Source organism: Amycolatopsis sp. NPDC004625, from assembly GCF_040609695.1.
In the GTDB taxonomy this organism is placed as follows: domain Bacteria; phylum Actinomycetota; class Actinomycetes; order Mycobacteriales; family Pseudonocardiaceae; genus Amycolatopsis.
Genome location: NZ_JBEXKX010000005.1, coordinates 56,553 through 111,635 on the forward strand (window position 1 = coordinate 56,553; position 55,083 = coordinate 111,635).

At 73.4% G+C, this 55,083-nt stretch carries 55 protein-coding genes and 1 pseudogene (2 of these 56 running past the window's edge); 35 read left to right on the top strand and 21 right to left on the bottom strand.

The annotated features are described in order from the left end of the window. From ABZW17_RS07355 to ABZW17_RS07380, 6 genes and pseudogenes are all read left to right on the top strand, one after another. Positions 1–418, top strand: the final stretch of a protein-coding gene (locus tag ABZW17_RS07355; protein WP_354810650.1) for a phosphoketolase family protein. Its footprint begins 1,928 nt before the window's first position; only the last 418 of its 2,346 coding nucleotides appear in the window; the start codon falls outside the window, past its left edge; the stop codon is at positions 416–418. Positions 419–421: 3 nt separating this feature from the next. Continuing rightward, on the top strand, positions 422–1,423 hold the full coding sequence (locus ABZW17_RS07360) for an inorganic phosphate transporter (RefSeq protein ID WP_354810652.1): 1,002 nt from the start codon (positions 422–424) through the stop codon (positions 1,421–1,423). After that, a complete protein-coding gene (locus tag ABZW17_RS07365; protein WP_354810654.1) occupies positions 1,420–2,025 on the top strand; it encodes a hypothetical protein in 606 nt (201 codons plus the stop codon). The genes ABZW17_RS07360 and ABZW17_RS07365 overlap by 4 nt, the downstream gene beginning before the upstream one ends. 191 nt (positions 2,026–2,216) lie before the next feature. Beyond that, positions 2,217–2,471 (top strand): annotated as a pseudogene (locus tag ABZW17_RS07370) (GAF domain-containing protein); the annotation flags it as partial. A 25-nt stretch (positions 2,472–2,496) separates the two neighbouring features. Then, complete coding sequence (locus ABZW17_RS07375) at positions 2,497–2,904, top strand: hypothetical protein (RefSeq protein WP_354811022.1); 408 nt, start codon at positions 2,497–2,499, stop codon at positions 2,902–2,904. Beyond that, positions 2,826–3,623, top strand: coding sequence for a GAF domain-containing protein (locus ABZW17_RS07380; protein ID WP_354811000.1), 798 nt, complete (start codon positions 2,826–2,828; stop codon positions 3,621–3,623). The genes ABZW17_RS07375 and ABZW17_RS07380 overlap by 79 nt, the downstream gene beginning before the upstream one ends. A gap of 10 nt (positions 3,624–3,633) precedes the next feature. On the opposite strand, the gene cydD is transcribed toward ABZW17_RS07380, so the two are convergent. The 3 genes from cydD to ABZW17_RS07395 are packed head-to-tail and all read right to left on the bottom strand — an operon-like array spanning position 3,634 to position 9,387. After that, positions 3,634–6,963: a thiol reductant ABC exporter subunit CydD gene (gene cydD / locus ABZW17_RS07385; protein ID WP_354810656.1), complete on the bottom strand. Its 3,330-nt coding sequence runs from the start codon at positions 6,961–6,963 to the stop codon at positions 3,634–3,636. Continuing rightward, positions 6,960–7,979 (bottom strand): cytochrome d ubiquinol oxidase subunit II, encoded by a 1,020-nt coding sequence (gene cydB / locus ABZW17_RS07390; RefSeq protein WP_354810658.1) that lies wholly within the window; start codon positions 7,977–7,979, stop codon positions 6,960–6,962. The genes cydD and cydB overlap by 4 nt, the downstream gene beginning before the upstream one ends. Before the next feature lie 13 nt (positions 7,980–7,992). Beyond that, a complete protein-coding gene (locus ABZW17_RS07395; protein ID WP_354810659.1) occupies positions 7,993–9,387 on the bottom strand; it encodes a cytochrome ubiquinol oxidase subunit I in 1,395 nt (464 codons plus the stop codon). A 164-nt stretch (positions 9,388–9,551) separates the two neighbouring features. On the opposite strand from ABZW17_RS07395, the gene ABZW17_RS07400 reads away from it, so the two are divergent. Beyond that, complete coding sequence (locus ABZW17_RS07400; protein ID WP_354810660.1) at positions 9,552–10,190, top strand: response regulator transcription factor; 639 nt, start codon at positions 9,552–9,554, stop codon at positions 10,188–10,190. 27 nt (positions 10,191–10,217) lie between these two features. On the opposite strand, the gene ABZW17_RS07405 is transcribed toward ABZW17_RS07400, so the two are convergent. Next, complete coding sequence (locus ABZW17_RS07405; RefSeq protein ID WP_354810661.1) at positions 10,218–11,207, bottom strand: nitroreductase family protein; 990 nt, start codon at positions 11,205–11,207, stop codon at positions 10,218–10,220. Positions 11,208–11,353: 146 nt separating this feature from the next. Here ABZW17_RS07405 and ABZW17_RS07410 point away from each other — a divergent pair, with 146 nt between their 5' ends. The 7 genes from ABZW17_RS07410 (at position 11,354) to ABZW17_RS07440 (ending at position 21,276) form a co-directional block, all read left to right on the top strand. After that, positions 11,354–13,048 carry a GAF domain-containing protein gene (locus ABZW17_RS07410; protein WP_354811002.1) on the top strand — a complete coding sequence of 565 codons (1,695 nt, stop codon included), beginning with the start codon at positions 11,354–11,356 and terminating at the stop codon, positions 13,046–13,048. 304 nt (positions 13,049–13,352) lie between these two features. Beyond that, positions 13,353–13,763: an Hsp20/alpha crystallin family protein gene (locus tag ABZW17_RS07415; RefSeq protein WP_354810662.1), complete on the top strand. Its 411-nt coding sequence runs from the start codon at positions 13,353–13,355 to the stop codon at positions 13,761–13,763. 66 nt (positions 13,764–13,829) lie between these two features. Further along, complete coding sequence (locus tag ABZW17_RS07420; protein ID WP_354810664.1) at positions 13,830–16,445, top strand: GNAT family N-acetyltransferase; 2,616 nt, start codon at positions 13,830–13,832, stop codon at positions 16,443–16,445. Between the two features lie 11 nt (positions 16,446–16,456). Then, a complete protein-coding gene (locus ABZW17_RS07425) occupies positions 16,457–17,542 on the top strand; it encodes an acetate kinase (protein ID WP_354810666.1) in 1,086 nt (361 codons plus the stop codon). Positions 17,543–17,546: 4 nt separating this feature from the next. Then, complete coding sequence (locus ABZW17_RS07430; RefSeq protein WP_354810668.1) at positions 17,547–17,942, top strand: hypothetical protein; 396 nt, start codon at positions 17,547–17,549, stop codon at positions 17,940–17,942. Further along, entirely contained in the window at positions 17,939–18,652 is a 714-nt protein-coding gene (locus tag ABZW17_RS07435) for a hypothetical protein (protein ID WP_354810670.1), read from the top strand. Before ABZW17_RS07430 ends, ABZW17_RS07435 begins: the two co-directional genes overlap by 4 nt. After that, positions 18,649–21,276, top strand: coding sequence for a cation-transporting P-type ATPase (locus ABZW17_RS07440; RefSeq protein WP_354810672.1), 2,628 nt, complete (start codon positions 18,649–18,651; stop codon positions 21,274–21,276). Before ABZW17_RS07435 ends, ABZW17_RS07440 begins: the two co-directional genes overlap by 4 nt. Here the strand turns inward: ABZW17_RS07440 and ABZW17_RS07445 are convergent. From ABZW17_RS07445 to ABZW17_RS07455, 3 genes are read right to left on the bottom strand one after another with little or no spacing between them, the layout of a single operon-like run. Then, positions 21,264–21,650 carry a VOC family protein gene (locus ABZW17_RS07445; protein WP_354810674.1) on the bottom strand — a complete coding sequence of 129 codons (387 nt, stop codon included), beginning with the start codon at positions 21,648–21,650 and terminating at the stop codon, positions 21,264–21,266. The genes ABZW17_RS07440 and ABZW17_RS07445 overlap by 13 nt on opposite strands. Next, positions 21,647–22,399 carry a metalloregulator ArsR/SmtB family transcription factor gene (locus tag ABZW17_RS07450; RefSeq protein ID WP_354810676.1) on the bottom strand — a complete coding sequence of 251 codons (753 nt, stop codon included), beginning with the start codon at positions 22,397–22,399 and terminating at the stop codon, positions 21,647–21,649. The genes ABZW17_RS07445 and ABZW17_RS07450 overlap by 4 nt, the downstream gene beginning before the upstream one ends. A 33-nt stretch (positions 22,400–22,432) precedes the next feature. Beyond that, positions 22,433–22,888 (bottom strand): universal stress protein, encoded by a 456-nt coding sequence (locus tag ABZW17_RS07455; protein WP_354810678.1) that lies wholly within the window; start codon positions 22,886–22,888, stop codon positions 22,433–22,435. Positions 22,889–23,052: 164 nt separating this feature from the next. Between ABZW17_RS07455 and ABZW17_RS07460 the strand changes: the two genes are divergently transcribed. Both ABZW17_RS07460 and ABZW17_RS07465 read left to right on the top strand, forming a co-directional pair. Continuing rightward, positions 23,053–24,030 (top strand): nitroreductase, encoded by a 978-nt coding sequence (locus tag ABZW17_RS07460; protein WP_354810680.1) that lies wholly within the window; start codon positions 23,053–23,055, stop codon positions 24,028–24,030. 169 nt (positions 24,031–24,199) lie between these two features. Then, complete coding sequence (locus tag ABZW17_RS07465) at positions 24,200–25,174, top strand: hypothetical protein (protein WP_354810682.1); 975 nt, start codon at positions 24,200–24,202, stop codon at positions 25,172–25,174. Positions 25,175–25,177: 3 nt separating this feature from the next. On the opposite strand, the gene ABZW17_RS07470 is transcribed toward ABZW17_RS07465, so the two are convergent. Beyond that, positions 25,178–25,573 carry a CBS domain-containing protein gene (locus ABZW17_RS07470; RefSeq protein WP_354810684.1) on the bottom strand — a complete coding sequence of 132 codons (396 nt, stop codon included), beginning with the start codon at positions 25,571–25,573 and terminating at the stop codon, positions 25,178–25,180. 171 nt (positions 25,574–25,744) lie between these two features. Here ABZW17_RS07470 and ABZW17_RS07475 point away from each other — a divergent pair, with 171 nt between their 5' ends. Genes ABZW17_RS07475 through ABZW17_RS07485 form a run of 3 tightly spaced genes read left to right on the top strand, consistent with a single transcriptional unit; the run spans position 25,745 to position 27,571 of the window. Then, the gene (locus tag ABZW17_RS07475; RefSeq protein ID WP_354810686.1) at positions 25,745–26,332 is read left to right on the top strand and encodes a hypothetical protein; all 588 of its coding nucleotides are present in this window, start codon (positions 25,745–25,747) and stop codon (positions 26,330–26,332) included. A gap of 16 nt (positions 26,333–26,348) precedes the next feature. Continuing rightward, positions 26,349–26,861 (top strand): universal stress protein, encoded by a 513-nt coding sequence (locus ABZW17_RS07480; RefSeq protein WP_354810688.1) that lies wholly within the window; start codon positions 26,349–26,351, stop codon positions 26,859–26,861. An 11-nt stretch (positions 26,862–26,872) separates the two neighbouring features. Then, positions 26,873–27,571, top strand: a complete 699-nt coding sequence (locus ABZW17_RS07485; protein WP_354810690.1) for a CBS domain-containing protein — start codon at positions 26,873–26,875, stop codon at positions 27,569–27,571. A 52-nt stretch (positions 27,572–27,623) separates the two neighbouring features. Here ABZW17_RS07485 and ABZW17_RS07490 read toward each other — a convergent pair whose 3' ends face one another. The 3 genes from ABZW17_RS07490 to ABZW17_RS07500 all read right to left on the bottom strand — a co-directional run bounded on the left by ABZW17_RS07490 (position 27,624) and on the right by ABZW17_RS07500 (position 31,012). Continuing rightward, positions 27,624–29,216, bottom strand: a complete 1,593-nt coding sequence (locus ABZW17_RS07490) for a hypothetical protein (RefSeq protein ID WP_354810692.1) — start codon at positions 29,214–29,216, stop codon at positions 27,624–27,626. 85 nt (positions 29,217–29,301) lie between these two features. Continuing rightward, a complete protein-coding gene (locus ABZW17_RS07495) occupies positions 29,302–30,339 on the bottom strand; it encodes a zinc-dependent alcohol dehydrogenase family protein (protein ID WP_354810694.1) in 1,038 nt (345 codons plus the stop codon). A 64-nt stretch (positions 30,340–30,403) separates the two neighbouring features. Next, complete coding sequence (locus tag ABZW17_RS07500) at positions 30,404–31,012, bottom strand: hypothetical protein (protein WP_354810696.1); 609 nt, start codon at positions 31,010–31,012, stop codon at positions 30,404–30,406. A gap of 208 nt (positions 31,013–31,220) precedes the next feature. Here ABZW17_RS07500 and ABZW17_RS07505 point away from each other — a divergent pair, with 208 nt between their 5' ends. Beyond that, the gene (locus ABZW17_RS07505) at positions 31,221–32,066 is read left to right on the top strand and encodes a universal stress protein (protein ID WP_354810697.1); all 846 of its coding nucleotides are present in this window, start codon (positions 31,221–31,223) and stop codon (positions 32,064–32,066) included. Here the strand turns inward: ABZW17_RS07505 and ABZW17_RS07510 are convergent. Further along, entirely contained in the window at positions 32,021–32,257 is a 237-nt protein-coding gene (locus tag ABZW17_RS07510; protein ID WP_354810699.1) for a PLDc N-terminal domain-containing protein, read from the bottom strand. The genes ABZW17_RS07505 and ABZW17_RS07510 overlap by 46 nt on opposite strands. A 151-nt stretch (positions 32,258–32,408) precedes the next feature. On the opposite strand from ABZW17_RS07510, the gene ABZW17_RS07515 reads away from it, so the two are divergent. The 3 genes from ABZW17_RS07515 to ABZW17_RS07525 all read left to right on the top strand — a co-directional run bounded on the left by ABZW17_RS07515 (position 32,409) and on the right by ABZW17_RS07525 (position 35,139). Further along, positions 32,409–33,068, top strand: coding sequence for a CBS domain-containing protein (locus ABZW17_RS07515; protein WP_354810701.1), 660 nt, complete (start codon positions 32,409–32,411; stop codon positions 33,066–33,068). A gap of 58 nt (positions 33,069–33,126) precedes the next feature. Further along, positions 33,127–33,270 (top strand): hypothetical protein, encoded by a 144-nt coding sequence (locus tag ABZW17_RS07520; protein WP_354810703.1) that lies wholly within the window; start codon positions 33,127–33,129, stop codon positions 33,268–33,270. Between the two features lie 81 nt (positions 33,271–33,351). Further along, entirely contained in the window at positions 33,352–35,139 is a 1,788-nt protein-coding gene (locus ABZW17_RS07525) for a hypothetical protein (RefSeq protein ID WP_354810705.1), read from the top strand. A gap of 105 nt (positions 35,140–35,244) precedes the next feature. Here the strand turns inward: ABZW17_RS07525 and gap are convergent, their stop codons facing one another. Then, positions 35,245–36,258 (bottom strand): type I glyceraldehyde-3-phosphate dehydrogenase, encoded by a 1,014-nt coding sequence (gene gap / locus ABZW17_RS07530; protein WP_354810707.1) that lies wholly within the window; start codon positions 36,256–36,258, stop codon positions 35,245–35,247. A 158-nt stretch (positions 36,259–36,416) separates the two neighbouring features. On the opposite strand from gap, the gene ABZW17_RS07535 reads away from it, so the two are divergent. The 6 genes from ABZW17_RS07535 to ABZW17_RS07560 all read left to right on the top strand — a co-directional run bounded on the left by ABZW17_RS07535 (position 36,417) and on the right by ABZW17_RS07560 (position 41,410). Beyond that, the gene (locus tag ABZW17_RS07535; RefSeq protein WP_354810709.1) at positions 36,417–36,914 is read left to right on the top strand and encodes a universal stress protein; all 498 of its coding nucleotides are present in this window, start codon (positions 36,417–36,419) and stop codon (positions 36,912–36,914) included. Position 36,915: 1 nt separating this feature from the next. Beyond that, a complete protein-coding gene (locus ABZW17_RS07540) occupies positions 36,916–37,743 on the top strand; it encodes an ATP-binding cassette domain-containing protein (RefSeq protein ID WP_354810711.1) in 828 nt (275 codons plus the stop codon). Next, positions 37,740–38,558 (top strand): slipin family protein, encoded by an 819-nt coding sequence (locus tag ABZW17_RS07545; RefSeq protein ID WP_354810713.1) that lies wholly within the window; start codon positions 37,740–37,742, stop codon positions 38,556–38,558. The genes ABZW17_RS07540 and ABZW17_RS07545 overlap by 4 nt, the downstream gene beginning before the upstream one ends. 103 nt (positions 38,559–38,661) lie before the next feature. Then, positions 38,662–38,925 carry a metal-sensitive transcriptional regulator gene (locus tag ABZW17_RS07550; protein WP_354810715.1) on the top strand — a complete coding sequence of 88 codons (264 nt, stop codon included), beginning with the start codon at positions 38,662–38,664 and terminating at the stop codon, positions 38,923–38,925. A 329-nt stretch (positions 38,926–39,254) separates the two neighbouring features. After that, positions 39,255–40,619 carry an MBL fold metallo-hydrolase gene (locus ABZW17_RS07555; RefSeq protein ID WP_354810717.1) on the top strand — a complete coding sequence of 455 codons (1,365 nt, stop codon included), beginning with the start codon at positions 39,255–39,257 and terminating at the stop codon, positions 40,617–40,619. Next, positions 40,616–41,410 (top strand): sulfite exporter TauE/SafE family protein, encoded by a 795-nt coding sequence (locus ABZW17_RS07560; protein ID WP_354810719.1) that lies wholly within the window; start codon positions 40,616–40,618, stop codon positions 41,408–41,410. The genes ABZW17_RS07555 and ABZW17_RS07560 overlap by 4 nt, the downstream gene beginning before the upstream one ends. Before the next feature lie 286 nt (positions 41,411–41,696). Here the strand turns inward: ABZW17_RS07560 and ABZW17_RS07565 are convergent, their stop codons facing one another. After that, positions 41,697–42,956 carry an FAD-dependent oxidoreductase gene (locus ABZW17_RS07565; protein WP_354810721.1) on the bottom strand — a complete coding sequence of 420 codons (1,260 nt, stop codon included), beginning with the start codon at positions 42,954–42,956 and terminating at the stop codon, positions 41,697–41,699. 140 nt (positions 42,957–43,096) lie between these two features. Here ABZW17_RS07565 and ABZW17_RS07570 point away from each other — a divergent pair, with 140 nt between their 5' ends. After that, positions 43,097–44,611: a WS/DGAT domain-containing protein gene (locus tag ABZW17_RS07570; RefSeq protein ID WP_354810723.1), complete on the top strand. Its 1,515-nt coding sequence runs from the start codon at positions 43,097–43,099 to the stop codon at positions 44,609–44,611. Here ABZW17_RS07570 and ABZW17_RS07575 read toward each other — a convergent pair. Genes ABZW17_RS07575 through ABZW17_RS07600 form a run of 6 tightly spaced genes read right to left on the bottom strand, consistent with a single transcriptional unit; the run spans position 44,605 to position 50,040 of the window. Continuing rightward, positions 44,605–46,248, bottom strand: a complete 1,644-nt coding sequence (locus tag ABZW17_RS07575; RefSeq protein ID WP_354810725.1) for a SulP family inorganic anion transporter — start codon at positions 46,246–46,248, stop codon at positions 44,605–44,607. The two genes, ABZW17_RS07570 and ABZW17_RS07575, sit on opposite strands and share 7 nt — an antisense overlap. Then, positions 46,245–46,655 carry a metalloregulator ArsR/SmtB family transcription factor gene (locus ABZW17_RS07580; RefSeq protein ID WP_354810727.1) on the bottom strand — a complete coding sequence of 137 codons (411 nt, stop codon included), beginning with the start codon at positions 46,653–46,655 and terminating at the stop codon, positions 46,245–46,247. The genes ABZW17_RS07575 and ABZW17_RS07580 overlap by 4 nt, the downstream gene beginning before the upstream one ends. A 47-nt stretch (positions 46,656–46,702) precedes the next feature. Next, on the bottom strand, positions 46,703–48,064 hold the full coding sequence (locus ABZW17_RS07585) for a wax ester/triacylglycerol synthase family O-acyltransferase (RefSeq protein WP_354810729.1): 1,362 nt from the start codon (positions 48,062–48,064) through the stop codon (positions 46,703–46,705). 9 nt (positions 48,065–48,073) lie between these two features. After that, positions 48,074–48,778, bottom strand: coding sequence for a hypothetical protein (locus ABZW17_RS07590; protein WP_354810731.1), 705 nt, complete (start codon positions 48,776–48,778; stop codon positions 48,074–48,076). Continuing rightward, complete coding sequence (locus tag ABZW17_RS07595; protein ID WP_354810733.1) at positions 48,775–49,014, bottom strand: SHOCT domain-containing protein; 240 nt, start codon at positions 49,012–49,014, stop codon at positions 48,775–48,777. The genes ABZW17_RS07590 and ABZW17_RS07595 overlap by 4 nt, the downstream gene beginning before the upstream one ends. A 15-nt stretch (positions 49,015–49,029) precedes the next feature. Next, on the bottom strand, positions 49,030–50,040 hold the full coding sequence (locus ABZW17_RS07600; RefSeq protein WP_354811004.1) for an NAD(P)H nitroreductase: 1,011 nt from the start codon (positions 50,038–50,040) through the stop codon (positions 49,030–49,032). Positions 50,041–50,322: 282 nt separating this feature from the next. Between ABZW17_RS07600 and ABZW17_RS07605 the strand changes: the two genes are divergently transcribed. From ABZW17_RS07605 to ABZW17_RS07615, 3 genes are all read left to right on the top strand, one after another. Next, positions 50,323–50,775 carry a DUF6292 family protein gene (locus ABZW17_RS07605; RefSeq protein ID WP_354811006.1) on the top strand — a complete coding sequence of 151 codons (453 nt, stop codon included), beginning with the start codon at positions 50,323–50,325 and terminating at the stop codon, positions 50,773–50,775. 6 nt (positions 50,776–50,781) lie between these two features. Further along, positions 50,782–51,765, top strand: coding sequence for a nitroreductase (locus ABZW17_RS07610; RefSeq protein ID WP_354810735.1), 984 nt, complete (start codon positions 50,782–50,784; stop codon positions 51,763–51,765). A gap of 204 nt (positions 51,766–51,969) precedes the next feature. Continuing rightward, entirely contained in the window at positions 51,970–52,581 is a 612-nt protein-coding gene (locus ABZW17_RS07615; protein ID WP_354810737.1) for a hypothetical protein, read from the top strand. Positions 52,582–52,593: 12 nt separating this feature from the next. Here ABZW17_RS07615 and ABZW17_RS07620 read toward each other — a convergent pair whose 3' ends face one another. Further along, positions 52,594–53,823 (bottom strand): WD40 repeat domain-containing protein, encoded by a 1,230-nt coding sequence (locus ABZW17_RS07620; RefSeq protein ID WP_354810739.1) that lies wholly within the window; start codon positions 53,821–53,823, stop codon positions 52,594–52,596. 104 nt (positions 53,824–53,927) lie between these two features. Here ABZW17_RS07620 and ABZW17_RS07625 point away from each other — a divergent pair, with 104 nt between their 5' ends. Together ABZW17_RS07625 and ABZW17_RS07630 are read left to right on the top strand one after the other, a co-directional pair. Next, complete coding sequence (locus ABZW17_RS07625) at positions 53,928–54,083, top strand: hypothetical protein (RefSeq protein WP_354810741.1); 156 nt, start codon at positions 53,928–53,930, stop codon at positions 54,081–54,083. Next, positions 54,080–55,083, top strand: partial view of an FAD-dependent monooxygenase gene (locus ABZW17_RS07630; RefSeq protein WP_354810743.1) — the 5' portion only. The gene runs 172 nt beyond the window's last position; the window shows 1,004 of its 1,176 coding nt (coding positions 1–1,004); the start codon lies at positions 54,080–54,082; its stop codon lies off the right edge, out of view. The genes ABZW17_RS07625 and ABZW17_RS07630 overlap by 4 nt, the downstream gene beginning before the upstream one ends.

The following is a 55,083-nucleotide window of genomic DNA, read 5'->3' on the forward strand; positions in this document are numbered from 1 at the left end:
CCGGGTGGTGAACGTCGTCGACCTGATGCGCCTGCAGCCCGAGGCCGAGCACCCGCACGGTCTTCCGGACCGGGAGTACGACGCGCTGTTCACCCCGGACCGCCCGGTGATCTTCGCCTACCACGGTTATCCGTGGCTGATCCACCGCCTGGCCTACCGCCGGACCGGTCACCACGACCTGCACGTCCGGGGCTACACCGAGCACGGCACGACGACCACGCCGTTCGACATGCTGGTGCTCAACCACATGGACCGCTTCCAGCTGGTCATCGACGTGCTCGACCGGGTGCCGGGCCTGGCGGCGACGGCGGGGGTGCTGCGGCAGCGGATGACGGAGGCGCAGGGGCGGCACCGCCGGTGGATCCGCACCCACGGGGAGGACCTGCCCGAGGTGCGGCACTGGACCTGGGCGGGTTGAGGCGTGACCGCCGCGGCCGTCCTGGCCGCGGCGATCGCGATCACCCTGGTCTTCGACTTCACGAACGGTTTCCACGACTCGGCGAACTCGGTGGCCGCGCTGGTCGCGACCCGCGCGGCCACCCCGGGCGCGGCCCTGCTGCTCGCGGCCGGCTGTCACGTCGCCGGGCCGCTGCTGGCGGGAACGACCGTCGCCGACACCGTGGGCGGGGTGGTCCGGCTGCCGGCCGCGGACGTGCTGCCCGCGGTCGGCGCCGCCGTCACCGCGGGCATCGGCTGGAACCTGCTCACCTGGTGGCGGGGACTGCCGGCCAGCTCGTCGCACGCGCTGGTCGGCGGCCTGGTCGGGGCGAGCGGGTTCGCCGGGGTGCGCTGGGGCGGGCTCGACGGCCTGCACGTTTCCGGTGTGCTCGGGGTGCTGGCCGGGCTGGCCCTGTCGCCGGTTCTGGGCGCCGGCCTGGGCGCGGCTGCCGACCTCCTGGTGCGGCGGGCGTTGCGCCGGGCGCGCCGCGGGGTCGGCACCGCGCTCCGGCGCGCGGAGTGGCTCACCGCCGGCGCGCTGGCCTTCAGCCACGGCGCGAACGACGCCCAGAAGTCCATGGGCGTCATCACGCTCCTGCTCGTCTCGACCGGCCACCTCGGGGCGTTCGTCGTTCCGCTGTGGGTCAAGCTCGCCGCGGCGGCGGCCCTGACCCTCGGCACCGCGTCCGGGGGCTGGCGCGTCGTCCGGACCGTCGGCCGCGGCATCTACCGGCTGCGCCCGGCCGACGGCCTGGCGAGCCAGGGCAGCTCCGCCGCGGTGATCCTCGCCGCGGCGGCGGCCGGGGCGCCGGTCAGCACGACCCACGTCGTCGCCGCCTCGGTGGTCGGCGCCGGCGCGAGCCGCCGGGTCCGCCACGTGCGGTGGTCCGTGGTGGGCGAGATCTGTTCCGCGTGGCTGATCACCCTGCCGGCGTGTGCCGTGCTGGGCGCGGCCGCGCTCCCGTTGTGGAGGTGGTGGGCGTGAGGTTGCCCAGGACGTGGTTCCTGCCGCACAACCCGGACGTGCTCGGGTTGCTGCGCGACCAGGCCGACACGGTCGCCGACCTGCTGACCGCGCTGGCGGGCTGGGCCCGCGGCCTGCCGACCGGCGGCGAGCTGCACACGCCGTTGCTGGTGCAGTCGGCCGAGCGCCGTCAGGTGCTGGTGGCCGTGCGGGAAGCGTTCAGCACACCGATCGAGGCCGAAGACGTGTTCGAGCTGGCCGAGCGGCTCGGAGAGATCGCCGAGGCGGCGTACATGCTCGTCCGCGAGTCCGATCTGTCCCGTACATCGCCGGACGACCACCTGACGGCGATGGTCCTCACCGTCGTCACCGCGTTCGACATGCTGCACAAGGCCGTGGATGCCCTGCCGCGCACCGAAGCCGCGGGGGAGGCCGACGCGGCACTGTCCTCTTTGGAGGTCGCCGAACACGCGTACCGCCGGGCGATCGCGGGTCTGGAGACCGAACCGGACCCGCGGCGCGAGATGCGCTTGCGGGAGCTCTACCGCCGGGCCGAGCACCTCGCGCTGGCCGTCCAGCGGCTGGGCCGGCGCACCTGGTACGCCGTTTGCAAGATCTCCTGATCGGTCCGGTGGAGGAATCCACCGCTCCGGCTCGCACACCGGCTTGACGGCCAACCCCCTGCGGCGCGGGAGACTTGAGCACGGCCACGCCGGGCGAGCGAGGTGCTGGGCCAGCTCGTCGAGCGGGCCCGGGAGGTCGGGGCACGCAGGGCCTGCTGCGGGCGAGCCAGGAGGTCACCGGCGACCTCGCCTTGCCGACGCTGCTGCGCCGGATCGTCGAAGCGGCCCGTGAGCTGCTCGGTGCCCGGTACGCCGCGCTCGGCGTGATCGGGACCGACGGGCAGCTTTCCGAGTTCGTGCACGTCGGCATGGACGACGAGACGGTGGCGCGGGTGGGTCGGCTGCCCGAAGGCAAAGGCCTGCTCGGGGCCGTGGTGGAAGACCCGCGCCCGATCCGGCTGGCCCGGATCGCCGACGACCCGCGATCCTCGGGCTTCCCGGCCGAACACCCGCCGATGCGCACCTTCCTCGGTGTGCCGATCCGGGTGCGGGGCGTCGTGTTCGGCAAACGCACGGCTTTACGAGACCGCGCGCAAGCAGCAGGAGTGGCTGAAGGCGTCGGCCGCGATCATGCGCGAGCTGCTCGCGGCGCGGTCAGGGCGGCCGCTGGAGCTGATCGCCGAGCACACCCTCGACCTCGCGGACGCGGATCTGGTGACCGTGCTGCGGCCCGACGGCGAGCGCCTCCGCATCGAGGTCGCTGTCGGCGGCGGCGGTGGCGAGCTGGTGGGGAAGGCCGTCGAGCTCGCCGGCACGATGGCGGGCCAGGTCTTCACCGGCGGCGAGCCGCTCATGGCGTCGTGGACCGACCGGCAGTCCGGACGGGTGCCTCGCCACCGCTGCGGACCGACCTCGACGCGGTGCTCGTGGTCCCGCTGACCGGCGGCGGCGAGGTGAACGGGGTGCTGACCGCGGCCCGGAAGACCGGCCGCGCGGCCTTCACCGGCGACGACCTCGAGATGGCGGCCGGGTTCGCCGGCCAGGCGGCGCTGGCGATCGAGCTGGCCGACGCCCGGGCCGAACAGCAGCGCAACGAGCTGTACGACGAGCGCGACCGGATCGCCGCGGAGCTGCACAGCGAGGTGGTGCAGCGGCTGTACGGCATCGGCCTGTCGCTGCAGACGACGGCCGGGGCGGCCCGTTCGGAGGTGGTGGCGCGCCGGATCCGCACGGCGATCACCGACCTCGACGCGGTGATCGCCCAGATCCGCGAGACGGTGTTCGAACTCGACGACGTGCTGTTCCGCCGCCGGGTCAGTGTCCACGACCGGGTCCTGGAGGCACTGGCGGAATCCGGGCTCACCACGTCGACGGAGTTCTCCGGCAAGCTCGACGGCCTCTCGCCGCCGGAGCTGGCCGACGAGCTGCTCACTGCGGTGCGGGCCGGGCTGCCCTTGATCGCCCGCCACACCGGCGCCGGTTCGGTCCGGGTGTCGGTGCACTCGGGCGCGGAGAGGCTGACCCTCACCTTGGCCCACGACGGCGGCGCGCTCGGCCCCGCCGAGCCCCAGTGGGCCGAGTTCGCCGAACCGGTGGTCCGGCGAGGCGGTGTTTCGGAGACACGGGCGAGTGAACTCGTCTGGTGGGTACCCCGGTGAGCTGCGCCGGTCAGCGCACCCTGGTCGAGCTGTGGGATACCTCGACCGCCGGGAGTTCGGCGAACTCCGCCGGCCGGTGCGTCACCACCAAAGCCGACCGGCTCGCGGTCGCCTTCAGGACGTCCGCCGCCAGTGCCGCGGCCGTCGGGGCGTCCAAATGGGCCGTCGGTTCGTCCAGCAGCAGGATCGGCCGGTCCGACAGCAACGCCCGGGCCACGCCGAGGCGCTGGCGCTCGCCGCCGGAAACTGGGGTTCCGTGCGCTCCCAACGCCGTGTCGAAACCCTCCGGCAGCTGCGAGAACCACGGCCCCAGCTGCGCCAGGTCCAGTGCCTTCGACAGCGAGGCGTCGGTGGCCGAAGGCCGGGCCAGGCGGAGGTTCTCGCGCAGCGTGCTGTCGAACAGGTGCGTGTCCGGGCCGCACCAGGCGATGCGCTGCCGGACCGAGTCGCCGTCGTAGGTCAGCGTGCTCCGGTCGTCCAGCAGGACCCGGCCCGCCGACGGGTCGAGGTAACGCATCAGCGCGGCGATCACCGTGCTCTTTCCCGCGCCCGAACGCCCGGTCAGCGCCAGCCGGCGGCCGGGGCCGAGGCGCAGGTGCACGTCCCGGACCGCGTCGGCCGGGGCGCCCGGCCAGCGGACCGCCAGGTGCTCGGCCGCCAGGTTCGAAGCCGCCGGGGCCGGAGCGGCGGCCGGCGACGGCCCGGGCAGGGCGTCCAGTTCGGCGAGCCGGCGCGCGGAGCCGGACGCCCCGAGCAGCCGCTGGGCCGCCTCCGGCCACCCCGCCACCAGCTCCGCCGTCGCCAGCGGGGTCAGGGCCAGCACCGCCAGCGCGGGCCCGGGGACCGCCGCCAGGATGCCCAGCACCAGGCCCGCCACCGACGTCAGCCCGACGCCCAGCGCGGCGATCCCGCTCCCCAGGCCGCGCCACCCCGCCGACCGGCGCTGCAGCGCGGTCAGGACACCGTCGAGCTCGCGCAGCCGTGCCTGCCGCCGGGTCGCCGCGTCGTGGGTGATCAGGTCGGCCGACGCCTGCAGCAGTTCCACCGTGCCCGCGGTCAGGTCCGCGCGCAGGCCGGCCGTTTCGCGCTGCGCCCGGCGAGCCGCCAGGGCCGCGACAACCGGCGCCAGCACACCGGCGACGCCCAGGCCGGCAGCCGCGGCGAGACCGGCTCCGGGCAGGACGAGCCCGAGCGTGACCGCGGTGGCCGACAGGACCACGAACGTCGACACGCCCGGGACCAGGCCGCGGACCAGGACGTCCTGCTGGCTGTCCACATCGGACACCAGCCGGTGCAGCAGGTCGCCCCGGCGCAGCCGCGCGGTGCCGGCCGGGCCGATCCGGACCAGCTGGGCCCACACCCGCACCCTTAGCTCGGCCAGCGCACGCAGGGCGACGTCGTGGGACAGCAGCCGTTCGGCGTACCGGAAGATGCCCTTGGCCAGCCCGAACGTCCGGACCGCGACGATCGCCACCAGCAGGCTCAGCACCGGCGGGTGCAGCGCCGCGCTCGCGATCAGCCACGACGACGTCGCCGTGAGGGCGACTCCGGAGCCCAGCGCGGCCGTCGCGGCCAGGCAGGCCAGGGCGAGCCGGAGCCGGTGGGGCCGGATCGCCTCGCGCAGCGGGCGCCACCGTGGTACGTCCACAGTGGACGTGGGGAGGATCGGCGCGGCGGCCGGCCGGGAGAGCGGCCGCGGCGAAACGGCGTCCGGTGCGGCGGGAACGAGAACCGGCTCGCCCAGGGAGAGGACGCGGTCGCAGCGGGCCAGCACCGCCGGGTGGTGGCTGACGATCACCGCGGTCCGCCCGGCCAGGACCTTCGGCAGCCGCTCCAGGATGGCCGCCTCGGTCTCCGCGTCGACGCCCTCGGTCGGTTCGTCCAGCAGGATCAGCGGCCGGTCGAGCAGCACCGCCCGGGCGAGCGCGACGCGGCGGCGTTGCCCGGTCGACAGCCCGGCGCCCAGCTCACCGACCACAGTGGACAGCGAGACGTCGAGCGCCGCGGTGTCGGCGGCGGCGAGCACGTCCTCGTCGGTCGCGTCGGGGGCGCCCAGGCGGATGTTCTCCGCCACCGTCCCGGCGACCAGGTGCGGCTGCTGCGGCACCCAGGCCAGGTGCCGGTGCCAGGTGGCCCGTCCGATCCCGGCCAGGTCGACGTCCCCCACCAGGATCCGGCCGCTGTCGGGCCGTCGCCAGCCCAGGAGGAGGTCGAGCAGGGTCGACTTGCCCGCCCCGCTCGGGCCGGTGACGCCGACGGCCTCGCCGGGTGGCAGACGCAGGCTGAAGCCGTCGAGGACGGGTCCGGAGCGGCCCTCGACCGTGACGTTCTCGCACCGCAGCGCCACGCGGGCCAGGTCGGGCACCGCGCGGGTGCCGGTGTCGCCGGTGGGTGTGCCCGCGAGGGCGATGATCTCCTCGGCCGCGGCGAGCCCTTCGGCGCTGTCGTGGAACCGCGCGCCGACCGCCCGCAGCGGCAGGTAGACCTCCGGTGCGAGGATCAGCACCACGAGTGCCGTCCGCAGGTCGAGTTCGCCGGCCAGCAGCCGCAGGCCGATCGACACGGCGACGACCGCGACCGACAGCGTCGCCAGCAGCTCCAGGGCCAGCGCGGACAGGAACGCGATGCGCAGCGTCCGCATGGTGTGCGCCCGGTACTGTCCGGTGATCTCCCGCAGCGACCGGATCTGGGCCCGCGCTCGCCCGAACGCGGTCAGCTCGGCCAGTCCGGCGACGAGGTCGAGGAAGTGGTTGCCCAGCACGGAGAGCGTCTTCCACTGCCGTCGGACGTCGCGCTGGGTGTAGAGCCCGATGAGGATCATGAAGACCGGGATGAGCGGCACCGTCAGGCCGACGATCACCGCAGCGGCCCAGTCGGCGGCGAGGATCCGCACGCCGACGACCAGCGGCACGACCGCCGCGATCAGCAGCTGCGGCAGGTAGCGCGAGAAGTAGCCTTCCAGCCGGTCGACGCCGTGGGTGGCCAGGGCGGCGACCTCGGCCGGCGAGCGGTCCGCCCGCCGGGGCCCGATCCGCAGCGCGGCCGCGATCACCGCCTCCCGCAGCTGCGAGAGGGCCCGGGCGGCGGCGCGGTGCGCGGTCGTCTCGGACAGCCACGCGAGCCCGGCCCTGGCCAGGACGACCGCGGTCAGCAGGCCGAGCGGCAGCGCCAGGCTCCGGGCGCCGAAGCGGCCGAGGAAGGCCCAGGTGATCGTCTTCGCGAGCAGCTCCGCCTGGGCGAGCACCAGCATCGCGGTGAGCACGCCGAGTGCGGCGCAGGCGAGGACGAACGGGCGGGCCGCGCTCGCGTGCCGCAGCAGGCGTGGGTCGAGCGGCTTCACCGGCGGGCCACGGGCAGGCCGCCGCCGGCCGGGATCGACGCCCGGCTGATCCGCTTGCGGAACACCCAGTACGTCCAGGCCTGGTAGGCCAGCACGATCGGGGTGAAGGCGACCGCCACCCAGGTCATGATCTGCAGCGTGTACGGCGTCGAGGAGGCGTTCGTCGTGGTCAGGCCGAAGGCCGGATCGGTCGTCGAGGGCAGGACGGCCGGGTAGAGCGACCAGAACAGCGTGAAGGTCACCGCGATGATCGCGCCGGCGGTGCTCGCGAAGGCGAACCCGTCCCGCTCGCCCGCGGCGAACAGCACCGCCGCCACGAGCAGCAGCGCGGCGATGACCGACGTCGGCCACGCCCAGCCGCCGTGCTCGACGGCGGTGTAGGCGAGGAAGACGCCGCCGAACACGATCGCCGCGCCGCCGAGCGCGCGGGCCAGGGTCCGGGCCCGGTCCCGGAGCGCGTCGGTCGTCTTCAGGGTGAGGAACACCGCGCCGTGGAAGGTGAAGAGGCTGAGCGTGGCCAGCCCGCCGAGCAGCGCGTACGGGTTCAGCAGGGTGAAGAACGTGCCGGTGAAGTGGTGCTGGGCGTCGAGCGGGACGCCGTGGACGATGTTGCCGAAGGCGACACCCCACAGCAGCGCCGGCGCGGCGGAGCCGAAGACGATGACCCAGTCCCAGGTGGTCCGCCAGCGCGGGCTGTCGAGCTTGCCGCGGAACTCGAACGCGACCCCGCGCAGGATCAGCGCCACCAGCACGAGCAGCAGCGCCAGGTAGAACCCGGAGAACAGGCTCGAGTACCAGAGCGGGAAGGCGGCGAAGGTGGCGCCGCCGGCGACGAGCAGCCAGACCTCGTTGCCGTCCCAGACCGGGCCGATCGTGTTGATCAGCACGCGGCGGTCGGTGTCGTCGCGGCCGAGGACGCGCAGCAGCGTGCCGACGCCGAAGTCGAAGCCTTCGAGGACGAAGTAGCCGGTCCAGAGGACCGCGATGAGCAGGAACCAGATGTCGGTGAGGGCCATGGCGGTGCTTTCGTCAGTAGGCGAAGGCCGCGGGGCGCGGCTCGTCGGACTCGGGTGCGGGTGCTTCCGGTGGCGGGGGACCGGCCTTGGCGTAGCGGACCATCAGCACGCCGTCGACGACCGCGAGCACGCCGTAGAGCAGGGTGAACACGATCAGCGACGTCAGCACGCTGCCCGCGGGCACGGTGGGCGACACCGAATCGGCCGTCTTGAGCACGCCGAACACCGACCACGGCTGGCGGCCCATCTCGGTGAAGATCCAGCCGACGCTGTTGGCCAGGAAGGGCAGGGCGAGCCCGAGGGTGGCGACGGGGAAGAACCAGCGGGCGCGCGGGGTGCGGCCGCGGCGGAACAGCCAGAGCCCCACCAGCGAGATCAGCAGGCACAGGAAGCCGAAGCCGATCATCAGGCGGAACGTCCAGTAGGCGACCGGGATGTCCGGCCGGTACTCGCCGGGCCCGTACTGCTGCCGTTCGGCGGCCTGGAGGTCGTTGATGCCCTCGACGCGGCCGTCGAACTTCCCGGTGGCCATGAAGGACAGCACGCCGGGGACGCGGATGCTGAACTTCTCCTGCGAGCCGTCGAGCGAGCCGATGGTGAACAGCGAGAACGACGCCGGGGCGACGGTGTCGTACAGCGCTTCGGCAGCGGCCATCTTCATCGGCTGCTGCTCGGTCATCAGCCGGGCCTGCAGGTCACCGGTGACGATCACGCCGAGGCTCGCGAGCAGCACGGTGACCAGGGCGAGCTTCATGGACGGCCGGTAGACGTCCGCGGCGGTGCCTTTGCGCAGCTGCCAGGCGCTGATCCCGACGACGAACATGCCGGCGGTGAGGAAGCAGGCGGTGATGGTGTGCGCGAACGCGCCGACGGCGGTCGAGTTGGTGAGCACGGCCCCGAAGTCCTTGAGCTCCGCGCGGCCGGTGGCGGGGTTGACCGCGTAGCCGACCGGGTGCTGCATCCAGGAGTTGGCGGCGAGGATGAAGTACGCCGAGAGCACGGTGCCGATCGAGGCGAGCCAGATCGTGGCCAGGTGCAGCTTCTTCGGCAGCTTGTCCCAGCCGAAGATCCACAGGCCGAGGAACGTCGATTCGAGGAAGAACGCCAGCAGGCCCTCGATGGCCAGCGGCGCGCCGAAGATGTCGCCGACGAACGTGCTGTAGTCCGACCAGTTCATCCCGAACTGAAACTCCTGCACGATGCCGGTCGCCACGCCCATGGCGAAGTTGATCAGGAACAGCTTCCCCCAGAACTTCGTCATCCGGCGGTAGCGGTCGTGCCCGGTGCGCACCCAGGCCGTCTGCATCCCGGCGACCAGGAAGGACAGCCCGATGGTCAGCGGGACGAAGAGGAAGTGGTAGACGGTGGTGATCCCGAACTGCCATCGGGCGAGGTCCAGGGCGCTCATCCGGTATCTCCTGCTCGTTCGCGGGTTGCCCGGTGAGCATCCGGTGCCGGCGGCGTCCGGCCTTAGGGTCCTTGGTCACTTCCGGGACGGCCACGGGTCCCTGCCGCGCAGGGCCTTGCGGTCGTACGCTGAGCGTGTCCGACCCGTTTCCCGGGAGGTTTTCCATGCTCCGTGTGTTCCTCGTCGACGACCACGAGGTCGTCCGCCGTGGCGTCGCCGACCTGCTGGACGAGGACGAAAACCTCACGGTGGTCGGCCAGGCCGGCAGCGTGTCGCAGGCACTGGCCCGCATCCCGGCGCTGAACCCGGACGTGGCCGTGCTGGACGTCCGCCTGCCCGACGGCAACGGCATCGAGCTGGCCCGCGAGCTGCGCTCCAAGCTGCCCGAGCTGAAGTGCCTGATGCTGACGTCCTACACCGACGAGCAGGCGATGCTCGACGCGGTGATGGCCGGGGCGAGCGGGTTCGTGATCAAGGACATCAAGGGCATGGACCTGGTCTCGGCGGTGCAGCACGTCGGCGCGGGCAAGTCCCTGCTCGACGCGCACGCGGCGGCCGCCCTGATGGCGAAGCTGCGCGACAGCCAAGCCAAGAAGGGACCCCTGGCCGACTTGTCGGACCAGGAGCGGAAACTGCTGGAGCTGATCGGCGAGGGCCTGACCAACCGGCAGATTTCGGAGCGGATGTTCCTGGCCGAGAAGACGGTGAAGAACTACGTCTCGCGGCTGCTGACGAAGCTGGGGATGGAGCGGCGGACGCAGGCCGCGGTGCTGGCCACCGAACTGCGCAACCAGGGCGGCTAGCGCTCAGGCCCTCAGGCACTCAGTCCCTCAGGCACTCAGCCGCGAAGGTGCCAGCAGGACGTCGTCCAGGGAGCGCCGCGGTGTCCACGGCACCGGCGCGCCCCGGCCCAGGCGCAGCACGATCTGCGGCCACAGCCCGCCGCCGAGCAGGTGGCGCAGCTCCGCGCGGACCGGCGGGACCTCCACCGGCTGGGAGATGAACGACGCGTCGAGCCCGGCCGCCGTGGCCGTCAGCAGGACCCGCTGCATCGCCTGACCGGCGCGGAGGCGGTCGGTCCTCGTGTCGTCGAACGAGCCGATCACCACCACCAGGGGCTCGGAGTGGTCCGTGCGGTCGCGCCGCCGGGTGCCGAAGTCGCGCAGGACCCAGCCGCCGTTGTCCGACGGCATCGCGCCCGCCGCGAACTCGGGGACGCCGTCGCGGGTGTCCGGGGTGCGCGCGGTCCAGTACCGCCACTCCGCGAGGAAGGCCGGCTCGGCGACCTGGGCGTGGTGGGCCTTGTGCACCAGCTCCCGCAGCCCCGCCAGCTGGTTCGCGGCCAGCCGCGGCAGCCAGGCCTGCTCGACCTCGGCGGCGTGCCGGAGGTCGGCGACCAGGGCCGGGGGCACCACGCCGGCCTCGAACGGCGTGCGGTTCGTGTGCCGGCGGGGGATCGCGTCCGCCAGCTCGACCAGGCGGGGATCGGGCCGCCGGGCGGCGAACGGGCGGACGACGGCCAGCAGCGTCGGGTCGTCGCGCCGGGGGAACAGCGTCGTGGCCGGGTGGGCGCCGAGGGCGTGGATGGCGGTGCGCAGGTTGAACAGGGCGGCGCCGCAGGACAGCAGCAGCTCGCGCCGGTCGGCGTCGGCCACCGGCAGCGCGCGGTCCGGGTCGGCATGCAGCTCGAGGCCCGCGGGCGTGCAGCGGAACCGCCACGGCTGCGTGTTGTGCGTCGACGGCGCGAGCACCGCCGCGCCGATCACGGACTTCACCTGATCGGGGTCCAGCAGGCCGATCGAGGTGATGGGTAGTGTCATGGTTTCCCCTCGGTGCCGGGGACCGGTACGCGGTCGATCCGGAAGCTTCCGTCGACGGTCCCCTTTCCGCGGCGCCGCGGAAAGGGGACAAAGTCACCGATGATGCGGAGGTCCTGGTGAGCGAAGCCGGGCAGGAGCCACGGCGGATGGCGGGCACGCTGTCCGGCCTTCGGCTGCGTGAGCTGCTGCGTGACCTGCAGGACCGGATCGAGCTGCTGATCGGCACCCGCGACAAGATGGACGGCCTGCTCGACGCGGTGCTGGCCGTCGCCTCCGGGCTCGAGCTGGACACGACGCTGACGCGGATCGTGCAGGCCGCCATCGAGCTGGGGGAGGCGAAGTACGGCGCACTCGGCGTGCTCGCCGACGACGGGTCGCTGTCCGAATTCGTCCACATCGGCATCGACGACGAAACCCGCCGTCTCATCGGCGACCTGCCGCAGGGCCACGGCGTGCTCGGCGTGGTCATCGAAGAGGCGAAACCCCTGCGGCTGGAGGACATCTCCGCCCACCCGGCGTCGGTCGGCTTCCCCGCCCACCACCCGCCGATGCACTCGTTCCTCGGCGTGCCGGTGCGCGTGCGCGACGAGGTGTTCGGCCGGCTGTACCTGACCGAGAAGAAGAACGGCGAGCCGTTCACCGACGACGACGAGGTCGTGGTGCAGGCACTGGCCGCGGCGGCCGGCATCGCGATCGAGAACGCGCACCTCTACGAGCAGGCGCGGGTGCGGCAGCAGTGGCTGGCCGCGACCAGCGAGGTGACGACCGAGCTGCTGGGCGGCACCGACCCGGCCGAGGCGCTCACCCTGATCGCGAGCCGCGCGCTGGAGCTGACCGGCTCCGACGTCACGATGCTCGCGCTGCCGAACTCCGGGCGGCTGGACGTCGACGAGGACTGGGGTGACGCCGTCGACGACCTGACGGTCACCGTGTGCGCGGGGATGCGGGCGGCCGAGCTGTCGGGGACGCGCATCGACATCGAGGACAGCGTGCCCGGCTCGGTGTACCGGGACCGGACGCCGCGCAGCGTGCCCGAGCTCGCCCTGCGCGAGCACCGCTTCGGGCCCGCGATGGTGGTTCCGCTGCGGGCGGGCGACCGGACGACCGGCGTGCTGATCGCGGCCCGCGAGGCCGGCGCCGGTTCGTTCGAAGCGACGCAGCTGTCGGTGGTGGCGTCCTTCGCCGACCAGGCGGCGCTGGCGCTGCAGCTGGCCGCGCAGCAGCGGGCCGCGCGCGAACTGGACGTGCTCGGCGACCGCGACCGGATCGCGCGCGACCTGCACGACCACGTCATCCAGCGGCTCTTCGCGGTGGGCTTGTCGATGCAGAGCACCCAGCGGCGGACGAAGTCCCCGGAGCTGCAGAAGCGCCTGGGCGACAGCATCGAGCAGATGCACGAGATCGTCCAGGAGATCCGCACGGCGATCTTCGACCTGCACGGCGGCGCGGCGGGCGAGACGGGCGTGCGCCTGCGCCACCGCCTGCACGACGCGATCGCCGAGCTCACCGACGACGCCCCGCTGCAGCCGACGGTCAGCATGTCCGGCCCGATCGACACGGTGCCGGCCCAGCTGGCCGAACACGTCGAGGCGGTGGTGCGCGAAGCGGTGAGCAACGCGGTCCGCCACGCGGACGCCTCGGCGGTCTCGGTGTCGATCGCGGTGAAGGAGGAGACGATCCGCATCACCGTGACCGACGACGGCAAGGGGCTGGCGGAGGGGATCTCGCCCAGCGGGCTGGGGAATCTGCGCGATCGGGCGGAGGCGTCGGGCGGGACGTTCTCGGTGGGGAACGGGCCGGAGGGCGGGGTCAAGGTCGAGTGGTCGGCGCCGCTCGCCTGAGCGGCCGAGAGCTCCGCACCCGGTCGGCTGAGCGGCGGGAAGCACCGCCCTGGTCGGCCTCGACCTCGAGTTCCCCCATCGCCGCCGGCTGTTCCTCGGTCAGGTCCGGCATCGCCCGGCCCGCCGCGGGGTAGCCGGCGACCCGGGCGGGGCCGCTGCGGTGGCCAGGCCGGCCCCGGGGTCCTCGCGCCCGGCTTCGGTGACGAAGGTCCTCCCGGTTCGGGCAATCCGGCCGCGTCGCCCGGCCACCTTCCCGAGGTCTCCTTGTCCTGCGACACCGGATGTCGCACGGAAGGAGGAACGGATGACTGCCCTGGTGCCGGGCTCACGCCTGGCGTTGCCGAGCATCGCGGCGTGGCTGGAACACCCCTGGCCGTTCGCCGAGCACAACCCGGTCCGGATCGAGGAGTCCGCTGAGGACGGCAAGTACCTCGTGCGGGCCGAACTGCCCGGCTTCGACCCGGAGAAGCACATCTCCGTGACCACGCACAACGGGCTGCTGACCATCTCCGCCGAGCGTGAGGCGAAGGAGACCGCCGAAGGCGGCCGCAGCGAGTTCTACTACGGCACCTTCAGCCGCACAGTCAGCCTGCCGGCCGGAGCCGACCCGGCGAAGGTCAAGGCGACGTACACCGACGGCATCCTCGAGGTTTCGATGCCGATTTCGGAGCACCCGCGCGACAAGCACGTCAAGATCCAGGTCACCAAGGACTAGGTGACCCTCCGCGGTGGGCGCGGCCCTCGGTCGGCCGCGCCCACCCTCATGCCCTGAGGAGAAACGATGACCCGGGCCCTGCTCGCGCACGGCGACGTGGTGCTCGTGCGCCCGTTGCATCCGGCCGACACGGCCGACGTGCTCGCTCTGCACACCCGGCTCACCCAGCGGGACACCTACTTCCGGTTCTTCGGCGCCCGCCCGAACACCCTGGACAAGCTGGCGGCGGACATCGCCGCCGAGCCCGGGCCCGGCCACTACGCCGTGGGCTGCTACCGGCGTGGCGCGTTGGTCGGCGTCGCGAACTACGAGGTGCTGAACGACGCCGCCGACGCCGAAGTCGCCCTCGTGGTCGACGGGGCCGTGCGCACCCAGGGCGTGGCGACCCTGCTGATGGAACACCTCGTCTCCCACGCCCGGAAGACCGGCCTGAAGCGGTTCCTCGCCGAAGTGCTGGCCGAGAACGCCAACGTCATCCACGTCTTCAAGGACCTCGGCCTGAGCTTCGAGGCCAGCGTCGGCGGCCCCGAACGCGACGTCGTGATGGTGCTCGAAGACGATCCCGCGTACGTCGAGGCGGTGCTGGAGCGCGACTCGATCGCCGACGCGGCCAGCCTGGCACACCTGTTCCGGCCGTCCTCGATCGCCGTGATCGGCGCCGGGCGCCGCCCGGGTTCGGTGGGGCACGCCGTGCTGGGCAACCTGATCGCCGCCGGCTTCCCCGGCCCGGTCGAGGTGGTGAACCCGCACGCGGACGAGATCCTCGGCGTGCCCAGCGTCCCGTCCGTCGCGGCACTGACCCACACCCCCGAGCTCGCGGTGATCTGCCTGCCCGCACCGGCCGCCGCCGACGCGGTCGAAGCGTGCGGGAAACGCGGGGTCCGGGCCGTCGTCATCATCTCCTCCGGGCTCACCGGCACCGGCGCGGGCGAGCGCGTCCACGCGGCCGTGCGCGAGTACGGCCTGCGGCTGGTCGGGCCGAACTGCCTCGGCGTCGTCTCCACCGACCCGGTCCGCCCCTACGACCTCACCTTCCTCGCCACGCCCGTCCGGCCGGGCAACATCGGCGTCGTCACCCAGTCCGGCGGCGTCGGCATCGCGCTCGCCGAATCCCTCGGCGACCTCGGCCTCGGGATGTCCACCCTGGTCTCCACCGGCGACAAGTACGACGTCAGCGGCAACGACCTGCTGATGTGGTGGGCCACCGACCGGCGCACCGAACTGGCCGTGCTCTACCTCGAGTCCTTCGGCAATCCCCGCAAGTTCGGCCGGCTGGCCCGCCGGCTCGCCCGCACCCGCCCGGTGCTCGCCGTCCGCTCCGGCAGCGGCGACACCGCCCAGCGCGCCGCCGCCTCGCACACCGCCGCGGCCGCCACCCCCGCCGTCACCCGGGACGCGCTGTTCGAGCAGGCCGGCGTGATCGCCGTCGACACCGTCGCCGAGCTGGTGGACGTCATCGCCGGGCTGTCCTGGCAGCTGCTGCCCGGCGGCCCGCGGGTGGCCGTGGTGAGCAACGCCGGTGGCGCCGGAGTTCTGGCCGCCGACGCCTGCGAGCGCGAAGGCCTCGTCATGGCCGAGCTGTCCCAGAACACGCGGGACAGTCTCGCCAAGTTGCTGCCCGCCGAAGCGGCGCTGCGCAATCCGGTCGACACGACCGCGGCCGTCGCGCCCGAGGTGTTCGCCGACGCCCTGCGCGCGGTCCTCGACGACGACGGCGTCGACGCGGTCATCGCCGCGACCGTGCCCACCGCGGTCGGCGACCCCGGTACGTCGCTGGCCGCGGTGCTCCCACCCGAGTACAAGACCGTCTTCGCGGTCCGGCCCGGCCAGCGCGCCCGGGTGGCGCCGCTGGTGCCCGGCCGCGGCGTCACCGCCTGCTACGACGACCCGGCCGCGGCCGCCGCGGTCCTGGCCCGGCTCGTCCGGTACGAGCAGTGGCTGAACCGGCCCGAAGCCGGCGAACACCTGGAGCCGCTGGCGGATCCGGACGCCCTGCGGGTGTTCGCGGGCGAACGCGAAGGCTGGCTCCCACCCGCCGACGCCGTCGAGCTGCTGCGCCTGGCCGACATCCCGATGGTGGAGACCCACTACGTCGAAGCCGGCGACTCGATGGACGCCGCGGCCGCCGACCTCGGCTCGCCGGTCGTGCTGAAAGCCGACGCCGAGGGCCTGCTGCACAAGACCGCCGGTGGCGGCGTCCTGCTCAACGTGCGCGGAGCCGACCGAATCCTGGAGGCGTTCCGGACCCTGCGGGCGCGCTTCGGGTCCGCCTTGCGTGGCGTGACGGTCCAGCCGATGGCCGAACCCGGCCGCGAGCTGCTGGTCGGCGTGCGCTCGGACCCGGTGTTCGGGCCGCTGGTCGTGTTCGGACTGGGCGGCGTCGACACCGACCTGATCGCCGACCACGCCGCCCGGCTCGCGCCGCTCACCGGCGCCGACGCGGACCTGCTCCTGGACGGGCTGCGCTCGTCGAAGCCGCTGTGGGCGTCCGGGCTGGACCGGGCGGCGGTGCGCGAGCTGCTGCTGAAGGTCAGCCGCCTGGCCGAGCTCGTGCCGGAGCTGACCGAACTGGACCTCAACCCGGTGCGTGTGCGCGCGAACGGCTGCGTGGCGCTGGACGTCCGCGCCCGTGTGGCGCCCGTCGCGGCCGAAGACCCGTTCCTGCGCCACCTGCGAGACTGAAGGAGCGACCCGTGCGTGTGCTGACCTTGAACCCCGGCTCGTCGAGCGTGAAGGTGTCGCTGGTCGCCGACGGCACCGCCATCGGCTGGGCCGCCTGGAACCAGACCGATCCGGCCGTGGTCGGCCAGGCGATCCGCCGCTGGTCCGAGGTGGACGCCGTCGCCGTCCGGTTCGTCCACGGCGGCTCGCAGAAAGCTCCCGCACGCGTCGACGACGCCCTGCTCGCCAACCTCGACCGGCTCACCTCCCTGGCGCCGAACCACCAGCCGCTGTCGGTTTCGGTGACCCGCGAGGTCCGGCGGCTGCTGCCGGACGTGCCGGTGGTGGCCTGCTTCGACACCGCCTTCCACGCCCGGATGCCGGAAGCGGCCGCGCGGTACCCGCTGCCCCGGGCGTGGACCGTGCAGAACCGCTTGCGCCGCTACGGTTTCCACGGCCTGTCCTGCCAGTACTCGTTGCACCGCACCGGCGAGCTGCTGGGCCGAGCGCCGGAGGAGCTGCAGCTCGTGTGCGCGCACGTCGGCGCCGGCGTGTCGGTGACCGCGATCCGCGACGGCCACGGCGTCGACACCAGCATGGGTTTCACGCCGCTCGAAGGCGCCATGATGGCCACCCGGTCCGGCTCGGTCGACCCCGGCCTGCTGCTGCACGTGATGCAGACGGCGCCGATGAGCGCGGCGGAGATGGCCGACGCGTTGTACCACCGCTCCGGGCTGGCCGGGATGACCGGCACCGACGGCGATCTGCGGCGCGTGCTCGCCGCGGTCGCTCGCGGCGACCGCGACGCGTCGGTGGCGCTCGACGTCTACCGGCACCGGCTCCGCCGGGAGATCGGCGCGGCGGCGGCGAGCCTGTCCCGGCTGGACGCGGTGGTGTTCACCGGTGGCGTCGCCGAGCACCAGCCCGAGCTGATCACGTCCGTCGTCGACGGGCTGGGCGTGCTCGGCCTGCGGGCCGGAGCCGTCCCGCACACCGACGTCGACCGGGTCGTCACCCGGCCGGAATCCCCGGTGCCCGCCCTGATCGTGCGGCCCCGGGAGGACCTGGAGCTGGCCCGCGGCGCCGAAGAGGCGCTCGCCCGAGTATCCGTGAGGTGACCCCGTGCACGTCCTGCTGACCGAAGCGTCCTTCGGCGACGCCGACTTCCTCGTCCAGCCCCTGCGCGACGCCGGCTGCCTGGTCAGCCGCTGCCACGACCGCACCGGGCTCTGCCGCGCCCTCGCCCCGGGCGGCCGCTGCCCGCTCGACGAGCCGTTCGCCCAGCCCGACCTCGTCGTCGACGTCCGCGGCCGGGAACCCGAGCTGACCGCGCGCGAGTTCGGCGTCGTGTGCGCCGTCCGCGACCACGTGCCGGTCGCCCTGGTCTCCCCGGACCCCGACGTCCGCGCGGAGATCCCGCCGGGCCTCGACAACCGCGTCACCGTGATCGACGTCGACGGCCTGCTGGCCACCTGCCGGGCCGCCACCAGGCATCTCCCGGTGCGCCCGGGCAGATGAGCGGGTTCCGCTGGGACACCTCGTCCCGCGCCGTGCTCGGCGACGCGCTGGTGCGGCTGGGCCCGAACCGGTGCGTCGCCGAGGTGCGGCCGGACGAGGTCGTCCTGACCGAACCGCCCGCCCGGCGCGACCGGGCGGGCACCGCGGCCCTGTTCGAGTGCGGTGCGGCGTTGTCGACCGTCTGGACGGTGCTGCGGGTCCTGGGCCGTGATCCGGTCGTGGTGTTCCCGTACGACGCCGACCGGCCCGACGTCGCGGCGGTCGTCCGGGCCGGTGGGGCGCGGCCGCCGTCGAGCGCCGAGTGGGCGCGGTACGTGGCCCTGCGCAAGCTGGCGGAACCGGAGCTGCGGCCGGTCAGTCTCGCGGTCCTGGGTGCGCTGGTGGGCGAGGACTTCTGGCCGGAGACCGACGTCCGGATCGTGCGGCCCGGCTGGGTGCCGGCCCTGGCGCAGCTCGGCGCCGACGTCACCGGCCAGTCGGCCCTGCTCGTCACCACCCCCGGCGACGACCGCCGGCACCACGTCCTCGCCGGGGCCGCGCTGCACGGCACCCGGCTGGCTGCGGTGGTCCGCGGGTTCGCGTCAAGGAGCGTCCCGTTACCCCGGCTGACCCCCGCCGAGCGGGTCCGCCAGACCGACATCCTGCCCGGCGTCCCGCAGGGACTGCTGCTGATCGGCCTCGCCACCCCGAAGCGAAGGAAGGCACGATGACCACGCACCTGAAGAGCAACCCGGCCGAGGCGCCGCCGGTCGACGCGCGGGAGCCGGTCGCCCGGCTGCTGCGGGACCTGCGGACCACCCCGACCGGCCTGACCGCCCGGGAAGCCACCCGCCGGCTGCAGGTGAGCGGCCCGAACGCGCTGCTGGCGCACGGCGGCCACCGCTGGCCCCTGGCCCTGCTGCGGCAGCTGATCCATCCCCTCGCGCTGCTGCTGTGGGTCGCGGGCGGGCTGGCCTGGGTCGCCGGGACGACGAACCTGGCGATCGCGATCGCCGGCGTCATCCTGCTCAACGGCCTGCTGGCGTTCGTCCAGGAACAGCAGGCGGAAAAGGCGGTCGAGGCGCTGGGGAAGTACCTGCCCGACCGGGCGCCCGTGCTGCGCGACGGCCAGGTGTGGCACGTCCCGGCGGTCGAACTGGTCCCCGGTGACGTCCTCGTCCTCGAGGAGGGCAACCGGATCCCCGCCGACGCGCGGCTGATCGACGGCACGGTGGACGTCGACGCGTCGATGCTGACGGGGGAGTCGGTGCCGGTGACCCGGATGGCCGACACCCCCGACGACGCGGCGCGCCCGCTCGACTCGCCGGTCCTCGTCTTCAGCGGCACGGTGTGCGTCGCCGGGGCCGCGCACGCGGTCGTCCACGCCACCGGGCGGCACACCGAGATCGGCCGGATCGCGTCGCTCTCCTCGCGCGTCGGGCGGGAAGAAAGCCCGCTGGAACGCCAGGTGCGGCGGGTGGCGTGGCTGATCGCGCTGGTCGCGGTCGTCGTCGGGATCGGCTTCCTGCCGCTGGGCTGGCTGGCCGGGCTGTCCTGGTCGGCGGCGTTCGTGTTCGCGATCGGGCTGCTGGTGGCGAACGTCCCCGAAGGCCTGCTGCCGACGATCACCCTGGCCCTGGCCGCGGGGGTCCGGTCGATGGCGAAGGCGGGGGCGCTGGTGAAGCGGCTGTCCGCGGTGGAGACGCTGGGATCGACCACGGTGATCTGCACCGACAAGACCGGGACGCTGACGCGCAACGAGATGAGCGTCGAAGAGGTGCACCCGTTGGGGGAGTCGCTCGCCGAGGCGCTGGCCCGGTGCAGCACCGCTGACGTGACCGGGTCGAGCGGTGATCCCACCGAACTCGCGTTGCTGCGGTACGCGAGTTCGCACGGCGCCGATCCGTCCACCCGGGACGCGGCTCGGAGAGCGTTGTACCCGTTCGACCCGCGCCTCAAAAGAATGTCCACTGTGGATCTCGTCGACGGTTCCCTGCGGATTTCGACCAAGGGGGCGCCGGAGCAGGTCCTGCCCCGCTGCGCGATGCCGGCCGAGGAACGGGCGCGCCTCCTGGCGCTCGTCGACGAGATGGCGGGCCGGGCTCTGCGAGTGCTCGCGGTCGCCTCGCGCCGGGTGGCCGGGCTGCCGGCCGGCCGCGAGGAAGCCGAGCGGGATCTGACCCTGCTCGGTCTGGTGGGCCTGGTCGACCCGCCCCGGCCCGAGGTCGCCGCGGCGGTCGCGGACTGCCGTTCGGCGGGCATCCGGGTGCACGTGGTGACCGGGGACAACGGCCGCACGGCGGCGGAGATCGCCCGCCGCGTCGGAATCGGCGCGGACCGCGTGATCAGCGGCGAGGAACTGGCCGACCTGCCGGAACCCGCGCTCGACGAGGCACTGACGGCCAACGGCGAAATCGTGTTCTCGCGCGCGGCCCCGGAAGACAAGCTGCGCATCGCGGACGCGTTGCGCGACTGCGGCGAAGTGGTGGCGATGACCGGCGACGGCGTCAACGACGCCCCGGCGCTGCGCCGCGCGGACATCGGCGTGGCGATGGGCGTCGGCGGCACGGACGTGGCCAAGGAAGCGGCGACGGTGGTCCTGACGGACGACAACTTCGCCACGATCGTCGCCGGGGTCCGGGAAGGGCGCCGGGTCTTCGACAACGTGCGGAAGTTCGTGTTGTACATCTTCGCGCACGCGGTGCCGGAGGTGCTGCCGTTCCTGCTGTTCGCGGTGTCGGGCGGGATGATCCCGCTGCCGTTGACGGTGCTGCAGATCCTCGCGATCGATCTCGGGACCGAGACGTTGCCTGCCCTGGCTTTGGGGCGCGAGCCGGCCGAGCCCGGGTTGATGTCCCGCCGTCCGCGCCGCCGTTCCGAAGGCGTGGTCACGGGCCGGATGCTCCTGCGCGCCTGGGGAATCATGGGGCTGTTGTCGGGAGTGCTGGTGCTGGGAGCGTTCTTCGCGGTGCTGTACGCGGCGGGCTGGCACCCGGGCGCCGACGTCTCTTCGGGCGCTCTCCACGCGGCCTACCTCCAGGCGACGACGACGAGCTTCGCGGCAATCGTGGCCTGTCAGGTGGGCACGGCGTTCGCGGCCCGCACCGAGCGCGTGTCGCTGCGTTCGGTGGGCCTGACGACGAACCGGTTGCTGCTGGGCGGAATCGTGTTCGAGCTGGTGTTCGCGGCGGCGCTGATCTACCTGCCGCCGTTGCAGACGCTGTTCGGGACGGCGGCGTTGCCGGCCTGGGTGGTGGCGATGCTGCTCCCGATGCCGGTGCTGGTCTGGGGTGCCGACGAGGTCTTCCGGTGGGCCACCCGCCAGAAGGACAGCCCCTCGTCTCACGCGGGCTGAAACAGCTCGACCGGGTTGCCGCTCGGATCGTCGAGCACGATCTGCTGCCCGCCCGGACCGGTGACCACGTCGCTGCGGAAGGACACGCCGGCCGCACGCAGGCGGGCCACCTCGGCGTGGACGTCGTCGACGATCAGGTGGATGCGGTTCCACCCGCCGGGGCCGGGCCGGGTTCCGTCGGGCATGGCGCGGCCCGCGGAACTGGCCGGACCGCTGAGCAGCAGGCGGAGGTGCCCGCGGACGACGTCGGCGAAGGCGGGAGCCGCGCTGAAGCGCACGGTGAACCCGAGGTGGGTGGTGTAGAAGCCGAGCGACGCTTCGACGTCGTCGACCAGGTACCGCACGCTGACCAGGGCGGCCGGGTCATCGGTCATGGCCGGTCCTCCTCTTCCTTCGCCGGAGCCGAAAGCACGGGGATCAGGAACCGGATCCGGCCGTCGAGCTCGGCGGCCGTCCGGCGGAACGCGGACAGCGTGTCCGCCTCGCCTGCGGGGTCGGGGATGCTCCAGTGGACGGCCTCGGGACGGCCGGGAAACTCCGGGCAGACCTCACGGACGCGGTCGCACAAGCTGATCACCAGGTCGAACCGGCGCCGCCGCAGCGAGTCCAGGTGCGTGGGCTCGTGCGTCAACGTGATGCCGTACTCGGCCGCGGCGCGTACCGCGTCGGGGTGCACCGGCTTCGGGTGACTGCCGGCGCTCGTCACCTCGACACCCGGGCCGGTCCGGTGACGCAGCAACGCCTCGGCCAACGGGGAGCGGCCGCTGTTGCCGGTGCAGACGAACAGCACGCGCGCCGCGCCCACCCGCGCGCCGGTGCCGGCCGCCAGGCCGGGGTGCAGCGACGCACCGGCCGCCGACCACGATCGGCTGCAGCGGGCCAGGTCCAGGTGGTAGTAGCTGTCGCGCCCGTCGAAGCTGCTGCGCCGGGACGTCACCAGCCCCGCGTCCCGCAGCTGTCGCAGGTGGTAGGAGACGAGGTTCTGCGGCTGGCCGAGCGCGGACACCAGTTCACGGACCCGGCGGTCGCCCGCGGCCAGCTCACGGGCGAGCCGCCAGCGAAGCGGGTCGCTCAGCAGCCGCACGAAGGGCGGCGGCGTTCCGGGCGCATCGGCTGTCGGCACGCCCGGAGAATACATCAATATGGATTGATGTATCTAGGCGTCGGCGGGCGTGAGCCGGTGCGCCGCCTCCGGGGTGATGACCACGACCGGGCACCGCGAGTACCGCACGCACTCGCGCCCCACGCTGCCCAGCACCAGGTCCGCCAGTGCCCCGCCGCGGTGGGCGCCCAGTACCAGCAGGTCCGCGTCCGCCGAGGCCGTCACCAGCTCCGTGGCCGGGTCGCCGTGGACCGTCCGGGTCTCGACCGAGGCCGGCGTCTCGGTCGCCAGTTCGCGCACGCGCGCGTCGAGCGAGTAGTCCGCCTCGGGGACCCGGCCGTGCGGCTGGATGGCGAACGACGTGCCGGGCAGCAGCGTGTCCCGCGGCCGGACGAGGATCGCCCGGACCGTGTCGCCCGCGTGGGCGCCGATTTCGAGGGTCCACCGCAGTGCCGCGTCGCCGCGGGGTGAACCGTCCGTGCCGACGATGATGACGCGACCAGTGCTCATGATCTCCTTCTTTCCTCCGGTGCTGCCCCGATCGTGCGGCCGGCCGGCTGCGGCCGGGTAGGGGACGAATTCCGCCGGACCGGGGGACTTTGTGCTCCGGTGCCGTCCCGCGGCCACCGCGACCATGGGCGGAGCACCCGGCTCCGCCACGAGGAGTGACCGCGATGATCGCCGCCCTGACCACCGAGCAGCTCGGCGTCCTCGCGCGCGCTGTGAGCCGCGCGCCTTCGGTGCACAACAGCCAGCCGTGGCAGCTGCTCGTCCGCGGCACCGAGGTGGATCTGCTGGAGCGCCGGGAGGTCCGGCTGCGACGGCACGACCCGTCCGGCCGGGACCGGCTGCTTTCCTGCGGGGCCGCGCTGACCAACCTCGAACTCGCGGTCCACGCCCTCGGCCGCGACTGCCACGTCGAGCCACGAGCCGACGGCGACGTCGTGGCCGCCGTGACGCTCGGCCGCCCGCGCGCCACCTCCAGCCGCGACTACCTGCTGTACCAGGCGATCGGCCGCCGCCGCAGCCACCGGCACCGGTTCTTCCACAACCGCGTGCCCACGGCCGTGCACCGGGCCCTGGTCGCCGCCGGCGACACGACGGGCGTGCACGTCGTCGTGCCCGGCCGGCTGGACAAGCTGGCCGAGCTCCTCGGCTTCGCCACGCGCGTCCTCCGGGACGACCGCGGCTACCAGCGCGAGCTCGAAGGGTGGACGGCCCACGCCCACGGGTGGGACGCGCACGGTGACGGCATCGCCGAGGGCGCGCTCAGCCCCGAAGCCCTGCCGGTCGCGGGGCTCGTCCGCACGGTCACGCCGGTCCCGGACGACGCTGTCCTCGCCGACCGGCTCGCCGCGGAGAACCTGCTGATCTTCTGCACCGACGGCGACACCCGCACCGACCACCTCGCCGCCGGCGCGGCGCTCCAGCGCGTCTGGCTCACCGCGGCGGCCAAGGCGCTGGTCGGGTCCGTGCTCACCCAGCCGCTGCACCTGACCGGCTTCCGGGCACGGCTGGTCTCCGAGCTGGCCCTGCCCGGCGTCCCGCAGGCGATTTTCCGGTTCGGCTACCCGGCCGTCCCTGCCGCCCCTTCACCCCGACTCCCGCTCGGCGAGCTGTTCCCACCTCCAGGATCCCGGTCGCGCCGATGACCAACCCGGACCGGGTGCCGTCGGCACCACTGCTCTACGTCGATCTCGCGATGCGCACGTGCCGCGGAAGGTCTTTGGTCCTCACCGTTCGTGACGCGCGGCCGTCGCGGCGCTTGGCGGCCGCCGGTGATGCTGGACGGGTTCGTTCCCCAGACACCGGAGCCCGACGATGAACCGACCACTGCCCAGTGTGTTCGACCAGGCCCTCGCCTCGGCCGTGCGCGCGCCGTCGCCGCACAACACGCAGCCCTGGCGGTTCGTCGTCGAGCACGACGTGATCGAGGTGTGGCTGGACCGCGAGCGCGTGCTGGCCGTCGCCGACCCGCACGGGCGCGAGGCGCGGCTCGCCTGTGGTGCCGCCGCCTTCAACCTGCAGGTCAGCCTGCGGGCCAACGGGCTCGCCGCGGTCGTGCGGCTCCTGCCCGACCCGGCCGAACCCGACCTCGTCGCGGTGATCCGGCTCGACGGCAACGAAAAGGCCGCCGCGGCGGAACGCAAGCTCGCCGAGGCCGTCTTCCGGCGGCACACGAACCGCCGCCCGCTGCTGGACAAGGCGGTGCCGCCGGTCGTGCGGGCGGCGCTCAAGTCGGCGGCCCTGCACGAAGGCGGGCAGATCGACTACCTCGACGCGTCGGGCCGGTACACCCCGGTCGCGTCACTGATCCGGCGGGCCGAAGCGCTGCAGGCGGACGACGACGGGTTCCGCGCCGAAGCCGCGTTCTGGACCCACCGCGAGCCCGAAAGCCCCGACGGCGTCCCGAAGATCGCCTCCGGCCCGCCACCGCACGGCCACGGTGTCGTGTCGCTGCGCGCGTCGCACGAGAACCCGGACCTGCCCGCGCGCGAGTACGAGCGGGAACCGCTGCTCGGCGCGGTGCTGACCCGGGACCGCGGCCCGCACGCGGAGGTGCGGGCCGGGATGGCCATGCAGCGGGTCCTGCTCACCGCCACCGCCGAAGGGCTGGCGACGTCGTTCCTGTCGCAGCCGTTCGAAACCCCGCACACACGCGAGTCGCTCGACCGCCTCTACGCCGGCCTCGGGCAGCCGCACACCCTGCTGCGCATCGGTTACGGCTACCCGACGCGGCTGACCGGCCGCCGTCCGGTGGACGAGGTGCTGACCCACCGGACCCCGGCCGGGTGACGTTCAGGCCCGCCCGGCCCGCAGCACGTCCTGGAAGGTGATCATCCCGACGACGTGCCCGTCTTCGACGACCGGCGCCGAGCGCACCCCGGCGTCGGTCATCCGCCGCGCCAGCTCCGGCACCTCGGTGTCGGCAGGCACCGCCAGTCCGGTGGTCCGCATGGCCGAGCCTGCCGTGCGCGGGGCGCTGCCGAGCAGCACGCCGGTGTCCGGGTCGCCGGGCGGGGCCGGCGTGCGCAGGATGTCCTCTTCGGACAGCAGGCCGAGCAGCCGCCCGTCCGCGTCGACCACCGGCATCGTCGTGAACCCGTGCGCGGTCATCATCCGCGCGGCTTCTTCGAGCGTCGCCGACGGGGTCAGGGCGAACGTCGGCGTGGTCATGATCTCGCGTGCGCGCATGGTCCGTGCTCCGTTTCGTCGGGTGTGCCGACCATCCCGCCCGGTTCCGCGGGCGGCACAGGGTCCTAAGTCCCCGGGCCGCCCGCCGACGGACTCCGGTCCGGGGTCCAACGCCTCTTCGGCAGACCCGGGCGTCCGGTGATCCTGAAGGGGAGACGAAAGGACACCACCATGAACCGGCTCGCGCGGATGTGGCGCACGCTCTTTCCCCGCCACGGTTCGGTGGCGCGCCCGTCGGACCACGTCCAGGGCGGCCTGCTCGTCTTCGTGCTGCTGCTCGCGCTCGCCGCGCTGCCGGTGGCCGCCAGCTTCGGCTCGGAAACCTTCGTGCGCCAGCAGGGCCGGTCGGCCCAGGAGACGAGCGAGCGCACCCTGGTGACCGCGACCCTGCTCGCCGACGGTCCGGAACTGACGGTGAGTCCGCGCAGCGGCATCACCGGCAACGGCGCCCCCACGGACGCGACCTGGGTGCTGCCGGACGGGACCCGCCGCGTCGGCCGGGTCGTCGCCGACGAGGGCACCCGCAAGGGATACACCTTGCCGATCTGGGTGGACGCCGCCGGCAACCCGGTGGACCCGCCGCTCAGCAGCGCGGCCGTGGTGATCGACGCCGCCGGTGTCGGGCTCGGCCTGTGGCTCGCGGCGCTGATCCTGCTGGCCGTCGCCTACCGGCTTTCGGTGTTCTTTCTCAACCGGCTGCGCTACGCCCGCTGGCAGCAGGAGTGGTTCGCCGGCCAGGACCGCACGACCCATTCTTGAGAACGGAGAGAATCCCATGACCCAGCCAACTCAAGACGACATCGTCGTCGGCGTCGACCATTCGGCGATCAGTGCGGCCGCCCTGCGCTGGGCGATGGCCGAAGCGGCGGTCAGCGGCCGCCAGGTCGTGGCGCTGCGAGCGTGGACGTTCGAGCCGGTCTACGACCTCGGCGCGGCCGTCGCCGGAACCCCGCAGACGGTCGCCGACCGCGAGCGGAAGCAGCTCGACGAGGTCGTCGGCGAGGCACGGGCCGAACACCCGGGCGTCGCCGTCCGGGCCCAGCTGGTCGAGCACTCGGCGGCGGTGGCGCTGGAAGAGGCGTCGAAGACCGCCTCGATGCTCGTGCTCGGCAGCCATGGCCACAGCCGGCTGCTGAAGCTGCTGGTCGGTTCGGTCGCCGAGCATTGCCTGCGGGAGGCGAGCTGCCCCGTCGTGGTGATCCCGGCTCGGACGGTGCCGGAGCCGGAGAAGGACGCCATCGCGGAACCGGAGCCCGCGGGCGGGTACTACCCCGGGCCGCTGCTGTGAAGGAGGTCGAGATGCCCAGTCGTCGCAAGGTCGGTTCGGTCATGACGACCGAAGTCACCACCGTGGGCCCGGACACGCCGTTCAAGGCCGTCGCGCTCCTGCTGGCCAGCTGGAACATCAGCGGAGCACCCGTCGTCGACGAGGACGGGAAGGTGCTCGGCGTCGTCTCCCAAGGAGATCTGCTCGAACGCGAAGCTCCGCACGGGCTGCTCAGGCCCGGTTCGCGGCAGGCGAAGCGGAAGGCCGGCGCGGCGTTCGTCGCCGACCTGATGACGAGCCCGGCGGTGACCGTCCAAGCGGACGACGTCGTCGCGGTGGCGGCGAAGCTCCTGGAAGAGCACCACTTCCACCGCCTGCCGGTGGTCGACGACGAGGGCAAGCTCGTCGGCGTGGTGTCGCGGTCGGACCTGCTGCGGGTGTTCCTGCGCACGGACCGAGAAATCCGGGACGAGGTCCGGGAAGAGGTGCTGCTGCGCGAAATGGCCATGGACCCGGCTTCGCTGTACGTCTCGGTGCACAACGGCATCGTGACCCTCAACGGCACGGTCGAGCGGCAGAGCATGATCCCGGTCATCGTGGCGCTGATCCGCCGGGTCGACGGGGTGGTGGAGGTGCGGCAGACGCTGAAGGCCCGGTTCGACGATCGGGGCGTGTCCCCGGCACCGCCGGGGCAGGCCGGGATGCTGAGCGGGAAGCGCCCGATCTTCTGAGCCGTCCGGCAGAAGGGGCCGTCGTCCACTGTGGACGACGGCCCCTCCGGTGCTACCGCCACCGCCGCCGGGTGGCGAGCACGAGTCCCGCGCCGATGACGATGGTGAGCGAAGCGCCCAGGGCGAGCCATGTGACGCCGACCCCCGTCGTGGCCAGGGCGGCCGGGGCGGGAGCACCCGGGACCGGAGCTCTCGGACGCGGCGCGGGAACGGGAACGGCATCGGGATCCGGTTGAGCGGGTCCCGGGACGACGAACACGAGGTGCCGGTAGGGGTGGTTCGGGTCGATCCCGTTCTCCCCGGCGAGGACCTGGAATTCGGGGTCGGTGTACACCAGCTGCCACGGTCCGACGATCCCGACGTCGTAGATGTCCGCCGGCACGCGGAAGAACGTGAAGCTGCCACCGCCGTCGGTCACCGCGCGGGCGACGACCCGGCCGGTGACCTGGTCCCGCAGGTAGACCTTCACCCCGGGCAGCGGGGTGCTCTCCGGCAGCCCGAGCTGGGGCTTGCGGAGGAACCGCCCGACGTAGCCGACGACCTTCGGCGCGATGCCGCCGGGCACCCTGGCGGTCGCCTCGACCGCGTCCGGGCCGTTGAGGCGCGGCGGCGCGCCGACCGAGCACCGGACCCGCAGGTTCCCTTCGGTGGCCGCCTGCGGGGTGATCCGCACGGTCAGGTCGAAGGTGCGCCTCGAGCCGGCGGGCAAGCTCACGCCCGGCCCGGTCAGGTCCCCGGCGTCCACCCGGCCCGACGCACTGGCCGAGCAGTCGGCAGTCACGTCCGCCAGCACCATCGCGCTCTTGTCGGCCAGGGTCAGGGTCAGGTGGGCGATGTCGCCCACCCGGTACGAACTCCGCGTGAACGCCGCGGACACGGACAGCCGGGTGGCGGCCGCCGGCGCCCCGCGGATCAGCACGCCGGGGTCGTGCTCGCCGGTCACCTCGGCACTGGACACCGGCACGTACCACTCCGTGGTGTCGACCCAGGTCGTGTAGTTGCCGGCGGGCAGATCGAGGAAGGCGAAGCGGCCGGCGGCGTCGGTACGGGTGGTGCGGCCGGTCTCCGGGCGCCCGCCCGAGATCCCGATCCGGACCCCGGCCAGGGCTTCGCCGGGATCCGGCGCGTGGTTCCCGTTGCGGTCACCGTAGACGGTGCCGCGGTAGCTGCCGCGCACGTGCGTGACCGGGACGGAGGCGGTGACGGTGTTGTCCGCCGGGTTGGCGTCCTGTGCGTCGCCGGTCAGCAGGACGGTGGCGGTGATGGTCATCGGACCGGATTCGGTCGTCGCGAACCCGGTGACGCTGCTCTCCGCGGTTCCGCCCGGCTCGATCGGCGGCAGCGGCGGATCCCAGAAGGTGCTCGTCAGGTCGCCGGTGGAGGTCATCCGGCCCTGGGCCGGCGCCGAGCCCACGTTGGTCACCCGGGCGTGCACGGTGATCGGTTCCTGGGCCAGGTAAGCGGTCTTGTCGAACCACACCGACAACCGCAGGTCCACCGACGGTGCCGGCTGCCGCACCGTGGTGGTCGGCGTGGGTGCGGAGGACGGCGGCGCGTCGTCGCCGAACGCGGGGCCCGCCGAAGCGGCGAGGCACAGCGTGATCGCCGACAGCACCGCTGCCGCCGACCTGGGTAATCGTGACATCATCGTCCCCTTCTTCGTAGGCGCGCGCCTCAAGGCGGCTCTCGGGGCGCCTGGCGCCTCGAAAACCGCCTGTCGGCCCTTCGGTTCAGCTGCGGAACAGCGCGACCTTCAACGCGTTGCTGTCCTGCGGGTGGGCGAAGACGTCGTACGCTTCGTCCATCTCGTCGAGCCCGAACCGGTGCGTGACGAACCGGCTCGTGTCCAGCCGGCCGGCCGCCAGCATCCGCAGCAGCATCGGCGTGCTGGCCGTGTCGACCAGGCCCGTCGTGATCGTCACGTTCTTGATCCACAGTTCCTCGAGGTGCAGCGTCGCCGGCGCGCCGTGGACGCCGACGTTCGCCACGTGGCCGCCCGGCCGGACCAGCCGGGTGCACAGCTCGAACGTCTCCGGGACGCCCACCGCCTCGATCGCGACGTCCGCGCCGAGCCCGCCGCTCGCCTCCGCGACCGCCGCCGCCGCGTCGCCCGGCTGCACCAGCACGTCCGCGCCGAAGGACTTCGCCGCGTCGAGGCGGGCCGGTTCCCTGTCCACCACGATGATCGTGCTCGGGGCGAACAGCTGGGCGTTCGTGATGGCGGCCAGCCCGATCGGCCCGGCTCCGACGATCACCACCGTGTCACCCGGCTTCACCCCGCCGTTGCGGACGCCGACCTCGTACGACGTCGGGACGATGTCGGCGAGCATCAGCGCCGACTCGTCGCTCACCCCGGACGGCAGCACGTACGTCGAGGTGTCGGCGAACGGGACGCGCGCGTACTCGGCCTGGACGCCGTCGGTCGTGTGCCCGAGGATCCAGCCCCCGCCGCCGAGGCACTGGCCGTAGGCGGCCTTCCGGCAGTATTCACACCGTCCGCAGGCGGAAATGCAGGACACCAGGACCTTGTCGCCGGGCTTGACGGCGGTGACGGCGGCCCCGGTCTCCGTGATCGTGCCGACGGCTTCGTGGCCCAGGATCCGGCCGCGCTCGACCTCGGGCACGTCCCCCTTGAGGATGTGCAGGTCGGTGCCGCAGATGGTGACCGCGTCGACCCGGATGATCGCGTCCGTCGGCGCGGTCAGTTCGGGGTCGGCGTGGTCGGTCCAGCTGCGCCGGCCCGGACCGTCGTACACGAGTGCCTTCATCGCTTTTCCTTTCGGGCAGGGGAAAGGGCGCCCGCCGGTCGGCGGGCGCCCCGGGGTGGGGTGTTCAGCGCAGCCACTTGCGGTCGCCGGTGAGGTCGGCCCAGCGGCGGCCGAGTCCCCACGTGTTCCCGGCCGCGGCGGCGGCCAGCGCGATCAGGACGAGCGCGTAGACGATGTGGTAGTCGACGATCGGGTTGGTCGAGTGCGTCGCCTCGCCGGTGCTGGTGCTCTGCGCGAGCGGCCATTCGGCGGCCCACATCATGAGCATCATCAACGAGCCCGCGGCGGCGCTCAGCCGCAGCCCGACACCGGCGATCACGGCGACGCCGACGCCGGCGAGGCCGAGCATGAACAGCGTGTCGGCCCACCAGGTGCCGGCCCAGGTGTGGAACATCGACTGGAACGGTCCGGCGTCGACGCCGCTGAGGAAGCCCTTGGTTGGCGAGCCACCGTTAAGCCAGGCGCCCTTCGACGGGGTCGCGTAACCCCAGCCGAACAGCTTGTCCAGGAACGCCCACAGGAAGATGAATCCGGTGGCGACGCGCAGGACGGCCAGGGATTTCCCGGCAACTGTGGGACCGGCGACGAAATCGGGGATCGGCGCCGGTTCGGTGAGCCGGTGAGCCGGGGGTGGGGTGGGAGCCGTCTTCTTTTCGTCCGGCTGGATGGACATGGCAAACCTCCGTTCTTTCTTTGCTGGGGACAGTTTCTTCGGGTTCGCGCGCGGTTTCTGGGGCCGAAGGTCCCCGGCCGGGAGGCCCTTGGGTGCCGGATGCCGAGGACCGCGGGCGAAGGACGGAAGTCCTTCCCGAACGGGGCGGAAGCCTCGCGCGGCCGGGGCCGGAAGCCGATTGGCTTCCGGGTGGCGAAAGGGGAATCGGATGAGTGGCACGGAACTGGTGGTCGGCGTCGACGGCTCGGCCGGAGCACTCGGTGCGGTCCGGTGGGCCGCGCGCGTCGCCCGAGCGCGACGGCTGCGGCTGGTCCACGCGCTGCCGGAACTGCCCGCGCCCTACCCGAGGGCCGATCCGACGTACGAGGAGCTGCTGGAAGTGGCCGGGGGACAGGCACGAGTCCTGCTGGCGGAGGCGCGAGACGCAGCTCCGGGCATCGACGCCGAAACGGTGGTGCGGCCCGAACGGCCCGCCGACGCCCTGGTCACCGAATCCGGCGGCGCGGCGATGCTCGTGCTCGGCACACCGGGGCTGCGGCCGCTGGGCCGGGTCCTGGTCGGGTCGGTCACGGTGGCGCTCGCGGCGCACGCGCGGTGCCCGGTCGCGTTGATCCGCCCGCACGCCGGTGAGGACGAGCCGCCCGCCGAAGGGCCGGTCGTGGTCGGCATCGACGGCAGCCCGGCGAGCGAGGAAGCCATCGCGGTCGGGTTCGAAGAGGCGTCTTGGCGGGGTGCGCGGCTGATCGCGGTGCACTGCCGGCACCGCGACGGCTGGTGGGGCACGGGACCGGCCGCGGCGGAGTACGCCCGGGAACTGCTCGCCCAGCGGCTGGCCGGCTGGGGCGAGAAGTACCCGGATGTGGTGGTGGACCGCGAGGTCGTGACCGGCCGCGCGGCTGAGCGCCTGCTGGATTTCGCCGACCGGGCGCAGCTGCTGGTCGTGGGCAGCCGGGGCCGGGGCGGGCTCGGCGGCCTGGCCCTCGGCTCGACGAGCCAGGCGCTGATGTCCTACGCGCTCTGCCCGGTGGTGGTGGCGCGGCCGCGGGCGAAGTAGAGCACCGGACCGACGAAGTCGACCGCGATCACCAGGGCCCACAGCCATTTCGGGCCACGGACCCGGGTGGCCGGCCGGTGTGCGAGGTCCCACCACGCGGACCCGGCGAGCAGCAGCTGGACGCTCGCCGCGAGGCGGATGCCGGCGCGCTGCCGGGGGCTCAGGTCGCGCCACCGCTTGTGGTCGGACATGGGAATCTCCTTCCGATGTGGATGTTCCAGCCAAGGGCACCGCCGGTCACGGGCAAAGGGGCGAAAGACCTCCCGGCCGGGGACCCTCGCCCGCAGCCCGGCTCCGGCGGGGGTTCCTACCGTGAAGAGAACCGTCTGACGGAGGTGTGCGATGCGCGGTCCGCAGGTGTCGGATCTGATGACCCGGCCGGTGGTGACCGCCGGTCCCGGGACGACGTTCAAGGAGCTCGTCTCGCTCCTGGCGGAGCACGGGATCGCCGCGATCCCGGTGCTCGACGAACACCGGCGCCCGATCGGCGTCGTCGACGAGACGGACCTGCTGGCCCGCCACCGCAGCGACAGCCGGACCGAGCCGGTCTTCCGGAAGCACCGGGTGTGGACCAAGGCACAGGGGCTGACCGCGCGCGAACTGATGACCCGGCGCGTGCCGACGGTCGCCAAGGACGAGCCGGTGGCCGGCGCGGCCCGCCGTCTGGTGGAGGCCAGGCTGCGCCGCCTGTACGTCGTCGACGGCTCCGGCCGGCTGATCGGCGTCCTCGCCCGCCGGGACGTCCTGCGGTCTTTCCTGCGCCCGGACGAGGAGATCAAGGACATCGTCGAGCGCGAGGTGCTGCAGCGGTCGATCTGGGCGGACCCGTCGACGGCCACGGTCCAGGTCGACGACGGCGTCGTGACGCTGAGCGGCGTGATCGACCGGCGCAGCGAGGTGGAGCGCGCCGAGTGGCTGACCGAGGCCGTGCCCGGGGTGGTCGCGGTCCGCAACCGCCTGAAGTACAACCAGGACGACGGCGCGGCCGCCGGACTGCGCTGAAGGGGGGCGGCGATGAAACGCATCGTCGTCCTCGCCGCGAACCCTCAAGGCGCTGCTCTTGGACCACAACTACGAAACCGATCCGCTCCCGCTCTCCCCGTGGTTCTACCGGCACGCCCTGCTGCCCGGCCGTGACTTCCCTGGAGTGCCCGGCGCGATGTCCCGCGCGGGCAAGCAGTTCCCGGAACCAGCGGGACGCTGAGCACCCGGTTTCTTCCCGCCTGAGCTCTCCGGACCACGCGCGCAGCGGCCGTCGGAGGCCGCGCAACGGGAGGAGTTGAGGATGAAACGAATGTCCCGGGTGGCCGCGGCGGCCACGTTGGCGGTGGCGATGTCCCTCGGCGTCTCGGCCGGACCGGTGTTCGCGGCGGAGACCGAGGCGCCGGCTTCCGCCGCACCGGCGGCGGGTTCTCCGCCACCGTCCACGCCGGAACCCCCGACGACGAAACCGGCGCCGACATCGAGACCGGCGCCGACCACCGAACCGGCGCCCACGGCGGTGAAGCCGTCGGAGACCGCGGTGAAGGACCCGCCGTCGTCGACCACCCCGGTGTCGACCACGTCGGTGTCCGCACCGCCCTCGGCCGCGGTGGACCAGCCCGATCTGCGGCTCACCGTGGTGTTCGACAAGCCGTCCTACCGGCAGGACGACTGGGTCCGGGCGCAGGCGACCGTGGTGAACGCGGGAACCGGCACGGCGACCGGTGTACACCTGACTGATTCGGGCACGCTGTCGTCCCACACTTGGGGCACCTTCACCGGCGGGGATGTCGCGCTGGCGCCGGGACAGACGGCCGAGGGTGCCACGCTGGCGCAGATCGACGACATCACCGGGAACACGGTGCGCCTGACCGTCGAGGTCACGTCCACCGAACCCGACGCGGAGCCGGCCGACAACTCGGTGACGATCACGGCCCCGCTCACGGTGGTGCGCGGTGGATTCACCGGGATCGCCTACGGCGACCACAACCGCAACCACGTGATCGACCCGGGTGAAGCCCTCGCCGGGCTGCTCGTCCGGGCGTGGGGTCCGCGTGGCGGGTCCGCCGAGACGGTGACCGACAGCCAGGGCCGGTTCGCCTTCCACGACCTGCTCGCCGGCACCTGGACGCTCTTCGGCGTCTCCTCCGACTGGCAGTTCTCCGGCGTCACCGTGGAGGTGACGGGGGACAGCGTGCCCGATGTGGTCGTGCGGGGCGAGTACGACATCAAGGGGTGGCTCACGATTTCCGCCCGCTTCTCGGCTTCGACCTACGCCGGGGGCGATACCGCCCGGTTGCTCGTCACGGTGGCCGACAGCGGCCGCGGCCCGGTGCCCGGCCTGACCGCCCACTGCTGGACGAGCGACGACGGAGCACAGGTCGGCCTGGGCGCGCTCGACCCGGCGGGTCCGGGCGGCACCGTCCCGGCGGCGTCCACCCGGGACTTCGCGATCACCATTCCGGTCGGGACGGAGGCCGTCACGGAGGGATACCTCCAGGCCGAATGCCGGGTCGGAGCGCCCGGCTCCGACGCGGTCCGCCTGACGGCGATCACCCGGATTCCCGGGGCGCGGGCGATCAAGTCCGTCGGGGTGCTCCTCACCCCCGTCTACTGCGGCTGCCAGCCCGTGTTCGACCCGGTGCCCGGGGTGAAGGTGTACCTGCGCAGCCAGGTGACCGGAGCGATCGTGGCGCGCGCGGTGAGCGACGCGCACGGGTACTTCGCCTTCTACGACCTGCCCGCCGATCTCTACGACTTCGGCGTCGTCGGCCCGTGGAAGGCATGGTACGGAGCAACCCTGCTCTTCTCCGTCCGCGGTGGTGACGACGGCTCCGGCAACCCGAACTGGGAGATCATCGTGCGCGGGCCGGACCAACCCGATCCGGACGCGGTCCCGCCGACGGCGAAGCCGCCGTCCGGCAAGGCCGGCACACCGGCTCGGCCCGTACCGGCCCGGCAGGTCGTCGCGGGGCATCAGACCGGTCGTCTCGCGTCGACCGGGGTGGACGTCGGCTGGCTCGCGTTGGGCGGGCTGCTGACCTTCGTCGCCGGGGTGTCCCTGGTGCTCGGCAGCCGTCGCCGGATCTGACGGGGGCACGGCAAAGGCAGCCCGCCGGTCGTCGCTCGACCGGCGGGCTGCCTGAACGTCGCTCTGGGGACGGGTGCCCGCATCACCGGCGGGCGCCCGGGGCACTCAGCCGAGCGAGCGGCCGATGAGCTCCACCAGCTCGACCGTCCGGGTCGCGTAGCCCCATTCGTTGTCGTACCAGCCGAACACCTTCGCCAGGTGCGCGTCGGCCTTGGTCAGCTGGGCGTCGAACACGCAGGAGGCCGGGTCGCCGATGATGTCGCGGGACACGATGGGGGCCTCCGTGTAGCGCAGGATGCCCTTGAGGTCGCCGTCGGCGGCTTCGGCGAACGCGTGGTTGACCTGCTCGGCCGTCACCGGGCGCTCGAGCTCCACCGTCAGGTCGGTCAGCGAACCATCCTCGACCGGGACGCGGACCGCGACGCCGTCGAGCTTGCCGGCCAGCTCCGGCAGCACCAGCCCGATCGCCCTGGCGGCGCCGGTGCTGGTCGGCACCACGTTGACCGCCGCGGACCGGGCGCGCCGCGGGTCCTTGTGCGGGCGGTCCAGCAGGGCCTGGTCGCCGGTGTAGCTGTGGATCGTGGTGAGCAGACCACGGCGGATGCCGAACGCGGAGTGCAGCACCTTCACCATCGGCGCGACGCAGTTGGTGGTGCAGGACGCGTTCGAGACGATGTGGTGGTTCGCGGGATCGTAGTCGTCTTCGTTCACCCCGAGCACGATCGTCGCGTCGACGTCCTTGCCGGGAGCGGAGATCACAACCTTCTTCGCACCGGCGGCGAGGTGCAGGCCGGCGGCTTCGCGGGTGCGGAACCTGCCGGTCGACTCGACGACGACGTCCACGCCGTACTCGCCCCACGGCAGCCGAGCCGGGTCTGCGGTGGACGAAACCTGGATGAGGTGGTCGCCGACGCGCAGGGCTTCGCCGTCGACGACCTCGACCGGGATGCGCAGCCGTCCGTAGGTGGAGTCGTGCGCGAGCAGGTGCGCCAGCATCTCCGGCGACGTGATGTCGTTGACCGCGACCACTTCGATCGGGCTGTCCGGCGTTTCCAGGACGCACCGGAGGATGTCGCGGCCGATCCGGCCGAATCCGTTGACGCCGAGCCGTACCGTCATGGGCCTCTCCCTGTCGTAGTCGCTTCCCCTCGATGGTTCTCTCGCAGCGTGGAAAGCCCGTAGGGCCCAAGGTCCTCGCAGCTCGGGAAGAACGGCCGCTTCGCGCGGCGCGCGGAAGGGGTTCGCTGAAGGTGCGGGGGACTGCGGAAGGAGCGGTGATGACCGGAGCAACGGCGAAGGGCCGGATCGTGGTCGGGGTCGACGGTTCCGACGCCGGCACGGCCGCACTCGTGTGGGCGGCCGGGCAGGCGGCGATCAGCGGCGCCGGACTGGACGTCGTGACGGTGTGGCTGCACGACGCGATGCTCGACGACGCGTCCGTGAACCGGACCCTCGAAGAAGCCCGTCGAGTGCACTTCCACGAGCTCGAAAACCTCGTCGCCGCGGTGACGAAGGACCTCACCGGCGTGACCGCGCGGTGCTTCGCCCCGGACGGTGATCCCGCCGGGATCCTGACCGAACGGGCGAAGGACGCGACCATGCTGGTGGTCGGCAGCCACGGCAGGGGAAAGCTGCGCGAGGTGCTGGCCGGCTCGGTGAGCAGCGCCTGCCTGCGGCACGCCACCTGCCCGGTGGCCGTGATCCCGCCGCCCGCGCGCACGCCGGACGGCCCGCTCGGGCGGCGGCTGGCCGTGGTTGCCGGGGAAACGGCCTGACGTGACCGCCATCGCCGAGCGGGCCGCGGAAGTCCCGGACGCCGCCGAACCGGCCGGGACGCCGCTGCTGCGCGTCCGCGGTCTCACCAAGAAGTTCGGGCCGGTGCAGGCGCTGGCCGGCGTCGACCTCGACGTGCCGGCCGGCCGGGTGACCGCGCTGGTCGGTGACAACGGTGCCGGCAAGTCCGTGCTGATCAAGTGCATCGCCGGCATCCACGTCCCGGACGCCGGCGAGATCACCTGGCAGGGCCGCGGGGTGCGCATCCGCACGCCGCGGGACGCCGCCGCACTGGGCATCGAGACCGTGTACCAGGACCTGGCGCTGTGCGACAACCTCGACATCGTGCAGAACATGTTCCTGGGCCGCGAAAAGGTCCGGCACGTGTCGCTCGACGAGGACCGCATGGAACTGGCCGCGAAGGAGACGCTGCACAGCTTGGGCGTCACGACGGTGACTTCGGTCCGCCGGCCGGTCGGCTCGCTCTCCGGCGGCCAGCGCCAGGCCGTGGCGATCGCGAAAGCCGTGTTGTGGCACTCGAAACTGGTGATCATGGACGAGCCGACCGCGGCGCTCGGCGTGCAGCAGACGGAGGTCGTGCTGGAGCTGGTCGGCCGCCTGGCCGAACGCGGGCTCGGCGTGGTCGTCGTGTCGCACAACATGAACGACGTCTTCGACGTGGCCGACCGGATCGCCGTGCTGTACCTGGGCCGGATGGCGGGGGTGTTCGCCACCGGCGAGCTGACCAAGGAAACGGTCGTCGAGCTGATGACCGCGGGCCGTTCCGACCGCTGGAGCGTCCCGGCCCGGGCGAAGGGAGTCGCGTCATGATCGTGTGGTGGATCGCCGCCGGGGTCGTCATCGCCGGACTGGCGCTGTCGATCCGGATCGTCAAGCAGTACGAACGAGGGGTGTTGTTCCGGCTCGGCCGGGTGGTCGGGGTGCGCGAGCCCGGGCTGCGGTTCATCATCCCGGTGATCGACGTGCTGAGCCGGGTGTCCCTGCGGATCGTCACGATGCCGATCCAGTCGCAGGGCATCATCACGCGCGACAACGTCAGCGTCGACGTCTCGGCGGTGGCGTACTTCCGCGTGGTCGACGCGACGAAGTCGGTGGTCGCGATCGAGAACGTCCACGCGGCGATCGACCAGATCGCCCAGACGACGCTGCGCAAGGTCGTCGGCCAGCACACCTTGGACGAGACGCTGGCGGAGACGGACAAGATCAGTTCGGACATCCGGCAGATCCTCGACGTGACCACCACCGAGTGGGGCGTCGACGTGACCCTGGTGGAGCTGAAGGACATCCAGCTGCCGGAGACGATGAAGCGGGCCATGGCCAAGCAGGCCGAGGCCGAGCGCGAGAAGCGAGCGAAGATCATCAACGCCGAGGGTGAAGCCCAGGCCGCGGCGGCGCTCGGCGCGGCGTCGGACACGATGATGGCGCACCCGCTGGCGCTGCAGCTGCGCAACCTGCAGACGCTGATGGAGATCGGGGTCGACCACAACAGCACGGTGGTGTTCCCGGCGCCCCTGATGAGCACGATCGGCGAGCTGGGCACGTTCCTGGCCCGCGAAGCGGCCGCTGCCGCGCCGGCTGCCGTGGTGCCCGACGGCGAAGCGGCGGCGGTTCCGGCGCCTCGCTGAACCAGATCCGTGGCGGCGCGCCGACCGGAGTGGGCGCCGGAATGCCGACGCCCACCTCCTCCGTGGTGATCGGGTACCCTGGGGGGTATCTGAGGAGGTCGGTGTGGAACTGAACGAAGACGTGCTCGCGGACGTGCGCAAGCGCCTGCGGCGGGCGCAGGGTCAGGTCGGCGGTGTGATCCAGATGATCGAAGAAGGCCGCGACTGCCGCGACGTCATCATCCAGCTGGCCGCGGTTTCCCGGGCCCTCGACCGCGCCGGCTTCCGGTTGATCGCCAGCGGGCTCGAGCAGTGCGTGACCGACAAGTCCGAAAAGGGTGCCGCCGACCGCGAGCAGCTGGAGAAGCTCTTCCTGACGCTGGCCTGAGGCCGGCGCCGCGCCGGCCGATCCGGCGGGACGGCGGTCGTCAACCGCGGAACAGCCGCCAGGTCTTGCGTCGGGGCTGCTCGGCGGTGCAGGAGCAGCGCCGGTCGACGGGCACGTCACCGAGGACCTGCTCGACGTGGTTGCCGCAACCGCGATAAGTCGGCTTTCCGCACTTCGGGCAGGCGATCCGTTGACACATCCGGTATTCCTCCGTGGGAGCAGGGTGTGGGGCCTCGAGTTCACTATACCCCGGGGGGTACCTGGCAGGAACCGCGAGAAGGCGCTAGCCTGGTTCCTGATACCCCCGGGGGTATAGGGAGAGAGGAATCATGCTCGAGATCATCGCGATCGACACCCCGACCTTGGGTGACCGCAGTTACCTCGTCGGCGACGGCACGACGGCCTTCGTCGTGGATCCGCAGCGCGACATCGACCGGGTCCTCGACCTTGCGCGGGAGCGCGGGTGGCGGGTCACCGACGTGTTCGAGACCCACATCCACAACGACTACGTGACCGGCGGCCTCGCGCTGGCCAGGGCCACCGGTGCGGTCTACCACGTGAACGCGGCCGATCCGGTCTCCTTCGAACGGAACCCGATCGGCGATGGCGACGTGGTCGAAGTCGGCACGTCGATGCGAGTACGGGCGCTGGCCACCCCCGGGCACACGTTCACGCACCTGTCCTACGCGTTGGAGGCGTCCGGACGCGCCCCCGCGGTTTTCACCGGTGGGGCGCTGCTCCACGGCTCGACCGGCCGCCCCGACCTGCTCGGGCCGGCGCACACCGGTGAGCTGGTCAAGCGGCAGTACGCCTCGGCGCACCGCCTGGCCGAGGTGCTGCCCGACAACACCGAGATCTATCCGACGCACGGCTTCGGCAGCTTCTGCTCGGCCTCGCAGTCCGAGGCCGGGCAGTCGACGATCGGTCACGAGAAGCAGACCAACCCCGTGCTGACCGGCGACGAGCAGGCTTACGTCGAGGAGTTGCTGGCCGGGCTGGACGCTTACCCGGCCTACTACGCGCACATGAGCCCGGCCAACACGGCCGGCCCGGAAGCTCCCGATCTCACCCTTCCCGGCCCGGCCGATGCCGCCGAGCTGCGCACGCGCATCGCGTCCGGCGAATGGGTCGTCGACCTGCGTTCGCGGGTCGCGTTCGCCGCGGGGCACGTGGCAGGCACGCTCAACTTCGGCGCCGACGGCAGCTTCGCGACCTACTTGGGCTGGCTCATTCCGTGGGGCACGCCGCTGTCGCTGCTCGGCGAGACCCGCGAGCAGATCGCCGAGGCCCAGCGTGAACTGATCCGCATCGGGATCGACCGCGTCGAGTCCGCGGCCACCGGCACTCCCGTCGCGTGGGCGGGTGACGCGCCGCTCGGGTCGTTCCCGCGCGCGGACTTCGGTGAGCTGGCGCTGGTCCGCCATCACCGTCCGGTCGTCGTCCTGGATGTCCGCCGCAACCAGGAGTGGGCACAGGACCACATCGACGGCGCCAGGCACATCCCGGTCCACGAGCTCCTGGGCCGGCTCGGCGAGGTGCCGCAGGGTGAAGTGTGGGTGCACTGCCAGGCCGGCTACCGCGCCTCGATCGCGGCCTCGGTCCTCGCCGCGGACGGGCGTGCGGTCGTCGCGGTCGACGACGAATTCGACCGGGCTGCCCGAGCCGGTTTGCCGTTGGCGTCGAGCTCGGCATGACACTCCTGCCGGCGGCGGCGTTCGGCCTGGTCATCGGGGCGGCGTTGGGCCTGCTGGGGGCCGGTGGTTCGATCTTGGCCATCCCGGCCCTGGTGTACGGCGTCGGGGTGCCGCTCGGGGCGGCGATTCCGACGTCGTTGCTGGTCGTGGCCGTGTCGGCAGCGGGCGGCCTGGCCGCCCGGTGGCGGTCGAAGGTCATCCGCCGGCCGGTGGCGCTGGTGTTCGCGGCGGCGAGCGTGCCGGCCGCGTTCGGCGGCACCGCGCTGGGGAAGCTGCTGCCGGACCGGTGGCTGCTGGTCACCTTCGCCGTCCTGATGGCGGTGGTCGCCGTCCGGATGCTCACCGCCGCGCCCGAGCGGGACGGGGTGTGCCGGACCCGCGCGGGCGGGGTCAACTGGCGCAGCTGTGTGCCCATGGCGCTGGCCGCCGGTGCTCTGGTGGGCGTGCTGACCGGGCTGTTCGGGGTCGGCGGCGGGTTCGTCATCGTCCCCGCGCTCACCATGCTGCTCGGGCTGACGGCACCGGAGGCGGTCGCGACGTCGCTGGTGGTCATCGTGCTCACCGCGCTGGGCGGACTCGTCGCGCACGCGGCCACGATGCCGGAGCTGCCCTACGGGGTCGCCGTGGTGTTCGCGGGCGTTGCGTTCCTGGCGTCCCTGCTGGCCGGGAAGGTCGGCAACCGGCTTCCGGAGGCGATCGTCCGGCGGACGTTCGCCTCCCTGGTTCTCGCGGTCGCCGTCGGCGTCGCCGCCGCGGCCGTCTTCGCCCCGGCCGCCCTGCACGGCGGCTGAGTCCGCGCGAAAGGATCACGGCGAGCACCACGGGCCAGGCGGAGGAGGCGTAGGCGTTGATGCGCTCGAACCCGCCGGGCCACGGGACGGCGTTCCGGTCGAGACCGCGCATCGCGAACGCGGACGCGACGCCGAAGGCGGCGACCACCGCCGTGGTGGTGAGCGCGTACCAGCGGAACCAGCCCGGGAAGGCGACCGCGAAGAGGATCAGCATCGCCACCGCACGTCGCGGCGGTATGGACCACCACCGCCGCGACGACGGCCGGGACCGGCAACCGCCGCCGGCTCACCGGGCCAGCCAGCGGGTCGCGCCCCGCAGGCCGAACGCCATCGAGTCCCAGCCGGCTCCCGCGTGCACCGGCAACCCCGCCCGGAACCGGCCCGGCACGTACGTACCCAGCGCCTTCTTGCCCAGCCGCCAGACGGCCGACGTGCCGACGCGGTAGGTCTCGAGCGCCTCCGGGTCGACGACGACCGGGCGCACCGGGTCGCCGGTGACCGACAGGGGGACCTGCGCAAATGTCGCCTTGTCGAGCATCTCCAGCACGCACATGCTCACCGGCTCGAACCCGGGCCCCGGCAGGTGCACACCGGCGTCGGCCGCGATCTGGCCGGCCACCGCCTGGGCCTGCAGCAGGGCCAGGAACGCCTGCTTGACCGGGAAGTCACCGGCGTCGCCGGGCGCATAGACGCCCGGGTGCCCGAGCACCTCGCGCTTGCTCTCCTCGCAGACGAGGAAACCGCGGTCGTCGGCGGCGAAGCCCTCGAAGCGCTGGGCGGCGACGTACGGCGGGAAGGCCACCAGCAGGTCGAACTCCTGCGAGGAGCCGTCGGTGAAGGCCACCTCCCGCTCGCTGATCTTGTCGGGTTCGACGCCGGTGCGGCCCTCGATCCCGCGGGCGGCGAACTCCGCGGCCACCACGTCGTGCAGCTTCGGCCCGAACGCCTGCACGTAGTTCTTCTCGGACGTGGCGAAGGCGAGCTGGACGTTGTCGCGGACCTCGCGGCGGCGCAGCCAGGTGTCGAGCATCAGCGCGATCTCGTACAGCGGGCCGGCGCACTTGTTCCCCGGCGGCACGAGGAAGAGGACCTGCTGCAGCCGGCCGTGCCGGGCGTGCTGGGCCACCCACCGCAGCTCCTCGCCCAGCGCGTGCAGCTGTCCCGGTGTCCACACCGTGCGTGCGTACTCGGCCAGTCCGGGTACTTCCTCCGGGCGCATCGCGGCACCGGTGGCGATGACGAGGTGGTCGTAGGGGACCGGTTCGTGCGAGGTGTGCACGACGCCGCGTTCGGTGTCGACGCCTTCGGCCGTGGCGATCAGGGTCTCGATCTCCCGGCGCCGCAACGGTTTCGCCAGCGGCACGTGCAGCGGTGCCTCGGCCGCGCCGAAGGGCAGGTAGATGCTGTTGGGGCGGAACAGGAAGTCGTCCCGGTCGGAGACCAGGGTCAGCCTGACGCGGTCGGGGTCAGCCAGCGCCCGCAGCGCGAACGCCGTCTCCAGCCCGGCGAACCCGCTGCCCAGGACGACTACGTGGGTGGGGGACATGAGTCTTCTCCGATGTTCCGGTGGATCGGCCGACACGTCACGATGCGCCCGGTCGGGGGAGCGGGGGAGGGTCCTCGGCCGTGCGGGCGGAGGACTTCCGGCCCTTTTCCCCGGATCCGGCGCCGCGGCACGGTGGAACGGTGCCGAACACGCGGAAAACCGTCGGACCGCACCGCCGGATACCGGCGCAGGACAGCCTGTGGCTGCACCTGGACCGGCCCGAGAACCTGATGGTCGTCACCTCGGTGCTCTGGACGCGGACACCGGTGGACCCCGCGCGGCTGCGGTCGCTGGTGTCCGACCGCCTGCTCGCGCGCTACCCGGTGTACTTCCAGCGAGCCGTCCGGCACGGCCGCACGCTCGCCTGGGAAACGGATCCCGCCTTCGACCTCGGCCGGCACCTCGTCGTGCAGGACCTTCCGGCCCCCGCCGACCGGGCGGCCCTGCAGGCGTTCGTCGCGGCGCGGCGCGGCGAACCCCTCGACCCGCGACGTCCACTGTGGACCATAGACCTGCTGCGGGGCTACCGTGGCGGCAGCGCGCTGGTCTGCCGGACGCACCACGCGATGGCCGACGGCATCCGGTTGACGCAGGTCCTGTTCAGCCTCTTGGACCCGATCGGGAGCGAGACGGCTCCGCACGCGAAGGTCGGCGGAGCAGGACCCCACCGTGAACCCGTGGCCCAGCCCGTGGCGCGGCTCGGTGCCACCGCGCTGCGGGTCCTGGGCGACACCGGCGCGAAGCTCCAGCAGCGGGCCGCCCGCGTGCATCCCGTGCTGGAGACCGCGGTCGCCCTGCCGGTGCTCGGCGCGACCGCGGCCGTGGGGGCCACGGGCGCGGTCGCCGGCTTCCTGTCTTCGGCCCTCGACGGCGGTCCCCGGCAGGCGGTCGACACGGTCGCGAGCGCGGCGACGACGCTCTGGCACAGCGCGACCGGGACCGGTGACCTCCTCGGCCCGTCCACGGCCACCGGCCTGTGGGACGGTGAACCGGGCGTCGAAAAGACCGCGGTGTGGGGCGACCCGGTCCCGCTGGCCACGCTCGGCCGGATCGGCCACGACACCGGGACGACGATCAACGACGTCTGCACCGCGCTCGTCGCGGGCGCCCTCGACCGGTACTTCACGGCCCGTGGAACGGCCCGGCCCGGGCCGTCGGACCTGGGCTGGCTGATCCCGGTGAGCCTGTCGTCCTTCGACGACGAGCTCCCGGCCACCCTCGGCAACCACTTCTCCCTCGTGCCGGCCCGGCTGCCGCTCGGCCGCCGGACGTTCGCCGAGCGTCTCGCCGAGGTGCACGCCCGGGTCGCCCGGATCCGCGACTCCTTCGAGCCGGTCCTGACCTTCGGGGTGCAGTACGCGATCGCGCGGAGCCCTGCGCCGGTCGGCTTGCCGCTGAGCCGGTTCTTCGCGGGCAAGGCCGTCGGCGTGCTCACGAACGTGCCCGGCCCGCGGGCGCGCATGACGCTGGCGGGCGCGGAGGTGGCCGGGATCGTCGGCTGGGCACCCTGCAGCGGCCGCCAGGCGATCACCATCTGCATCTTCAGCTACGCCGGCGAAGTGCGGTTCGGCTTCGGCACCGACCGGAAGCTGATCCCGGACCCGGAGGCACTGGTCGACGCGCTGGCCGCGGAATTCGCCGAGCTGGCTCAGTGAGCCTGAGCCGACGCGGCGCTCACCTGGGCGCGGGCGTGGGCGACCGCGTCCTCGAGGCTGGTGAAGACGTGGTCGCCGCCGCGGAGGGCGCCGGTGGTCGTCAGCAGGTGCTGGTGGTGGTCCTGGATTCCCTTCAGCAGCACCGTGACGCCCCGCGCCTCCAGCTCCCCGATGGTCTCGCCCAGCGCCTTCGCGCCGGTCGCGTCGAGAAGGTGCAGGCGGGAGAACCGCAGAATGACGACGAGGACGTCGTCGGCCGCGGCGGCGATCTCCGCCATGATCCGTTCCGAAGCGCCCCAGAACACGGCGCCCTCGAAGCGGAAGACCGCGATGTGCTCGTCGCCCTCGGCGGCCGGGCCGGGCAGGCTGTCACGCCGGGCGCGGGCGGCCCGGGCGAGGTGGCGCAGCGCGAAGAAGGCGGCGGCGAGCAAGCCGATCTCCACCGCGAGGATGAGGTCGGCCGCGACGGTGACGACCGCGGTCACGGCGAAGGTGGCCGCGCTGGAGCGGCTCGCGCGGACGACTTCGCGGATCGTGGCGAGCGGCACCATGCGCAGGCTCGTGACCAGCAGGACACCGGCGAGGGCGGAGAGCGGGATCCGGGACACGAACCCGGTCGCGGCGTAGATCACCGTGAGGATCACCAGGGCGTGGACGACGGACGCGAGCCGCGTGCGCGCCCCGGAGCGGACGTTGACCGCGGTGCGGGCGATCGCGCCGGTCGCGGGCATACCGCCGAACAGGCCACTGGCGATCGAGGCCACGCCCTGGCCGACGAGCTCGCGGTCCGGGCGGGTGGGCCCGATCGGCCGGTCGCCACGGGTCATCGTCGCGGCCACCCGGGCCGAAAGCAGGGATTCGATGGCCGCCAACGCGGCCACGGCGACGACGGCCCCGGCGAGGTCGTGGACCACGCCGAGGTCGAAGTGCGGCAGCGCGGGGACGAGGCTGCGCGGCAAGGTCCCGATCCGCGGTACCGGGGCGTGGGTGACTTCGGCGGCGACGGTCACCAAGGTCACCGCCACCAGCGACGCCGGAATCCCGCGGTGCAGCTTCGGCAGCGCGAGCATGGTGATCGCCACGACGGCGACCGTCGCCACCGTCCAGCCCGCCACGCCGCCGGCGTTCGCGAGGGCGGATCCCGCGGCCGGCAGCGGACCGCGGCCCGGGGTCGCGGTCGTCCCGACGGCCGCGGGGATCTGCTGCAGGAAGATGATGCAGGCGATGCCGAGGGTGAAACCTTCGACGACCGGCCAGGGCAGGTAGCCCACCAGCCGGCCCAGCCGCGCTGCGCCCGCCGCGAGCACGACCACGCCGCCGAGGATCGCCACGAGCGCCACGGACGCCGTCCCGTGGACGGCCACGATCGGTGCCAGGACGACGGCCATGGCCCCGGTCGGGCCGGAGACCTGGACGGGCGAGCCGCCGAAGATCGCGGCCACGATCCCGGCGACCACGGCGGTGATGAGCCCGGCCGCGGCGCCGGCCCCCGAGCTGATGCCGAAGGCGAGCGCGAGGGGGAGGGCCACGACGCCGACGGTGAGGCCGGCGAGGAAGTCCGCGCGCAGGACCGGCGCGCGCAGGTCGTAATCGCCGCGGCCGGGCAGCAGCTCCCGGACGGTCGCCAGGCGGCTCACGCCTTGGCCTCGACGGCGTCGAGGATGGCCTGGGGGCTGGCTCCGGGCAGCGGTGGGAGTTCCTGGGCGGCGCGGAGCCGGCCGGAGTCCGGGGTCAGGCTCGACAGCAGGAAGGCGCGGGCCACGACCAGGAGTTCCGCGACGAGCGGCTGGGCGAGCCAGTACTCGACGGCGTTGCCCGTACGGGTCGAGGTGACGACTCCGCTGCGACGAAGCACGGCGAGGTGCTGGGACAGGTGGGACGCTTCGCAGTCGGTCACCTCGAGCAGCCGGGTGACCGATGTGCCCTCCTCGCCGGCCGCGGCCAGCACCTCGAGCACCTGGATCCGGATCGGATGGGCCAGGCACTTGAAGAGATCGGCTTTGATCCGGTAGAGCGGCTCGGTCGTGCGGGCGCTGGCGGGCATGGGCACCTCCTGGATTGATGATTCTATCAATCCATCAACCCGTGGCTTCAGCGGGTCGCGGCCAGCAGCGCCGGGAACTCCCGTTCGATCGCTTGGGCGAGCACGTCGGTATCCGGGACCGCATCCGCGTCCGCCGTGATCCCGAACGTCACCTCGCCGGCGTAGCTGAGCATCGCCACGCCGATCCGCACCCGCAGCGCGATGGGCACGTACGGGTGGATCCGGACGATCCGGCGGCCGAGCGCGGACAGCGGCTCGGCCGGGCCGCGGACGTTGGTCGTCACCGTGACGATGTTGCGCTGCGGCAGGTGTGAGGCGGCCCGGATCGCCCAGGCGACCGGGGCGAACGGCTCGTGCGCCGCGGTCGCGGTGAGCAGTGCGCCGGCGTCGGCTTCCTTGGCGGCCTTCAGCGTGCCCAGCCGCCGGTGCACCCGGACCAGCCGCTGCGCCGGGTCGGCCGAGTCGACCGGCAGCAGCGGCAGCAGGAGCGAGACTTCGTTGTCGAGCGCGGTGCCGGTGCGCACGGACACCGGCACCAGCGATCGCACGCTGTCGGCGGCGGGCGTTTCGCCGCGCTGCAGCAGCAGTTCCCGGAACCCGCCGGTGACCGCGGCCAGCAGGACGTCGTTCACCGTGACGTCGAACGCTCGCGCGACGGCCCGGACGTCGGCCAGCGGTACCGAGGCGGTCGAGTAGCGCCGGTCGCGCCCGAGCGGACCGGTCAACGCCGTCGGCGACACCGGCAGCAGCGCGGACGTCATCGCCGCGAGACCGCGGGCGGCATCGCTGACGCGGCGGGCCGATCGGTTCGGGTGCAGCAGTTCCCGGGCGAGCAGCCGCGTCAGGATCCACGGCGTGCGCAGGAGCGAGCCGGCCGCGTCCAGCAGCAGGGCGGCCGTCCCGGGATCGGGTGCTTCGGCGGCCGGACGGGCGTCGGCCGGGGCGTCCCCGAAGAGGACGGTCTGCAGCCGGGTCGCCGCCAGCCCGTCGGCCAGGGCGTGGTGCACCTTCGTCAGGATCGCCCAGTGGCCGTCGGGAAGTCCCTCGATCACCCAGAACTCCCACAGCGGCCGGTCGCGTTCGAGCCGTTCGCCCATCACCAGGGCGACCAGCTCGCGAAGCGCGTTCTCGTCGTGCGGTGCCGGGAGGGCGATCCGGCCGAAGTGGGCGTCCGGGTCGAACGCGGGGTCATCGACCCACCCCGGCGGGCCGAGGTCGAACGGCACCGTGCGCACTTTCTGCCGGTACCGCGGGATCCCGGCCAGCCGCGCGAGCACGGCGGCGGCGAACTCGTCCTGGTCCGGCACCGGCCCTTCGGCGATCGCGACCGAGGCGATGGCCAGTGACGAGCCGGGGTCCTCGTCTTCGATCTCGAGGAAGGCCGCGTCGAGCGGGCTGAGCCGGTCCATGACGTCCTCTCAGTGGGCGATGTCCACGACCACCCGCCGGACCCGGTCCTGCGGTCCGAGCTGGGTGAACACGCGGAACGGCAGCTTCGCGCGGACGCCGGCGGCGAACGTGCTGAGCCCTTCGAACGAGCCGGCGAAGCGCACGGCCCGCAGGGACGGCCAGTCCGGGGTGCTGACGAGGGTGTCCCCGACCGCAGCCAGGACCCGGCCGGGCTGGTGCCCGGAGTCGTCGGTGCCGAGCGCGGGCGCCCGGACGACGATCTGCAGGGCCGCTCCGCCGGGGACGGGCAGCGGGTCGCCTTTCGGGTCGGCGGTCACCACCGGGACGTACCGGACGACGAAGCCGGCCGCCGCCGGGCCGTTGACGTCGAAGACCACGCGGTCGAAGCAGGCGTGCCGCCCGGCCCGCACGAGGTAGAGCGCTTCGCGGCTCATCGGGCCCGCATCGCGCGCGTCGGTGCGCCAGCCGCCGGTTTCCCGGCACGCCGGCGGCGGCACCGGTGTCGTCCGCGGCGCCGTCGTGGTGGGCGGCGCCGGGGTCACGGGTGCCGTGGTCGTCCCCGAAGCGGAAGCCGGGGTGGTGACCGGCGCGGGGAGCACCGACGTCGAAAGCGGCGTGCTCGCCGGCGCCGGTGAGCCCTGATCGCTCCCGCACCCGGCGACCGCGAGCCCGCACGCCACCGCGGCGAGCAGCACCCGCCCGCGCGTGGTCACCTGGTTCTCGTCAGGGCGTTGCGGCGGCGTTCGTACTCTTCCTGGTCGATCTCGCCGCGGGCGAACCGCTCGTCGAGGATCCGCCGGGCGGTGTCGTCCGGCGACGGCGGCTGCGGTCCCCGCCGGGCGAGGACGACGGCCAGGGCGACCAGCGCGGCCAGGACCAGTGCCATCAGCACCAGCATGCCGATGCTGCCGGCCCAGCCCATGGCCCAGGGGTGATTCCAGTACGGCATGACCGGGCTCCTTCGTCAGTGGGCTTGGAAGTGCTTGGGGGGAGCTTCGAGCGGCTGCAGGACGTCGGCGAGGTCGCGGCGCGGGGTCGCGGGCAGCGGCTCCGCGTTGGCGGGGGCCCAGCCGATGCGCAGCACCATCTGGGGGAACGACCCGCCGGTGACGTGCTCGGTCACGGTGTCGCGGACGTCGGGCAGCTCCAGCGGCTCGGTCAGCGGGCACGACGACAGGCCGAAGGCGTTCGCCGTCAGGAGCACGGCGCTCGTCGCCTCACCCGCTCGCAGTCGCGACATCCGGTCGTCCGAGGCGGTGCTCAGCACGAGCAGGACGGTCTCGTCGTCCTCGGCCTTGGCGCCCGTCGGCTGGGCCAGGAGGGGGTCGGCGAACGGCCGGGTCCGGAGCGCGCCCGGGGTGTCGTCCGGGGCCGGGGTGTTGCGGGCGGGGACACCGTCGGGGGACAGGTGGCGGCCGCTCCACGCCGCCAGCTCGGTGCGGTACGCCGGGTCGGCGGCGTGCCGGTCCGCGGCCTCTTCGATCGCCGTCGCCAGGTAGTAGCGTGCCGAGTTTTCGGTGGCCTGCAGCACGGTGCCTTCCAGCGCGGCCGCCCGGGACATCGCCTCGACGTGCCCGCGCGGGACGGCCCACGAACTGTGGCGGCGCCGGTCGGTCCGGCGGCGCGGGATGGCGGCGGCCATCGCGATCTCGTCCTGCGACGGGTCGTGCGGGTGCAGCGTGATCGCGGCGAGGTGGCCGGGTTCGGCGGGATTCGGCAGGCGGTGCACCTCGGCGGCCCAGCCGAGCGCGGCGAAGCCGACCCGGACGTGGTGGAGCGCGGCGCCACAGCTGAGGATCAGGTCGCGGCCGTCCGGGTCGGTCTCGGGCAACCGCCGGTCCGGGTCGGCGTAGAGGTGCAGGGAACTGTGGCCCACCCGCCAGTACCACGGCTGGGAGTTGTGCACCGACGGCGCGCGGACCGCCATGCCGACCGCGGTCTTGACGGTGAAGTCGTCCGGGAATGCTCGGTCCATCATCGGCTTTCCTCGTCGTCGGGGGTGGCTTCCGGTCCGACCTTCGCACCGGGCCGGCCGTGGCCGGGAGGGCCGGAGTGCCTTCGGTCGGAGGACTTTCGGTGCTCCGGAAGTCCGGGAGGCCGAGGGCCGTCCCGGCCGCCAGGACCACTGCGGCAGGTGACGAAAGTCCCTACCGCCAGGGCCGAACGACGCCATCCGGTGGCGGCGGCGGGAACGTACCGTCGGGTCCCGAGAGGCCCCGGTCCGATGTGGCCGGTGCCCGATCCGACGCGTTGGAAGGTGATTTCCCTGCTGACCGGTATCGACCGTGACCACGGCCTGCGCAGCGGGCTGACCGGCTACCTGGCCGCGGTGAGCACCGCGGTCGGGGTGGGGGAGGAGTCCTGCACCGTGGACCTCGACGCGCCCGCCTCGGGGTACATCGCCCTCGACGTGCGGCTGTGCCGGTACCCCGGCCGGGACATGGCGCTGGTGTGGGACGAGCGCCACGGCTGGGCGTTCGCCATGGAAACCCATTCCGGCGAGGACCTGCTGGTGCTCGCCTACCTCGGCGGCGAGCTCGTGCCCGGTCCGGCCCGCGTGCGCGGGTTCGTGGCGGCGATCCGGGACGCGGGTGGTGCGCCGGGCGAACCCGTCCCGCCGGACCTGCGTGGTGACCGCCGTGAACTGATGGACCGCTTGCGGCGTCACCGCCGCGTGCCGTGGACGCCGTTCCCGATCCGGACGGGGTGATCTCCAATGTCCACTGTGGAGTCCTGTGGCTGGACGGCGGCCGAGGCCGGTGTGCTGGTCCGGGCGATGGTGCGGGCGCCCTCCGTGCACAACACCCAGCCCTGGCGGCTGGAGCTCGCGCCGGGGGAGCTGACGGTGCGCGAACGTGCCGAACCCGTGCTGCCCCGCCACGACCCGCACGGCCGGGACCGCGCCGCCTCCTGCGGCGCCGCGGTGGCCAACCTCGAACTGGCGGCCCGGACCCTCGGCCGCTCGTGCGTCGTCGCGTTCCTGCCGGAGGACGAACCGCCGGACGTGGTCGCCCGGATCGCCGTCGGGGAGCCGGCCTCGCCGTCGGCCGGCGAGCTCCGCCGGTACGGGGCGATCGCCCGCCGGGCGAGTCACCGGGCGCCGTTCGAAGGGCTGGCCGTGCCCGCGGCCGTGGTGCGGCGGATCGTCGCGGCGGGCGGGGCGCCGGGTGTCGAAGCCCGGCCCGTCGGCGAGATCGCCGTCGTCGCCCGGTTGCTGCACTTCGCCGCGGACGCTTTCCGGCAGGACGGCGGCTACCAGCGCGAGCTGTCGCTGTGGACGATCCGGGACGAACCGGCCCACCGGCACGGCGTCGGCATCCCGGCGGGCCGGATCCCGGCCGGCGCGGTGCCGTGGGCCGGCCTGGTCCGCCGCGCGACCGAGGTCCCGGAGCCGGCCGAACTCGAGCGCCGGCTGGCCGGCGAGACGCTGCTGCTCTTCGTGACCGCGGACGACTCCCGCCTCGACCACGTCCGCGCCGGCTACGCGATGGAACGCGCCTGGCTGGCGGCCGTCGACCTCGGCCTGGCCGCCGCGGTCCTGACGCAGCCGCTGCACCTGGCGCCGGTGCGTTCCGCGCTGTGCGAAGACCTCGGTCTCACCGGTTACCCGCAGGCGCTCCTGCGCATCGGCTACGCGGCGGAAGCGGACCCGCTCACCCCGCGCCGGGCGGTTGAAGAGGTGCTGCACCGCGGACCCTAGGTCCGGCACCGGTGGACCTGCGACCCCGCAGGCGGGCGGCGATCGGGAGTCCGGCGCCGTCGTGGCCAGGGCACGAAGTCACCGGAACCGCGTGCCGGAAACGGCCGCAGGGCCCACCGGCCGGGGACCGTCGCCCCTGGGTCGCGCACGCACCCTCCGGCGATGCTGGGCACAGTTTCCCGAGCGACCCGGAGGGCCGGAACGATGGACACCAGGATGCAGCTGACCCGCCTGCGGCACACGCTCCTGCCCGGCCGCGGCCCGCTGGTCCGCTCGTCGGACCGGGTGCAGGCCGGGCTGCTGCTCCTGGTCGTCCTGCTGTCGCTGATCACGGCGGCGGGCGCAGTGCTGTTCGGCATCGGCGAACACTCGGCCGCGGCGGCCGAGTCCCGCCGGCAGACGGCCACGCGCTACACGGTGACGGCGGTCCTGCTGGCCGACGGGCCCGTGCCGGCCGCCGCCGGGCGCAGCGGCACGCCGTTCGGCTCCGGCCCGACGCGGGCGACCTGGCGAACGCGAGACGGGCAGCAGCGAGTGGGCGACGTCGAAGCGGCCGCGGGCACGGTCGCGGGCCACGAGGTCGAGATCTGGGTGGACGAAACGGGCGCCCCGGCGGAGCGACCGCTGACCATGGCGGCGGCGGTCATCGGCGCCCCCTTGGGAGCGGCGACCCTCGGGGCGGCGGTGGTGTCCTTTTTCGTCCTCGCCTACCGGGGTGCCGTCCACCTGCTGAACCGCCGCCGGTACGACGCCTGGCAGCGGGAATGGGCCGCCCACGGAACCGGCACCACCCACCGCGGCGACCAGCGGCCCTGATCGGGCGTGCGCTCAGGCGACGGCCGGTGCGGGACGCCAGAGACGGGCCGTTCCGTCGTCGCTTGCGGTGGCCAGCAGCGTCCCCGCCGGGCTCACCGCCACGTGGGTCAACGCGTCCTCGTGGCCGGAGAGCGGCGGGCCCGCCGCGGCACCGGTCGCGCAGTCCCACAACCGGGCGGTGTGGTCGCGGCCCGCGGTGACCAGCGTGGCCGGTTCGACGAACGCGATGCCCCAGACGGGACTCTCGTGGGCCGTCCACGGTTCCCGCACCGGCGTCCTCGTGGCGATGGTCCACCCGTGGACCGTGCCGTCGTCGGCTCCGGCCGCGAGCGTGCGGCCGTCCGGGCTGAACGCCAGGCACGCCATCGAGGCGGGGTGCCCGGCGAGGCGGTGGCCGGCGGGTTCTCCGTCGCCCGCGTGCCACAGCCGCACGTCGCCGTCGGTGCCCGAAGACGCGATCCAGCCGCGGGGGCTGACCGCCAGGTCGTTGATCGCGCCCGTGTGGCCGGCCAGGACCGAACGGAGGGACACCTCGCCGCCGACGTCCCACACCCGCACCAGGGCGTCGCCGCCGCCGGTGACGAGCGTGCGGCCGTGGAGGCTGAACGCCACGGCGACCGCGTAGCCGTCGTGCTCCAGGGGCGGCACCGGCAGGGCGGTGGCCGTGGCCGGGTCCCACAGGCGCACCGTGGTGTCCACGCTCGCGGTGGCGAGGACGCGGCCGGCCGGGCTGAAGGCCACCCCCCAGACCGGCCCGCGGTGGCCGGTCATCGGTGCCCCGTACGGCGTTCCGTCGTGGGTGTTCCACAGCCGGACGGACATGTCCGCGCTCACCGTCGCGACCAGCCGGCCGTTCGGGCTGAACGCCACCCCGGTCACCTCGCCGCCGTGCCCGGTCAGGACGTTCGTGCAGATCCAGGCCGCCGTCTCCCGCACCAGCGCCGGCGGAGCGGGGGCCGGCCCGCCGGTGCGTTCGGCCTGCCGCGCCGCGAGCCACAGCCGGTGGAACAGGGCCGGGTCGCCGCCCAGCGCCTCGACGATCAGCTCGAGGTAGCCCCACTTCGGGACCCGTGGGCCGGTGAACGCGGTGTGCACGGTGGCGTGGCTGACGACGCCGGTGCCGATGTCCCCGGCGATCTGCCGCAGGCCGGGCTCCCCGGCCCGCAGGTGGAGTTCGTGCAAGCGGTCGAACAGGTCGGTGATCGGCCCCGGCGGGGTCGCCGCCCGTCTCAGTACGCCCACGCCCTCAGCGTACGAACCGGCCGGAACCCGTCAACGTTCGTCCACGGGCGTCAAAGCGGCCGTGGCACGCCGCAGGATCGGGTGGGCGAACCGAGGAGGCGGCGATGGGAATGGTCGAGTGGATGACGGCGATCCTGCTGGTCCGGCCGGTGCTGACCGAGCTGGCCGGGCTGGCCCGGGCGGCGCGGTCGGCGATCCGGCCGGCCCGGCGGGCCGGGGTAGTCTCCCGGCAAAGATCCGGGAACGAGGGGGCGCGATGAGCGGTGTCAGGGTTCTGGTGGCGGGGGCGAGCATCGCGGGGCCGGCGCTGGCCCACTGGCTGCGCCGGCGGGGCGCCGAGGTGACCGTCGTCGAGCGGGCGCCCGGGTTGCGGCCCGGCGGGCAGGCGGTCGACGCGCGCGGGATCACCCGGGAGGTCATCCGGCGGATGGGGCTGGACGCCGCCGTGCGCGCGGCCCGCACCGAAACCGCCGGCGCGCACACCGTGGACGCCGACGGTGCCGTCCTCGAGACCTTCCGCGCGGACGACGACGGCGGCGACGGCTACATCTCGGAGATCGAGATCCTGCGCGGCGACCTGTCCCAGGTCCTCTACGACGACACCCGCGACGGTGTCGAGTACGTCTTCGGCGACCGGATCGCCGAACTGGTCCAGGACGCCGACGGCGTCGACGTCACCTTCGCGGGCGGCGGCCGGCGGCGGTTCGACCTCGTGGTGGGCGCGGACGGGCTGCACTCGGCGCTGCGGGAGCAGGTCTTCGGGCCGCGCGAGCGGTTCGTCCGCCACCTCGGGCACGTGATGGCCTTCTACAGCGTGCCCAACGAGTTCGGGCTGGACCGCTGGCTGCTCGAGCACCAGGAGGGCGGGCGCTCGGCCATGCTGCGGCCCATCGGGGACGCCACCCGCGCGATGGCCATGTTCTCCTTCACCTCGCCCGCCTTCGACGTCGACCACCGTGACGTCGAAGCGCAGAAGGGCCTGCTGCGCGAGCGGGTCGCCGGCCTGGGCTGGCTGACGCCGCAGCTGCTCGCGCACCTGGACGACACCCCGGACTTCTACCTCGACCAGGTCGCCCAGGTGGTCATGGACCGCTGGGCGAGCGGCCGGGTGGCGCTGCTCGGCGACGCCGCGTTCAGCTCGTCGCCGCTGTCCGGGCAGGGCACCGGGCTGGCCCTGATCGGCGCGTACCTGCTGGCCGGGGAGCTGGCCGCGGCCGGCTGGGACCCGGCGGCCGGGTTCGCGGCCTACGAGAGGCGGAT

Coding starts and splice junctions, on each gene's coding strand:
- ABZW17_RS07610 (WP_354810735.1), top strand. CDS start 50,782: ATGTCCACTGTGGAGTCCTGTGGCTGGACGGCGGCCGAGGCCGGTGTG.
- gap (WP_354810707.1), bottom strand. CDS start 36,258: ATGACGGTACGGCTCGGCGTCAACGGATTCGGCCGGATCGGCCGCGAC.
- ABZW17_RS07445 (WP_354810674.1), bottom strand. CDS start 21,650: ATGACCGATGACCCGGCCGCCCTGGTCAGCGTGCGGTACCTGGTCGAC.
- ABZW17_RS07525 (WP_354810705.1), top strand. CDS start 33,352: ATGAAACGAATGTCCCGGGTGGCCGCGGCGGCCACGTTGGCGGTGGCG.
- ABZW17_RS07505 (WP_354810697.1), top strand. CDS start 31,221: ATGAGTGGCACGGAACTGGTGGTCGGCGTCGACGGCTCGGCCGGAGCA.
- ABZW17_RS07565 (WP_354810721.1), bottom strand. CDS start 42,956: ATGTCCCCCACCCACGTAGTCGTCCTGGGCAGCGGGTTCGCCGGGCTG.
- ABZW17_RS07555 (WP_354810717.1), top strand. CDS start 39,255: ATGCTCGAGATCATCGCGATCGACACCCCGACCTTGGGTGACCGCAGT.
- ABZW17_RS07490 (WP_354810692.1), bottom strand. CDS start 29,216: ATGTCACGATTACCCAGGTCGGCGGCAGCGGTGCTGTCGGCGATCACG.
- ABZW17_RS07560 (WP_354810719.1), top strand. CDS start 40,616: ATGACACTCCTGCCGGCGGCGGCGTTCGGCCTGGTCATCGGGGCGGCG.
- ABZW17_RS07515 (WP_354810701.1), top strand. CDS start 32,409: ATGCGCGGTCCGCAGGTGTCGGATCTGATGACCCGGCCGGTGGTGACC.
- ABZW17_RS07485 (WP_354810690.1), top strand. CDS start 26,873: ATGCCCAGTCGTCGCAAGGTCGGTTCGGTCATGACGACCGAAGTCACC.
- ABZW17_RS07460 (WP_354810680.1), top strand. CDS start 23,053: ATGATCGCCGCCCTGACCACCGAGCAGCTCGGCGTCCTCGCGCGCGCT.
- ABZW17_RS07405 (WP_354810661.1), bottom strand. CDS start 11,207: ATGACACTACCCATCACCTCGATCGGCCTGCTGGACCCCGATCAGGTG.
- ABZW17_RS07480 (WP_354810688.1), top strand. CDS start 26,349: ATGACCCAGCCAACTCAAGACGACATCGTCGTCGGCGTCGACCATTCG.
- ABZW17_RS07535 (WP_354810709.1), top strand. CDS start 36,417: ATGACCGGAGCAACGGCGAAGGGCCGGATCGTGGTCGGGGTCGACGGT.
- ABZW17_RS07510 (WP_354810699.1), bottom strand. CDS start 32,257: ATGTCCGACCACAAGCGGTGGCGCGACCTGAGCCCCCGGCAGCGCGCC.
- ABZW17_RS07415 (WP_354810662.1), top strand. CDS start 13,353: ATGACTGCCCTGGTGCCGGGCTCACGCCTGGCGTTGCCGAGCATCGCG.
- ABZW17_RS07545 (WP_354810713.1), top strand. CDS start 37,740: ATGATCGTGTGGTGGATCGCCGCCGGGGTCGTCATCGCCGGACTGGCG.
- ABZW17_RS07435 (WP_354810670.1), top strand. CDS start 17,939: ATGAGCGGGTTCCGCTGGGACACCTCGTCCCGCGCCGTGCTCGGCGAC.
- ABZW17_RS07420 (WP_354810664.1), top strand. CDS start 13,830: ATGACCCGGGCCCTGCTCGCGCACGGCGACGTGGTGCTCGTGCGCCCG.
- ABZW17_RS07395 (WP_354810659.1), bottom strand. CDS start 9,387: ATGAGCGCCCTGGACCTCGCCCGATGGCAGTTCGGGATCACCACCGTC.
- ABZW17_RS07625 (WP_354810741.1), top strand. CDS start 53,928: ATGGGAATGGTCGAGTGGATGACGGCGATCCTGCTGGTCCGGCCGGTG.
- ABZW17_RS07600 (WP_354811004.1), bottom strand. CDS start 50,040: ATGGACCGAGCATTCCCGGACGACTTCACCGTCAAGACCGCGGTCGGC.
- ABZW17_RS07400 (WP_354810660.1), top strand. CDS start 9,552: ATGCTCCGTGTGTTCCTCGTCGACGACCACGAGGTCGTCCGCCGTGGC.
- ABZW17_RS07440 (WP_354810672.1), top strand. CDS start 18,649: ATGACCACGCACCTGAAGAGCAACCCGGCCGAGGCGCCGCCGGTCGAC.
- ABZW17_RS07615 (WP_354810737.1), top strand. CDS start 51,970: ATGGACACCAGGATGCAGCTGACCCGCCTGCGGCACACGCTCCTGCCC.
- ABZW17_RS07495 (WP_354810694.1), bottom strand. CDS start 30,339: ATGAAGGCACTCGTGTACGACGGTCCGGGCCGGCGCAGCTGGACCGAC.
- ABZW17_RS07500 (WP_354810696.1), bottom strand. CDS start 31,012: ATGTCCATCCAGCCGGACGAAAAGAAGACGGCTCCCACCCCACCCCCG.
- ABZW17_RS07580 (WP_354810727.1), bottom strand. CDS start 46,655: ATGCCCGCCAGCGCCCGCACGACCGAGCCGCTCTACCGGATCAAAGCC.
- ABZW17_RS07465 (WP_354810682.1), top strand. CDS start 24,200: ATGAACCGACCACTGCCCAGTGTGTTCGACCAGGCCCTCGCCTCGGCC.
- ABZW17_RS07455 (WP_354810678.1), bottom strand. CDS start 22,888: ATGAGCACTGGTCGCGTCATCATCGTCGGCACGGACGGTTCACCCCGC.
- ABZW17_RS07585 (WP_354810729.1), bottom strand. CDS start 48,064: ATGGACCGGCTCAGCCCGCTCGACGCGGCCTTCCTCGAGATCGAAGAC.
- ABZW17_RS07595 (WP_354810733.1), bottom strand. CDS start 49,014: ATGCCGTACTGGAATCACCCCTGGGCCATGGGCTGGGCCGGCAGCATC.
- ABZW17_RS07470 (WP_354810684.1), bottom strand. CDS start 25,573: ATGCGCGCACGCGAGATCATGACCACGCCGACGTTCGCCCTGACCCCG.
- cydB (WP_354810658.1), bottom strand. CDS start 7,979: ATGGCCCTCACCGACATCTGGTTCCTGCTCATCGCGGTCCTCTGGACC.
- ABZW17_RS07475 (WP_354810686.1), top strand. CDS start 25,745: ATGAACCGGCTCGCGCGGATGTGGCGCACGCTCTTTCCCCGCCACGGT.
- ABZW17_RS07410 (WP_354811002.1), top strand. CDS start 11,354: ATGGCGGGCACGCTGTCCGGCCTTCGGCTGCGTGAGCTGCTGCGTGAC.